This window comes from Staphylococcus marylandisciuri (genome assembly GCF_025519785.1).
GTDB classification, from domain to species: Bacteria; Bacillota; Bacilli; order Staphylococcales; family Staphylococcaceae; genus Staphylococcus; species Staphylococcus marylandisciuri.
Genome location: NZ_JAOPKZ010000012.1, coordinates 1 through 57,671 on the forward strand (window position 1 = coordinate 1; position 57,671 = coordinate 57,671).

The following is a 57,671-nucleotide window of genomic DNA, read 5'->3' on the forward strand; positions in this document are numbered from 1 at the left end:
CACGTGCTACTCACCCGTCCGCCGCTAACGTCGGGGGAGCAAGCTCCCCGTCTGTTCGCTCGACTTGCATGTATTAGGCACGCCGCCAGCGTTCATCCTGAGCCAGGATCAAACTCTCCATAAAAAAAGCGTTTGATTAGCTCGTAAATTGATTGTGTTATTACTAACACGTTGTGTTTGTTGGAATTAACGTTGACATATTGTCATTTAGTTTTCAATGTTCATTGATACTATTTGAAATGGAGCGGGTGATGGGAATCGAACCCACAACATCAGCTTGGAAGGCTGAGGTTTTGCCATTAAACTACACCCGCACATAAAATAAAATTTGATGCGGTCGAGAGGACTCGAACCTCCACGGGATCTCTCCCACTAGGCCCTCAACCTAGCGCGTCTGCCATTCCGCCACGACCGCTTAGCAAAACGGCTCTTAATAATGAGTACCTTTCTTTTCAAAAGGGCACTTTCCATTTTATTATGTGGTTAACAGTTTGTCAATATGAATTTATTAAGAACTTAACATTCTTTAAGGACTCTTAAAAAAGCTTAATTCATTTTTACAACGATTATTATAATAGCTTATATAACGTAGTACGTCAACACTAAATTTTAATTTACCACATAAAGATTAGCTATTCTAAAAACAACTCATTTATAAATCAATATTGAACAATAACAGTGATGAGTCAAATGGCAATCTACACTAAACATTCCTCTTCCTCAGATTGTACCGTCTTTCTAGTTTTTTACTCACATTTGAGGTTAGCCACCGTGTTATTCTTGTTGTACTAGTAGAAAGATTTCACATCGCTAACCATCTTACTAAAGCCCTGTCTCCATCACTTCATTTCCAATTACATTGTATATACGGCATAAACTCGAGGTTGAGACATAAATCCCAGAAAAAATAGCACTCAGATGATTTAATTCATTTCATCTGAGTGTTTCTTCTTGGGAGCGGGACAGAAATCTAATTTGAATAAAATGATTTCGTTGTCCCGCCCCGGCAAGGATGGCTAGAATTGAAAAAAGCTTGATACAAGCGCGTTTTCAAATCAGCCATCTACTGCCGATATGTTAAAGAGGCTGGGATATATATCCCAGCCTCTTTCTCTCTAGTCAAAGACCATTATGTACCAGTTTCTCTGTGTTGGGGCCCCCACCCCAACTCGCAGTGCTGGTGGAAACTGATATACCAGTTTCTCTGTGTTGGGGCCCCTGCTCACATCCTCAACTTTATTCCCGACCTCGAACTGCATACATCACTTCATTTCACTTATATTTCTTTAATAGTAAAAGGTTTCCTCTACAGTGTCCACAAACACGTTGACGCAAATTTACTTTGCGTATGCGACGATAAAGGTGCCCACAATTCTTACATCTATAAATATAGTTCACACGTTCTTCGTAACTTTGAATTGGCGTGCAATATCTAGGTGCGCCAACACGTGAACTTAACTCTTTAAATGCTTTATCTCTATGTTGATAACCTTTCCCCTTTAAATGTAGATGATAGTGACATAATTCATGCTTGATTATATCCTTTAATGCTTGCTCGCCGTAATGCTCATATTGCTTAGGGTTAATTTCTATGTGATGAGACTTAAGCATGTACCTTCCACCGGTAGTTCTTAACCTATTATTGAAGTAAGCTTGATGTGAAAATTTACTATCGAAATATTCTTCTGATATCCTTTCAGTAAGTAGTTGAAGGTCTTGATCATTCATTGGGATCTACCATAGTCAAGGCTACTCTGCCTTTCTGTTTATCGATATGATCTATCCAAACGTCTACTATATCGCCAACACTTACGATATCCATTGAGTTTTTCACGAAATTTTTAGATAGTTTAGAAATATGCACGAGACCATCTTGTTTAACTCCTATATCTACAAACGCGCCGAAGTCTACTACGTTTCTAACAGTGCCATTGAGCTTCATTCCTTCTTTTAAATCTTCAATGGATAAAATGTCTGATTTTAATATTGGAGCATCGTAGTCGTCGCGTAAATCACGGTTAGGTGCTTTCAGAGAATTAACGATATCCTCTAAAGTAGGTACACCGATATTTAAATGCTGTGCTGTTTCATCGAGGTTGATTTGTGAAAGCTTACTTTTAAGCTTTTCAGTACCGATGGAATCACTTTCTAAACCTAACGAATCCAGTAACTCATAAGTCGCTTTATAACTTTCTGGATGTATAGACGTATTATCTAATGGTTCTTCTCCATTTACTATACGCATAAAACCTATACATTGTTCGAATGTTTTATTACCTAAACGTTTAACTTTAGCTATTTGCGCATGGTGGGTAAATACCCCTTCTTCTTCTCTATACGCAATTATATTTTTAGCAATGGATGGTGACAGTCCTGAGATATATTGCAATAAGGACGTTGAAGCCGTATTGACGTCTACACCTACTTGGTTCACTGCTGTTTCTACTACAAAAGTAAGAGCCTGTTCAAGTGCTTTCTGGTTTACATCGTGTTGGTACTGACCGACGCCAATTGATTTAGGATCTATCTTCACCAGCTCACTTAGAGGATCTTGCACGCGTCTGCCGATAGAGACAGCACTACGTTCTTCAACTTGAAACTCCGGAAACTCATCTCTCGCTATGTCTGAAGCTGAATAGACTGAGGCCCCTGCTTCATTTACTATGATAAATTGGACATTTAATTTATGAGTTTGGATGACATGTGCGATGAATTGTTCAGTTTCTCTGCTAGCAGTACCATTCCCAATAGCTATCAAATCAACGTTATAATTAGTAATGAAATCTAACAAGATGTCTTCCGCTTCTTGAGATTTATTAACCGGTGGATGTGGATAAATTACGCCTTTAGCTACGAATGTGCCATAAGGATTGATGACGGCGAGCTTACAACCTGTACGGAAAGCTGGATCAACCCCCAAGATTTGCTTCCCTTTCATTGGCGGTTGTAATAGTAAATGGCGCAAATTTTCACCAAATACTTCAATTGCGTGACTTTCAGCTTTGTTGGTTAAATCGTTACGAATTTCACGCTCGATCGATGGCATAATCAAGCGCTTTAGACTATCTTGTATGGCAGAAAGAATATAAGTATCTGCATCAGAAGCCGTCGTAATTTCATTTTTTCGAATATAATTTTCTATTCCTTGCATATCGACTTCAATTTTTATTTTTAATACTTTTTCCTTTTCTCCTCGATTCATCGCTAATACACGATGATTAGCGACTTTTTTAATAGGCTCACTATAGTCATAATACATTTCATAAGTCTGAGCTTCGTCAGTAGCATTCTTCTTCACCTGTGAAGAGATAACACCATGGTTATATGTATCTTTTAATATTTTAGTTCTATATTTGGGATTGTCAGAAATACTTTCAGCAATGATATCCATGGCACCTTGTAAAGCGTTATCAACTGTTTCTACTTCTTCAGTTAGAAATTGTTTAGCTTTAGACTCAACTGCTATATCGAGATTCGATTGTTGTAACCATTGAGCTAATGGTTCTAATCCTTTGCGTTTCGCTTCTGTAGCTCGCGTTTTTTTCTTTTGTTTATAAGGGCGATATAGATCTTCTACACGTTGAAGTTTAGTTTGTTGAAGAATATCCTTCTTTAATTCTGCCGTTAGCATACCTTGTTGTTCAATGTTACTTATAACCTCATCTTTGCGTTTCTGTAAGTTAACGACGTATTGATACTCATCATTGATCTTTTTAATCTCTACTTCATCTAACCCTCCAGTTTGCTCTTTTCTGTAACGAGCGATAAAGGGTACCGTATTATTGTCTTCTAGCAAATTAAGAACAGAGGTAATTTGCTTAGAAGTAAACTGATATTTCTTTGCTATAACTTTAATCAATTCGTTATCCATACTTTCCTCCACTTAAAACTTTGAGTATGAGATATAAAGTTTCTGTGCTCTGAGAAACCGATGAACGGCCTCACAACAGCAGGATTTTCGACAGACACTTTCATGATTCGGGAGCGGGACAGAAATCTAATTTGAATAATAAAGATTTCGTAGTCCCGCCCCGGCAAGGATGACTAGAATTGAAAAAGCTTGATACAAGCGCATTTTCAAATCAGTCATCTACTGCCAAGATGCTGAAAGAGGCTGAGACGTTACATTATGTCCCAGCCTCTTATTTATTAGCCGCTTCCTGTAATTTTTTAATTGCTGTACGCTGAAGACGTGAGACGTGCATTTGACTCAAACCTATCCGTTCACCTGTTTCTTTCTGACTAAGCCCTTCTATAAAGGTGCATTGAATAATTTCCCGTTCTCTATCAGATAATATGGGTAATATCTTTTCTAAAATCATTCGCTTTTCTGTTAAATCATAATTATCATCTTGATTGCCCATGATATCGAGTAAAGTGACAGTAGAACCATCTTTATCTGCTTCAATTGAATGATCAACGCTCAACGCATTGTAGCTTTGTCCCATCTCCATAGCTTCAAGCACTTCTTCATCCGTGACTTCCAACCTTTGCGCTATTTCAGAGATAGAAGGAGAACGTTCGAGTTCATTGGTAAGTTCATCACTTACTTTTTTAATACGCGGACCAATTTCTTTAATTCGACGTGGTACATGAACGCTCCAAGTCTTATCGCGCAAATAGCGCTTGATCTCTCCTATTACAGTAGGGACTAAGAAAGCTTCAAACTTTCGATCAAATGATAAGTCAAAGCGATTAATTGCACCAATTAATCCCACCATCCCTACTTGAACTAAATCTTCGTGATGAGATTGCCCCTTAGAGTACTTATAAGCAAGTGATTCTATTAATTTTTGATAATGTTGAACAAGCTTATCTTGAGCTTCTTTATTTTCACCATTTTGATGTTCTTTAATCCATTGGTTGATTTGTTCAGGTGATATTTCGTTAACTGATTTCGACTCTTTCGTCATTATTTCGCACCTGCTCTTTATTAAAATACTTAGTCATACTTATCGTTACGCCCGATTGTTTATCCACTGAAACCTCATCCATTAAGGATTCTATTAAGAATAAGCCTAACCCACCTTCACGTAAATAGTCAATATTCTCGTTTTCTTGGTAAGGTCCTAATTGCGCTTTCGCTTCTTCATAATTAAAGCTTTCGCCTTGGTCAGAAATAACGATTTTTATCTTGTCGTCGAATATCTCATATCCAATGTTAATCATACCTTTTTCAGCATCATTTTGATAAGCGTGTTTCACAGCATTGGTTACAGCTTCGCTTACTGCAATCTTTGCATCTTCAATGTCATCGTACGTTGCACCCGCTCTCGTAAATACACCGGATAGCGTTAGACGGATTAAACTGACATATTCAGCAGAAGCTGGTAAACACATTTCAATGTAATCTTGTTTAGATTGCATGTTACTCAACCTCCGTTCCTTCATTCACATGCATTAAATCCTTCAAGCCTGTAATATCAAATAAACGACTAATTCTATCAGATACGCCTAATATATATAGTTGTTTATCGTGTTGATTTAATGCTTTCAACGTTCCAACAAATAATCCTAAGCCAGTAGAATCCATATAACTAACATTCTCTAGATTTACATGTATATCTTTCGTACCTTCTTGACGCATAGGTACTAGTACTTCTTCTAATTCAGGTACGGTATAAACGTCAAGTTCACCGCCAACTTTAACTTCATAATAGTCGTCATGAGTCACGGTTTCAATATTGAGATTCATTCTACTACACTCCTAATTATAGTTTACTATTCTAATATACCCGAAAGTATTCATTTGTAACCTTTATTGCAAGGTACTTTAATTTACTCGTTTAATGATGAGGATGGTAAGGTCATCCCGTTTATAAGGGTTTTGAATTGTTAACAATTCCTCATAAAGCATTTGTACGATATCTTGGGGGTGCATGTGTTTGTATTGTTGAATAACATTCAGTAAGAAACTTTTATTAATAAAATCCCCGTTGTTATCTCGAACTTCAGTGACCCCATCAGTGAAGATTATGATGAGATCTTCAAGATAGATAGGTATTTCTTGTTGATCATAACGAGTGTGTTGATCCACTCCTAATACAGTACCTCGTACCCCAATTTCTTCAAAAGTATTTTCTTCAGCTCGATAAATATAGCCTGGTTCGTGACCTGCCGAACTACAGTAGAGAAGGTGGTTCATTTCTTCATAAAGACCATAGAACATAGTCACAAACATGTTTTGATTAACGTTCTTTTCAACTACTCGATTGAGACGCTTCAGTCCATCACTAGGTAACTGAGAGTGACCATAAGAGTCCATCCCAAATTTAATCATACTCATGGCTAGGGCTGCAGGTATACCTTTACCTATAACGTCAGCCACTGCGAAACTCATCGTTCCATCTTTATGATCTATCAAGTTGAAATAATCTCCACTTACCTTTTGAGCTGCAACGGATATAGCACCAATTTGTATACTATCAAATTGCGGTATATCAGTCTTAAGCATAGTTTGTTGGAGTCGAGCTGCCAAATCTATCTCTTTATCGTGGTGTTGAAGACGATTGACGAGCCTCTGGTAATCTCGATAACTATAGCCAAATCCTTTCACCACTTCTTGAAGTACTTCTAGTGTAGTCATGATCCTCGCTTCAGATAAATTCATATGTTGTATGTAATCTTTATGAATATCAACTATATCTTCTGGCAGGACATCTTTTTTTATAACTTCATCCGTAAATTCAGCACACTCTTGTCTAAGCGACTCAGTGTAATCGAATGCAAGACTTTTATCAATGAGTGTCTTATATTGCTTTGTAAACTCTTCCACGCTGTGTTCCTCCTCAGAAAGCAAAAGCCCGTGTAGCCTTTCTTGTGAAAAAGTGAATAAAATAGTCGTGGTCTTCCACGATATATAAACCCTCTATTGCTTTATAAAAGATCAAGAATAAGGACAGTTGACACCGCTCTATGATGACGCTTAACAACGATATTAGGCTACTTAAACCTTTGTAATCTTACTTCACCATCAACTTAATCTTTAGTTTATTCACTTATTTCAATCACGCAATAATAAAAGAATAATTTGCTTTTGGTCTTTCACATTTATACAGGATTCTCAATTGATTAATTTGAAATAGACTTTAAGTATAGCAATACTTATTATGCTAAAAAAGTTATAACTAACTAGCTACTTAAACAAGTCTAAACACGTTGAGGCTGGGACATAATGTAATGTCTCAGCCTCTTTCAGCATCTTGGCAGTAGATGACTGATTTGAAAATGCGCTTGTATCAAGCTTTTTTCAATTCTAGTCATCCTTGCCGGGGCGGGACAGAAATCTTTTTAGTCAAATTAGATTTCTGTCCCGCTCCCATAATTACTTCACCAAATAATAATTCTGATGAAATTTATATTCATTTTAACACAAAAGAGAATTTGAAATAAAACTAAATTTACTACTTTAATAAAGAATATCGAAATTTATTATTGTAGTTATGTATTCGTCTTAATTTGTCTCGTGTAGACCTAAGCTAATAGTCAATGCTTTATTGACTTCATCCATCTTCTCTTGGGAAAGGTATGTAAGCTTTTCTTTAAGCCTTTTTTTATCCAACGTTCTAATTTGTTCCAGAAGAATAACGGAGTCTTTATCTAAGCGATATTTATTCTTCTCTATTTCAACATGGGTAGGTATCTTAGCTTTATTAATCCTACCCGTAATTGCAGCCACAATTACGGTAGGACTATATTTATTACCAGTATCATTTTGTATGATTACAACGGGTCTTACTCCCCCTTGTTCAGACCCTTGAACTGGTGATAAATCAGCTAAGTAAACGTCGCCTCTTCTCATCATTCATTATTGAAGTTTGAACTGATGTAAGATTCATTACAATCACAAGCTTCACATTCGAAAGGGAAAGCTTCTGTTGCTAGGGAGAGATTTAAATCAGCCATTTGTGAATATCCTTCTTTAAGCAGTTGCTCTATGCTATGATTCCTACTTTGATTAAAACCAGACATGCATAAGACCTCCACCGTTAAATAATTCAAACCAATATATGTCTTTTATTTATGTTAATCATAACAAATTCACAAAACGGTGACTATACTATTTCAATAATTCATTCGTTATTACCGTTCCATCTCCATTATTATATAAACGCGGTAGACGACGACTTAAATTACATAAGACCTCATAATTAATAGTATGTTGTTGACGAGCCACAGCTTCAGCTGATTGATTAGAACTCATGTGGTTATCCATTAATATTACTTCATCCCCAACTTCGATATGGTCAGGTATTTCGATAATAGTTTGGTCCATACACACTCGCCCTATAATCGGACAATTATGGTTTCCAATCGCTACCTTAAAGCCGCTCATCGAACGCAAGAAGCCATCCGCATAGCCTATAGGTAAGATAGCAATTTTCATTTTACGTTCAGCTTTAAACTCCCACCCGTAACTTACAGCTTCTCCTGGTTCTATGTACTTAGTTTCTACTACTTCAGATAACCATTTTACACTAGGTTGTAATCGCGCGCTGACGTTATTAGCTATATACTCAGAAGGATAGTAGCCATACAGTGAAATTCCTATGCGGATCGCATTACAGAAAGGATAATCTGCTCTTAGACTACCAGCAGAATTTTGAGAATGAATGTACTGAGGTTTTTCAGCAGTATTAACTACAGTCTCGAAATGAGTTTGTTGTTGCTCAATAGCATCGCCTGGTTCGTCCGCACATGCAAAGTGCGTGTAGACACCTTCGAAAATGAGGTGTGATGAGTCTTCAATGAGCTGTATAGTTTGTTGATATTCTTCTTGATCTTTAATTCCTAACCGATTCATACCACTATCAATTTTAATATGTAACCAAATATCTTTTTCATTGTTTGTATCTATGTGATTTAAAGCATGCATCAACCATTCTTTTGAGGGAACCGTCATCGCTACTCTGTGTTGGATTGCTTTTTGGACATTTTCATGCGGGATAACCCCTAGCACAATTATTTTTGCACTTACACCGTGCATTCTTAATTCTACTGCTTCATCTAATGTTGCCACAGCAAAAAATTCGACGCCTTGCTCCATGAGATAACGGGCGACATGTACACTACCTAGACCGTAAGCGTTAGCTTTAACCACCGGAATGATAGTTTTATTCGGGTGCAACTTTCCAAACACTTGATAGTTTTTCGCTATAGCAGGTAAATCCACACTAATTAAACTCGATCTGTAATAGCGTTCCGACATATTAATTCCTCCTGTAGTAAATCTAAATTTCATTGACTAGATACTTTCGCTCATGTTTAAACGTTACTCCAGTTTGAAATCATTATGTTTTTATTTTTTCGAGTATCTCTAAATTATCCACTATTTTGTATGCCTTTATTAATTATATAAGTACTTACACCCTCATTATATTACTTTTCGATAATTACTTCACTCATAGCGTAATGAGCAGTGTGCGTAATACTAACATGTATAGAATAATCATCGTGGTCAATACAAGGCTTACCCTTTTCATCGCTATAACAATTGATTTCGTTAAATGCTATTTCTTTACCAATTCCTGTACCTATCGCTTTACTAAACGCCTCTTTACAAGCAAATCTACCAGCAAGATATTCGATTTGTCGCAACGTAGTCTTAAAGCTATTAAACTTCTCTCGTTCTTCAGAGGATAGAATCCGATCCACAAATTTCGGTTGTCGTTTATATACATTTGCTATACGTTCAATCTCTACTAAATCAATGCCTATCCCGATTATCATAAATTCCTCCTGGGTCTTTCATTCACTAAATGGTTTACAATGTTCAAGTTATCCTTTAAGCAAAGTCAACACTTTCACGTAAAACTGAATATTTAATGTGACTCTAGATCACTTTGATCCTTGTTACGTAATTGTTGTAACTCTAGCTTTAGCTTTTGTGCTTCATCTTTAGATATCAAAGTTATCTCTGCGTTTCCTCCAGCTGTAGATGTCGTCACGTTCGCTAAGCCAAAGATGCGCATGATAGCTCCTTCATACGTATCTATATTTTGGATGCGAAAATGTGGAATGCGATGTGTTTCAATAAACCATAAACCTGTCCTAATGACTACAGTTCGTTCATTCATCTGATAACGAAACACGCGGTATTTATATAAGGGTGAGATAATCACGAAAATTATAACTTGTAACAATATGATTATACCACCGATAATAAGCGACCATTTATAAAAATGAGGCTGCGATATATGAAATAAAAATTTACATATTAATAACTGTAAAACAAGTAGGAAGACGAGAATTAAAGTCACTATACTTCCTGTAATACGCATCGCTTTCTTACCATCTGGATGCATATAGTTAAATTGATTCATCTCGTCGACCTCCTAAATAAAATCGTTCTACACCTTTGACTTTACGTAAATCTTCAAATCTTAGACCTATACTTTCATTAGAAGTTGCTTTCGCTATTTTAAGTTTAAAGTTACCGAGATGCTCACGTGTCATAAACGGATTGCTGTTAATATTAACTCCAAGCAACTTATCTCTCTTAACATAATAATTTCTATAGCTTAAGATACGTGCATTACGAACGCTTATTTCATCACCTCGAATAGTGAACCCAGAATAGTTAACCGCTAACAGACTATATATGACTAATAACAGTATGAGCACCCCTGCCACTGGATAGAAATATGGCTTCCAATAATAATGTACGATACTAGCAATCAATAATATAACTAGAGATTCTCTCCAAAAATAGCGATGAAAGCCTCGCCATGGCATACCTGTTTGTGGCGATTCAAAATACATAGAAGGTACTAAGGTCTTAAAGAGATCATACCCCTTCTTCCTTTTGATAAATGGTAACACTTCTACACGCCCATTCGGGGTAGCTTCATCATCTCCGTCATCCATATCGCTAGTGACAATTAAACTCAAAGAAGTGTAACCGAACAATTTACGTAGATAAGTTTGTTTTTCGTATACAGCTTGCACACGATCAGTAGGCACAGTAACACTCTGAACACTGATCAGACCATATCTTATCTTTAATTGCTCACCTGATTGGTAGACTGTAAATCCGTAGTTACGGATAAATTCGATCACAGTACCTACTATATGAGCTATAAGAAGTGCTAATATAATTAAGAAGATGATGCCTGTTATTGAGTTTTTAACTACGACGGAGAATTCTCCAAAGATCTTATCCATAGGTAAATAATCGCTAACACCCATTACTATCGGCCCTACTGTTAAAAGTGCAATTCCAATAGCTCCACTAGTCGTTGCCATAAAAAGTAATTCTTTAAAGGATAAACTATAAATCTTTTCAAATGCTCTATTCTGAACGTTGTCAGTAGTTGTAGATGAGTTATCGTTTATACCATCACTATCCAATTCTGCACCCAAATTGTCTTGCGCTTTATGTATAGCTTGTTCTATTGCCACACTTTGTGGTCGTGACACACTTCTTAAATCTACACCATCACTCGGCGTCTTAATCTGTAATTTGACACTGCCTAGAATACGTTCTGATAAATCCTGTGTAGTATCGATAGATTGAATACGTCTAATATCAATTTCTTTACGCGTGATATTCACGATCCCACTGCGCACGATAAAGTATTTGCCCTCTAACCAGTAACGCGTACTATACACACGTATCAAATTGATGATGAAACTTATCATGAAGAAAGTGAGCATGATACCAGGATATATGTAAGATTTATAATCTGTTAAATTAAAGTCCTTCAGTCCGAAAATAAGAAACAAGACCACTAAGAAAATGTTATTTTTAATGACGTTAATTATCGTAGAAACATAGGAAATAGGATGTAACTTCTGAGGTTCAGACATCACTATTCACCTCTCTTAACCTTTCAAATATACGTGTTTCGATTTCTTCTATATCTTCTTTTCGTAAAAAAGGTATAAGAATACAATGTCCAGCTGTAAGAACTTGAGTTTCGCACAATCCTAGTTTTAGCAGGATAGGATTTTGATTATGAATTAAGTATTGTATACGATCAATGTTCACTATCTCTCTACTTTTAAAGAAAAAGCGATAATCGACAACCACATAATCAGAAGTAACTTTATAATAAGTATAATAATAATCTATTAAGGGTCCGAAAAACATATGTAAAATTTCATAAGCTATGAACAAATAAAATATGTAATTTAACCACGGCCACCAGTTAAACTTAAAAGAGAGAATGAGTAGCACAGCTAATATAGATAAGGTAAATAGTAATCTTAAGAAACTAATAATATAGAAATATTTAAGTGCTTTTTTAGGTGAACGATGGTAATGAGGTTGATCGGTCATGTAAATAGCACTCCTTTTATCTCGTGATGGTTAAAGTATATCATATAAATAGTTCAATTAAATATTACATATAAAATATTATAATGAGTTAACTTTTATATAAACTTGAGTGGTTCATTGTTCTAGAGTTAGCTGTGAGTTAAGCACAAAATTTAGCCTTCCAATAAATGATGAGTTAAATTAAATGCTTCAACTATAGGAAATGAAAGTCTCGTATGTACCTCCTAAAAGTTAGGTCAATCAAGATTGAGTCATATTCTTATAACACTAAAGATAAGAAAGTGGCTGGGACATAATAGTTGACTAGAGAGAAAAAGAGGCTGGGACATAAATCCCAGCCTCTTCAACATCTCGGCAGTAGATGACTGATTTGAAAATGCGCTTGTATCAAGCTTTTTTCAATTCTAGTCATCCTTGCCGGGGCGGGACGACGAAATCTTTTTTATTCAAATTAGATTTCTGTCCCGCTCCCTCTTCAATATCTCGGCAGTAGATGGCTGATTTGAAAACGCGCTTGCATCAAGCTTTTTTCAATTCTAGTCATCCTTGCCGGGGCGGGACTACGAAATCTTTTTTATTCAAATCAGATTTCTGTCCCGCTCCCTCTTTCAGCATCTCGGCAGTAGATGGCTGATTTGAAAACGCGCTTGTATCAAGCTTTTTTCAATTCTAGCCATCCTTGCCGGGGCGGGACTACGAAATCTTTTTTATTCAAATTAGATTTCTGTCCCGCTTCCTTCACAATGTTATTAGTATTTATGATCTGCAAAAGTACGTCCTTTTTTCGTACGTTTACGATCTCTTTTATCCGAATTACGACCACGCTGATGGCGATAACTATGCTTAGTTCTATTACGATTATTACGCTTATCAAATTTACCACCTTTGCGTGATGGCTTACTGCCACGTTTACGCGCTAATGGCTTTTCAAAAGTGAGTTGTACCTCTACTTCATCATTCGCTTCGACAAGCTCTTGTAATAAAGAAGCGATTAACTCAACATCATTATACTCATCTAAGAGTTGAGTAGCAATACGTTCTAAGCGCGGTTCATTGTCTCTTTCCATCCACTTTTGAACTTTATCTTTAACTTCTTGTTCACGCGCTTTCAACACCTCTTTGCGGTGTGGAGGACGCAATGCTCGCATTTGGCGCTGATTAGTCTGCTCGATTTGTCGAACGTAATCCATTTCAATCGGATTGACGAAAGTCACTGCAATACCCTCTTTGCCTGCACGTCCTGTTCGTCCAATTCGATGTGTATAACTTTCAGTGTCTTGTGGGATATCAAAATTATAAACATGGCTAACACCAGAAATGTCTAAACCACGGGCAGCAACATCTGTAGCTACTAGGATATCAATTTGATCATTTTTGAACTTTTTCAGAACCTCTAATCTCTTAGCTTGAGTGATGTCGCCATGAAGTCCTTCAGCTTTATATCCTTTAGATAACAATGCGCTTGTCAGCTCATCCACACGGCGTTTTGTACGCCCAAAAACGATAGCGAGTTCTGGTTGATGTACATCTAAAAAGTTAGTGAAAGTTTCAAACTTCTCTAATTCCTTAACTATAGTATAAAATTCCTCGATTTGTGGATCTGACAGCTCGTTATTCATCGTTTTAACGATTTCAGGTTCTTTCATAAATTGCTTCACTAGGTTTTGTATCGCTTTAGGCATCGTAGCTGAGAACAGCATAGTTTGACGTTGAGCCATAGGAATCTTGTCCATGATAAATTTCATATCATCGATGAAGCCCATATTCATCATCTCATCCGCTTCATCAAGGACTAATGTATGAATGTTATCTGTCCGAAGTGTGCGTCGATTGAGATGATCAATCACTCGCCCTGGTGTACCTACGACGATTTGTGGTCGTCTCTTCAATGCCTTAATTTGGCGATCAATTGGCATGCCACCAAATACTGTAACTACCCGTACGCGCTGCCCTTCACTAAATTCTCTCAACTGTTCTGCTACTTGCATTGCAAGCTCACGCGTAGGTGCTAATATCAAGACTTGTATACCTTCTTGACCTGCTACCTTCTCAATGATAGGAATACCAAATGCACCTGTCTTACCTGTCCCAGTTTGAGCTTGACCTAGAATATCAGTACCTTGTAAGGCGTAAGGGATGCTTTCTTCTTGAATTGGTGTTGGTTCCTCAAACCCCATATTGTGAAGAGTTTCTACCGTTTTGGCTGATATCCCTAGTTCTGTGAAATTTTGCAATATAATTCTCCTTTATACAAAGTTGAGATCCTATATAATAAAAAGAGTTTTGAACTAATAGTTGTTTATATTATTAAATGACTTATGAAAAAAGTTACTCATATTAGAATTTATTCAATCTCATTAACGACGTCTCTTTTAACTACTTTAACTTCCTATATCGTATTAATAATGGTAATTCTTAATTAGTTCTGTATTAACTCACCGTGAAGTATATGTATATCTCAACTTCACCTAATTTACTTCAACTTCTTAATATTACCACCTCATACACAGAATAGCAATCCTCAAAAAAACGTCCTTAGCTGTTAACGTTTGTTACAACTAAGGGACGTTAAATGATCAATCGTTAAGTTAGTAGATAATTATAGAATAACTATTTGACTATACCACCAATGCTTGTACTACCTCTTCAAGTTTCATTCCTCTTGAACCTTTAACTAAGACCTTATCCTTCGGTTCAATAATCGACTGCAATGCTTTGATTAACTCAGCTTTATCGTCAAAGTGACGAGATTCACGTACATAAGAACTACTTGCTTTAGATATTGCATGAGATAATTGACCATACGTATAAACGTAGTCGATGCCCTTTTTATGCATGTGCTCTCCTACTGATGCATGCATAACCTCACTTAAATCTCCAAGCTCTAACATATCGCCAAGAACTAAGATTTTATTGCCCTCTTCAATACCTGAAAGCGTATCTATTGCCGCTTTCATACTCGTTGGGCTCGCATTGTATGCATCATTAATTATCAGAGTTCCGTCATGAGTTAAATGCTGTTCCATTCGCATCCCAGTGAGTTGAACCCGGCTCAGATTACGACATATGGTAGTATAATCTAGACCAAGAGAGCGACCGACAGCTACTGCCATAGCAGCATTTTTCATATTATGCTTACCTAAAACTGGTAAGTGGTATGCTTCATTATTTATAGTAAAATGAATGCCCTCTTCGTTCACTGCTCTTAATTCACAGTTGTAATTGCTCTCTTGACTTGTACCCACGCTTAATGTTTCTAAGTGATCAAGCTTACTAACAAGTGGATCTAACAAGGGCTCATCGCCATCGTAGATAAAGAGGCCACCGTCCTTCATACCCACGGTCATTTCGAACTTGGCTTTAGCAATACCTTCACGAGAACCTAAATCTTGCATATGTGATTCCCCAATATTAGTCACTAAACCGATGTCCGGCTCAGCAAGTTTAGATAAAGCTTCTATTTCGTGAAAGCCTGACATCCCCATTTCTAATATCGAAACTTCAGTGTCATTATCGAGCTCTAGAATAGTTAATGGTAAGCCAATCTCATTGTTGTAATTACCTTGTGTCTTCTTAACTTTAAATTCACTACTGAGCACACTTTCAATCATATCTTTAGTTGACGTCTTGCCATTGGACCCTGTTACACCTATCACTTTAGGGTTCACGTATTGCAGGTAAGCTTTAGCTAATTCTTGTAATGCCTCTAATGGGTTTTCTACCCATATAATGGGACCATCAACTTGTTCTTCTAATTCAGTATCTTTTTGATGAAAGCAAGCACCTGCACCAGCCTCGAGCGCTTGCTTAACAAAACGGTGCCCATCTACATTCTCACCTTTAAATGGAATAAAGAGCATTCCGTCTTTAACTTGTCGTGAATCTATCGTCACGCCTTTAATCTTCGTATCAAGGTTAATGGCGTCAACTGTGCAATCAATCCATTGCTCAATCTCTCTTAAAGTTACTTCAATCATAGTCGTTCGCCTCAGTCAATTTGATATTTATTCTTTTTCTTATCTTCAAATTTTTCTTTAGCTAATTCAATTAGCTTTGTAATGAGTTCTGAATAAGGCAAGCCCATGTTCTCCCAAAGACTTGGATACATACTAAATTGCGTGAAACCAGGTATCGCGTTAGTTTCGTTGATATAGATCTGATTATCCTGAGTTACGAAGAAATCAGCTCGCAATAGACCTGAACAGTCTGTCGCTTTAAATGCTTCAATAGCCATGTCTCTAAGAGTTTGTTGCACTTCTTCGTCCAATTGAGCTGGAATACTTAGCTCAATCTTACCGTCTTTATATTTAGCTTTATAATCGTAGAACGCGACATCTTTAATTACTTCACCTGGCAAAGTGGTTTCAGGATAATCGTTACCTAACACAGCAACTTCAATTTCGCGCGCATCTATGCCTTGTTCAATAACCAATTTACGGTCATATTGAAAAGCTTCCTCTATACCTTTGAGAAGTTCACTTTCATCGTGACATTTACTGATTCCTACACTTGATCCAAGGTTAGCAGGTTTAACAAAGACAGGATAATCTAATTTGTCATTAACCAACTTTAGAATATTAGTACGATACTTTTCAAATTCACTACGCAAGAAGCTGACATAAGGTAACTGTGGTAGACCTCTGTGTGCAAAAAGCTGTTTCATCACAAGTTTATCCATCGTACTTGAAGAGGCTAAGACACCATTACCGACGTACGGAATATTTAACACTTCAAACAAACCTTGTATAGTGCCATCTTCACCATTTGGTCCATGTAGTAACGGGAATACAGCACTATACGGTTGGCCGTTATGAGTTTCTCTCAATAACCGTGAAATGTCACCCGAAGGTACATGATTTAACCGTAGCGTGTCAGTATCTTCTATAGTATCTGTTATATTCTCTTTCTTTTTCCATTCACCTTCATTAGTTATGTAAATAACATCAACAGTATAGGTAGATTTATCTATCGCATTGAGCACATTTTGAGCAGTAAGTATTGATACATCGTGTTCAGCGCTCTTTCCACCATAGACGAGACAAATATTTTCTTTTGTCATAATTTAGCCTCCATAATACATTCTTAAATTACATCATATCACGATTGATTGTTGCTTTGCACTTGGAAAGAAGTATGAAGTACCTACCTTTAAAAAGATGGCGGTTATCTCATGTCTACAATAGAACTACTATAAGAATAAACCTACTAATTCAAACGCTGTTTCTAGCTAGCATGAATGATGAAGATCTAATTTAAACCATACCGATGATAGGTAAAAATATTTAGATTTGTAACACATTTAAACTTTACACCTTCTTACCCTACTTCTAGCATTAAAGTATAATTTTAGATAGAATCAAGCTATAATAAAATTTAGAAACTAAGTGCAGTAAAGGAGTAACATATGAATACTTCACGTCAATCTAAACATAATTCTTGGGGACGGCGCGTAGATTGGATTATCATAGCCTTTCTCATTTTATTTGCCCTCATAAGTGTTACAGTGATCAGTTCAGCTATGGGCGGCGGACAATATAGTGCAAACTTTAGCATTAGACAAATTCTTTATTACATATTCGGTTTCATCATTGCCTTGTTTATCATGATGATTTCACCAAAAAAGCTAATGAAGTATACGTATTTATTATACGGCGTGCTATGTGCGTCATTGTTACTGCTTCTCATAGTACCAGAAACACCGATCACTCCTATTATAAACGGAGCTAAGAGTTGGTATGCGCTCGGCCCTATTAGCGTGCAACCTTCTGAGTTCATGAAAATAGTGCTTATCATGACCTTAGCCAAATTAATTACACGTCATCATAAATTTACTTTTAATAAATCTATAGAAACAGATTTTAAACTACTTTTTAAAATTATAGGTATCTCTTTGATACCTATGCTGTTAATTCTGTTTCAGAACGACTTAGGAACTATGTTAGTACTTTGTGCAATTATCGCTGGTGTACTGATCGTCAGCGGTATTACCTGGAAAATCATAGCGCCTATTTTCATCGCAGGCATCGTATTTGGCGCGTCAATCATATTATCGATTTTATATAAGCCTTCACTTATCGAAAGTTTATTAGGTATTAAGACCTATCAGCTCGGCCGAATAAGTTCATGGTTAGATCCATATACTTATAGCAGTAGTGATGGTTATCACCTTACAGAATCTTTAAAGGCTATCGGATCAGGTCAACTTTTGGGCAAAGGTTACAACCACGGTGAGGTTTACATTCCAGAAAACCATACGGATTTCATCTTCTCTGTGATCGGTGAAGAATTTGGCTTTCTAGGTTCAGTCGTAGTATTGCTGCTATTTTTAGGGTTTATCTTTTATCTATCTCGTTTGGCAGCTAAAAATACATTTTCATATAATAAGACATTTATCATTGGATTTGCGACGCTCATCTTATTCCATGTCTTACAAAATATAGGTATGACGATTCAGTTATTACCGATTACAGGTATACCATTACCATTTATTAGTTATGGAGGAAGCGCACTGTGGAGTTTAATGTTTGGCGTTGGGGTACTGTTATCTATTTCTTATCATACGCCAAAGCAGTATTCTGATTTCTCAAGCAATTGATAAGATGACTGATTTGAAAATGCGCTTATATCAAGCTTTTTTACAATTCTAGTCATCCTTGCCGGGGCGGGACGACGAAATCTTTTTTTCAAATTAGATTTCTGTCCCGCTCCCTTTCTAATCAGCTACAAACAAGCTTGTAATTAAATTCCGATATATTGAACTCTATAGTAGTAGAAGTGACTAAACACTATGCCAAATTACTTAGTAAATTGGAGCGAGATACGAAATTAAAAAATTTCTATCTTGCTCCATACTTATATTCCTATAAAAAAAGACTTAAGCCTACGCACTAACAGTACACGGACTTAAGTCACATTCTCTTTAACAATTCAAAAGATAACATGAGTACACCCCACTCATCACAAGAAGTCAAAAGAAGTTGGGACATAATGTAATGTCTCAGCAACTTGGCAGTAGATGACTGATTTGAAAATGCGCTTGTATCAAGCTTTTTTCAATTCTAGTCATCCTTGCCGGGGCGGGACTACGACATCTTTTTTCAAATGAGATTTCTGTCCCGCTCCCATTTACTCTATTATTATTTCAATTTATCTGTAGCTTCAGCTGTTGTAGGTAGCGTTTGCATAACATCCAAACGAGACTTTGTCTTTTTTATGTTTACTCCTAATGATGATAATAGTTTCACAACGTTCTGAACTTTATTATTATTCTTCTTCATATCATCACTCCTCATTATAGATCCATATATATTATATACTACCCCAAATTTCATATGTTTACTACATAAATTTAAAAAGATATTTTATTTTTAAATAGTCACGAATATTTTGTAAATAAATATTTCGTTTCCATTATGTTTAAAGTAAATATATATTTCTTATAATGTAGAGGAGCTACAATTCTAATATAAAACGGTATGACCTTGGTCATATATCTCTTTTTCGATAGCATTCAAGTTAGCAGGCGTTTCAAAAGATACCGTGACAATTCCTGCATCAGGATCAATGCTCAATTCATTGACACCAATCATGCTAGAAATACTACCTTCAAGCTTCTCTATTGCCCTATCGTTATTATTGAGGTTAACTTTAATCTCTTTCGTTTGCATTTTAACCTTCCTTTTAATCTTTCATTAATTTTTGAAACGTAACGAGTAATTCTTCCATCGCTTCATCTTGTTGACCTCGATTAACTTTATCAAGTATACAGCTTTTCATATGATACTCGAGTAAACGCGTTGCCACGCTATTTAAAGCCGAGCGCGTAGCTCTAATCTGTGTGAGTACATCATCGCAATACACATCGTCTTCTATCATGCGGTTAATTGCACGTACTTGGCCTTCAATACGGTTTAAACGCGATTTTAAATTGTCTTTAGACTGTTGGGAATGATGAGCTTCTTCCATAGTTACCACCTTATCTAACTAATTCGTTAGTATCGTATACCCCGAATAGGTATAAGTCAAGTGAATGTGAATATAGGTCATGTTACAATAATATAGAACTTTTAGGTATTTGATTATTTCACAAGAGGAGGAAGCTCATGTTTGAATTTTGGTACCAATTCTTTCCCTGGACTAACTTGATTATAAACATTGTACTTATTAGTGCGTTTATATTAAATCTAATCTTTGCTTTTACTATTATATTTATGGAAAGGAGACTAGCAGGAGCCATCTGGGCATGGATTCTCGTACTCGTCTTCTTACCAATTATAGGATTTATTCTTTACCTATTATTTGGACGTCAGATTCAGCGACAGCACATTTTTAAATTGGATAAAAAGGATCAAGTCGGCTTACAAATGATTGTCAATGAACAGCTGAAAGAACTAAATCATAGTGATTTCACACTCAAAAACCCTAACTTATCTAAGTTTAAAGATATGATTCAAATGTTGTTATATAATAACGGAGCGTTTCTAACGAAAAATAATGACCTTTCTATTTTCACTGATGGAGAGGCTAAATTTGAGTCTTTACTTAATGATATTAAATCCGCTAAAAGTTACATACATATCCAATATTATATATTTCGCAACGACCAATTAGGGAAAAGGATCCTTAAAGCCCTCGAAGATAAGTTAGAAGAAGGCTTAGAAGTTAAAATGTTGTATGATGATATGGGTTCGCGTGGTCTATCACTCAAGGCATTTAAAAGCTTTCGAGAAAAAGGCGGCGCAGTAGAAGCTTTCTTCCCCTCTCGATTACCATTAATTAATTTACGAATGAACAACCGCAACCACCGTAAAATCGTAGTTATAGATGGTAAGATAGGCTACGTAGGGGGTTTTAACGTCGGCGATGAATACTTAGGGCTTAAAAAGAAATTCGGTTACTGGAGAGACACCCACCTAAGAATTACAGGTGATGCTGTCAACGCACTACAATTAAGATTTATGTTGGACTGGAACTCCCAATCGTCAAGAGACACCTTAAAATATAATGTAAAGTACTTCCCAGAAGCTATATCTAAAGGCCATATTGGTATCCAAATTGCTTCTAGCGGCCCCGATGAATTCTGGGAACAAATTAAATACGGTTATTTAAAGATGATCTCGGCAGCTAAGGAATCCATCTACATTCAAACACCCTATTTCATCCCTGATCAAGCATTCTTAGACGCTGTTAAAATCGCTGCATTAGGTGGTGTAGATGTCAATATTATGATTCCTAATAAGCCGGATCACCCCTTTGTATATTGGGCTACTTATAATAATGTAGCTTCCTTAATTGAAGCTGGCGTCAACATTTATCATTATGATAATGGCTTTTTGCATGCTAAAACCGTCATTATCGATGATGAAGTAGCAAGCGTTGGAACGACCAATATGGATCATCGTAGCTTTACTTTAAACTTTGAAATAAACGCCTTTATATATAATGCGCAAGTAGCAAAACAGCTCAGAGCAAACTTTGAGAATGATCTTAAAGTATCTTATCAACTTACTCAAGCTATTTATGAACAAAGGAGTTTATGGATTAAATTTAAAGAAGGAATTTCTCAGCTTCTTTCACCTATTCTATAGTTTGCAGCAACTTAAAGGTAATCGTCCAGCCAATGCCTTATGTTTAAGTTCTCATACGTGACAAACGACAAATAAATGTCCTAAGCTCAAGAAAATATCAATGATTACCATAAAAATCAGCATTCAGGGGATGGTATCAGCCATAATTGTCTTATCGTTAACTTACAACGATATATTGCTGAAGAAAGCGCAGTGAGCTAAATATAGGATAAGTCTCAATTTAACGAGTTAGTAAAGAAACTACACTATATAATCAAACCATGAGCTTAAGAGAGGGAGCGGGACAGAAATCTTTTATTCAAATTAGATTTCTGTCCCGCTCCCTTAACTTAACAGACTTTATTCATGTCTCAATAGCGACATAGTTATATGACTACTATCGTTAAACCTTATATTAGATAGGGTAACTTCTACAGCCATCAATTGCAGAAGCTAAGACTTTAATTCTTAAAAAATCCAGCAGTAAGTTATTATTTAATCGTACATAATCTTACTGCTGTTCTCTTTTTATCTAATACCTCATACTGTAGGACTTTCTCCAAACCAAGTACCTCGTTATAGATCAATCATCGTATGAAAGTCAATCCTTTTTGCTACCTATTATTTATAGTTATTAATAATAACGGTTGGTGTGCTAGAAACGCACCGATCGAGATAATCACGCCTCTTATAACAAAAAGAGAGGCTGGGACATAAAGTAATGTCTCAGCCTCTCTCAGCATCTTGGCAGTAGATGACTGATTTGAAAACGCGCTTGTATCAAGCTTTTTTCAATTCTAGTCATCCTTGCCGGGGCGGGACTACGAAATCTTTTTATTCAAATTAGATTTCTGTCCCGCTCCCCAAAATATAGCTCCTATTTTTTCTTTTTATTTGATACAACTTGCGTATTTTTACCTTTTTTCTTATTACCAGAGCTATTTTTATTATAAGCATCGATCATCGGCTGTACTTCCTTTTTAGCAACTTTAGAGTAGTGTATATTAGCTATAAATGTTTGCACCACTAAGAATGCTGCGCTGACTGACCAATATAGACCTAAAGCTGAGGAAGAAGAGTATGAGATCCAAATGATCATAATAGGAGAGATGATCATCATCATATAACCCATTTGCTTCTGCTCTCTCGGCATGCTCATGCTAGACACATAAGCTTGTAAGAAGTAGAGAACCCCCGCTATAATTGTAATCCAAATATCTGGTTTTGCTAAGTTAAACCATAAGAAATGAGGATGCGCTGTGAAGCCTCCACCCGTCGGATGATACTTCAGAACGAAGAATAAACTCATGATAATAGGCATTTGGATGATTACTGGCAAACAACCTAGCATATTCTTCATAGGGTTCATATCATATTTCTTATATACTTCCATCAGTTCTTGATTGGCTGCCATCTTCTCTTCTTGTGTACGAGAGCGTTTCACTTTCTCTTGGATAGCATCTATATCTGGCTTTGCGATTGTCATCTTCTCACGCATCATATGACTATTCTTATAGTTGGACAACATAAATGGGAGTAAGACGATACGCACAGCTAACACGATGACGATTATAGCTAAACCATAGTTGTCGTTAAAGTGTTGCCCTAGCCAGTGCAAGAGTTTATCCATTGGGTGAACGAACGTGTTATAGAAGAAACCGTTCTGATTTTCAGGTTTAGAATAATTACACCCTGATAATAATAACAATGCACCTAGCAATAAAGGTAGTAGTGCTTTTTTCTTCATTTTTCCACCTCTAACGATATATTCACACAAACTGTATTCTATCATACAAGCGTTGAAGTAGAAACAAAAAACAAGTAATTTGCATAGATTATTTTTGAATTTGTAAGAAAGAATTTACGGTCTCATTAATATTATTACTTTGTGCTATTGCAGAAATAACAGCTAAACCATCAGCACCACCTTCTATTACACTTGGAGCATTATCTACTGTAATCCCACCAATAGCAACCATTGGCAAATCAGGTACATATTGTCGTAAATTTGAAATCATTACTGGTCCCACTGGCGCCTCAGCATCTGACTTGGATTGAGTACTAAACATCGGTCCAACGCCAATATAATCAATGTTAGTCAGATCCGACTGAGTATATTCCTCAAAGTTACCTACACTTAAGCCGATAATTTTATCTTTAAACGCTTTAGCGAACGTTTCTACTTGCATATCACTTTGACCCACATGTACACCATCAGCATTAATTTCTTGTGCTAATTCTACGTCATCATTGACTATAAAAGGTACACCGTAGCTTTGACACAATTGTTTCAGAGATAGTGCTAAATCTACTTTAGCTTGACCTGCTAACGAACCTTCTCCCTTTTCTCGAAATTGAAACATGGTTATACCTGCTTTAAGCGCTTTCTCTAGCACTTCATCTAAACGTCGGCCATCCTTCATATCTTGAGTCCCACACACAAAATATAGTAATAAGTTCTCTTTGCTGAACATTTAGGACACCTCTGAAATATTGCCACACTGATTGATATCTTCCTGAGAAACATGTGATAAACGATCAATAAAATTGATGTTAAAAGATCCAGGTCCAGCGTTATTAGTTAACGTTTCAGCTTGTTCTGCAGCAATATTAAATGCTGTGACTGCATCGATTAACTTATCGACTTGAGGATAGCGATCACGTTGTAAGAAGCTAGCAATCACTGCTCCTAAAAGACACCCTGCACCTGTCACTTTGGCTAATAGAGCAGAACCATTGTTCAATGTATAACATCTACCCTCATGTACTATTACATCAGTCTGACCTGTAATAACGATATTAGTATTAAATTTCTCATATGCGCGTTTTCCAATAGAAACCACATCTAAATTGTCTTCACTATCCGTACCTTTCATAGTGGCCTCAGCATCAATTAAAGCTAATATTTCTGATGCGTTTCCTTTAATCACTGTAGGACGTACAACTTTGAGGAAGCGACTACAGTATGACTTTCTAAATTTAGAAGCCCCTACTGCTACTGGGTCAAATACGATAGGACACTCATTAGACTGTGCCTTCTGAGCTATCTGCAGCATATCTTCACCACGTCCAACTGTCACTGTACCAATGTTGATTAATAAGCCTCCAGCTACCTTAGTAAATTCGTCCGCTTCTTGCGGTGCCTCGCTCATAGCTGGACTAGCTCCTAAGCTTAACAAGCCGTTCGCACTGAAATTCTTTACCACATCATTGGTATAGCACACGGTAAGTGGATTATTCTTTCTTAAATCTTCAATATTACTCATCATCTAATCCTTCCTTCTTCATATAAGCAAAGTGATTTACTGGACCTCTACCTTGTCCTATTTCAGGCGTATATTGAATGCTTAATGCGATAAAATCCTTGGCTTTCTTAACCGCTTGATATATCGTTCGTCCTTTAGCTAATTCAGACGCGATGACCGCTGAGAAAGTACAGCCTGTACCATGAGTATGAGGCGTATTAAAGCGCGTAGATTCAAAAGTATAGACATCGTCTCGAGTAAACAAATAATCTTTTGCTTTATCTTTGCTGGTTGCATGTCCTCCTTTGATAACTACACCTTTCGTACCTATATCCTTTATAAATATCTTACCCGCTTTATAGATATCTTCTTCACTATTTATTGTCATTCCCACAATTTCTTCCGCTTCAGGTAAATTAGGTGTAGCTACATCTGCCAAAGGGAGTAAGATGTTTTGTAAGTTGCTTTTAGCTTCATCTTCCATTAAAGAATCTCCACTTTTAGCTAACATCACGGGATCAATCACGTATGGAATTTGATCGAAACGCTCTAAGTACTCTCTTATCAGTTGCATCATTTCTTTTGAAGCAATCATACCAGTCTTAATAGCATGAGGTAGATCATCGTCAAAAACGCTATCTAACTGTTCCTTTAACCAACTGACATCTAAATTGTGGATGTGTTGTACGCCTTTAGTATTTTGAGCGACGATACTGGTAATAGCTGCCATACCGTACACGCCACAAGCATGAAATGATTTCAAGTCTGCCATGACACCAGCTCCGCCTGTAGGATCCGTTCCGGCAATAGTCAACGCTATCTTGGGTTTATTCATTAGCTTGCCCCCCCAAAGTCCCATGCTTCTTGATTGTATGACATAGCAAAGAAATTACGTTCATGAATAGTACTTTGTAAGAAACTTTCTTTCACTTCTTCTTTCTCTCTGTCATCCATATTCTCAGTTAATTTATCCATCAACTGGTCAAGGACCACCACTAAATCATCCATTTCTGTACTATAAAAGTCAAACCATCGCGCTAAAATTGATTCTCTATTTAACGCATTATCGTTCAAAGCGCGATTTGCAATGACTTGATAGACATAAGGACAAGGTGCCATTGCTGCAATAGTATGCGCAGCGTTCTCTTTAGCGAAGGCATTATAATACATATGTTTAATATAGTGATCACCGCTCGGTGGCCAAACTTTCTCAGTAACAATTTCTTCATAAGGTTTATTAACGTAATTAGCTAAAATTTCGTGCGCTTCAACTTCTCCTTCAACTATAAATTGAATCTGCTCTACTAGAAATTTAACTTCATCGATATTTGGTACTTTAGGAATTAATAGCGCATAAATGTTAGCAAATTCTCTTAAATAAGACGCATCTGCTTTTAAATAAAAATAGACTGCTTCTTCGGGTAACTTTCCATGTAGCATATCTTGTATAAATGGATCATTATAAATATCATCAATAATCGGTTGAGATACTTCCTTCAGTTCTTCAGACAATTTCATTTCTCATCCTCCTAAAAAAACTACATTCCCACGTAGGAATGTAGTCTTAGACAACACAAAATCGTATAAGGCATAAGACTACTTTCCTACGTTGGTGTTAACCAAATCAGGTTATGAGGGTCTGACATCATGTCATCTCAGCTTATAAGCTCCCCTAGTAGTTTACTTATTTATTTAATTTAAAGATAACAGATTGATAATGAGTATGCAAAATAATGGTATTTTCTAGAAGTGATTAACCCTTAGAATTAATGAGAAAATAAACTCGCGTTTGATTATCGACAGTTGATAACTAACTCTCATCCATCAATATTCCAAAAAGTATTAAGAAACTATGTATTAGAAGATAAAAAGAGGCATAAACTTAATACAGTAATAAGATATTTTCTAATGAAAAAAATGACATAACAGCTGTTCTCCATCCTATATTACGGTTAAAGCAGGTTGTAGTAATCGACAAAACGGCATGATGATCATGGAAGATTTCAATCAAACAGTTGTAATTACCAACGGCGTATCTCTTAAAGGTTTAAATAAGTAGCTTTTGAGGTCGGGACAAAATCGTTTAGGAGGTGAGCCGGGGGCCCCAACACAAAGAAACTGGTTCATCAGTTTCCACCAGCAATGCGAGTTGGGGTGGGCCCCAACAAAAAGAAACTGGTAAACCAGTTTCAACAAGCACAGCAAGTTGGGGTGGGACCCCAACAAAGGGAAACTGGGACATAATGTAATTTGACTAGAGAGAAAGAGGCTGGGACATAATGTAATGTCTCAACCTCTTTCAGCATCTTGGCAGTAGATGACTGATTTGAAAATGCGCTTGTATCAAGCTTTTTTCAATTCTAGTCATCTTTGCCGGGGCGGGACTACGAAATCCTTTTATTCAATTTAGATTTCTGTCCCGCTCTAGAACCGTGAGCGTTTCTGTCGACAATACTGCTTTTGGGACGCCGTTAATCAGTTTCCCAGAGCACAAAAGATTTATATCTCAACCCCATAAGTAGCAAGTTAGGCAAATCATTATCAATAAACGAAAAAACTCCGAGGTTTTCGTCAACTTTTACGAAAACCTCGAAGTTTTACAGTTACTGAGATATTTAAGTCTCAGGGTCTTTCTATTCGCATAACAAATTATTAAATTATGCAGTTACCCATTGGCTAGCGCCAGCTTGGTCATAGATAGTTTGAGCAACGTGATCTTGTACGTTCTTAGGTGCATCTTTAGCACTCATACCTTTGTATGCACTAGGAGCGTATGCGTTCCAAGTTTCGTCCATGATTTGGTAAGCACCTGATGCTGATGTAGTTGGGTTTTGAGCTTTGTAGTCGCCGCCTGATTCACGTTGTTTAATAGCTTGTAAGTGGCTGTTTGTACCACCGCTGTAATTTGAAGAAGCTTCTTGAGTAGAACCTTGGTTTGATGAAACTTGAGTTGTTTGTTTTTGTGGTTGTACTGCGCTTGTTGTAGCTTCTTGTTTAGGTTGTTGTGTTTGAGCTGTTTGTGGTGCTTGTTGTTGTTGTGGTTGTTGAGCAGATGCTTGTTGTGTATTTACATTAGCTGATTCTTGTTTAGTGTTATTTTGTTGAGTTGATTCACCGTAACCATTCCAGCTCCAGCTCCAAGTAGAACCATTTGATTCAAAGTGGTAATGATTACCATTGTAAGTAAAGTCATAGTTATAAGAACCTTTTTGAACTGGGCTTTCATTTAATTGAGCAGGGTTATTTTGAGCTAGGTTTGCTAATTCTGCTTTATTCACACCTTGTTCAGCTGCGTCTGCTGAATGATGTCCACCTGCTACTCCTGTTACTCCTAATCCTAATGCTACTGTTGAAGCAATTAATGTTTTTTTCATTATTAAAAATCCTCCTATAAGGTAATTAGTTTTTATGATTAATTTGCAAGTACAACTATAACATCTATATATACCTCGTAGGTTACAGCGAAATAAAAAAATACGCCTTATTTTTACAACATAATTACATTAAATAAAGAAATCATTTAAGTTTATTTTCTATTAAAATACTTTCATGACAGTTTATATAAGCAATTTTTGTTAATTTACTATGTAATAGCGCTGTAATATATCTGATTATTCACTACAGAATTTATCTAGACATTAGGATTAACAATAATTAAATCAACCCCTTTATTCACAATGAAAACTGGGAGCGGGACAGAAATCTAATTTGAATAAAAAGGTTTCGTAGTCCCGCCCCGGCAAGGATGACTAGAATTGAAAAAAGCTTGATACAAGCGCATTTTCAAATCAGTCATCTACTGCCAAGACGCTGAAAGAGGGAGCGGGACAGAAATCTAATTTAAATAAAAAGATTTCGTAGTCCCGCCCCGGCAAGGATGGCTAGAATTGAAAAAAGCTTGATACAAGCGCGTTTTCAAATCAGCCATCTACTGCCGAGATGTTGAAGAGGCTGAGACATTACATTATGTCCCAGCCTCAGTCCACAAAGTATAATATTAGGAAATATAAAGTTAGCTTGAGATTGTTAGTTAAGTGATTTCAATCGCGTCATCAGGATGAATAAATAATTCTTCATGTATAGGAATGGAATGAGTAGGGTTATTATCGGAAGAGATCGAATTTGGGATAGTACTTTTTCTCGGAGACATAAATCTAATATATTCAATATTTAATTCTGTAACAAAGTGCGTCTGGCCTTCTTTTTCATACTTACTTGAATGCAATTGGCCAGTTATACCTACAAGGGAACCTTGTGTAAGATACTTTTCAATGTTAGTAGCTAACTTACCAAATGCTTTACAGTAAATGTAGTCAACTACTTTTTCTTTTGCCTTATCGCGATATCTACGTTCAACTGCAACAGTAAATGTCGCTCGCTTAACTCCCTCCTTATCATATATATGTGGGTCGCGCGTTAAACGACCTACAATAGTCATATTATTTATCATTTGTCACCTCCTCAGTACATATATAGTATGCTATCCTATATTTAAGAGTCAAAACGCACTAATGAGTTAAATGATGAGCGTTATTGTTATAGATATTAAAAATTTTTCGTTCAACATGACATATTGCGTTATAATAAAATCATAATATGTTAAATCGTATATTTTTAAAAAAATCAATTGGATGTGAGACGATGAAAACATTTAAAGCTGTACGCTTTCAAATAGTATCTAAACAAGGAAGATTAACTGAGTTTGAACTTGAAGATGGCGTCATCATCAATAAAGAGAATAGTGGCACAGGCTGGTTATTGGAAATTGTAATTTCGGATGCTCACCTTGAAGCAATGAAGCAATATCAAGAGGAAGAAGCTTTACTAGATATTCGTGTTGTCATTACACGTCCATCAAATGACCCTGCTCTATTTGAAGCCAGTATCAAAAATATAACAGAATTAACACATTCTATATCCGTTGTGTTCGAATGTCACATCTATACCTTAAGACAGGTTTATGCAGAAAGTTTACTCAACCAACTCATAGACGATGGACTGTCCGGTGAAGAATTGAAGAAAACATTTAATAGAATGATGAAATCTAAACCTAAACTTAAAGATGAAAAAACGAACAACTAAAACGTAAGCGGGACAGAAATCTAATTTGACTAAAATGATTTCTGTCCCGCTCCCTTATTATTGTTCAGGATCCTGTAAAGCAAAAGTCAATTCACAACTACAAGCTACTTCACCTTCAACAGTAGCTTTAGCTGTACCTTTACCAATCGGTCCTTTCATCTTAGTTATTTCAACTTCAAGACGTAAAGTATCACCAGGTGTCACTTGTCGTTTGAAGCGACATTTGTCAATACCTGCAAATAATGCTAATTTGCCTCTATTCGCTTCATTATTTAACAGCGCAACAGCCCCTGTTTGTGCTAAAGCTTCCGTTATAAGTACGCCGGGCATAACTGCGTATTGAGGGAAGTGTCCTTGAAAGAAAGGCTCATTTCCAGAAACTTGCTTGATACTTACACATCGTTGTCCTGCTTCATATTCAACCACTTTATCTATCAGTAAAAAAGGTTGTCTATGAGGAATGATTTCTTTAATTTGATTATAATCGAAAATTGTTTCCATGATATGTCCTCCTGTAGTTCTTCATTTTCTCTATTAATCATTAACGCGTTGAATATCCGCGCCTAAAGATTGTAATTTACCATGTAAATCAACGTATCCACGATCTAAATGTTTTAATTCAGTCACTTGCGTTGTGCCATCTGCTACTAAACCAGCTAGAATGAGAGCTGCTGCAGCTCTTAAGTCAGTAGCTTTCACTGTAGCACCCTGAAGATGACTTTTACCTTCCAGTTTAGCGCTACGCCCTTCAACAGAAATATTAGCACTCATACGTTTGAATTCCCCTACGTGCATAAAGCGATTCTCAAATACGGTTTCAGTGATTACTTTGTGCCCTTCTGCAGTGAGCAATAAAGCCATCATCTGTGATTGCATATCGGTAGGAAATCCAGGATGTGGCAGGGTTTTAATATCTACTGGTTTTAAATCTCCATCAGCAGAGACGTGAATAGCATCATCCTGATAATCTAAATTGACACCCATTTCTTCTAGCTTATAAACAAGGCTCGTCATATGCTCTTTAATAGCCCCTTTAACGAGTATGCTTCCGCGGGTAATAGCTCCAGCTATGAGAAGAGTGCCTGCCTCAATTCGATCCGGTATAATGGCATGGTCAACACCATGCAATTCGTCGACACCTTGTATGGTAATAGTATCTGTACCGGCACCTAAGACGTTGCCTCCCATCTCATTAATATAATTAGCTAAATCTACTATTTCTGGTTCTCTAGCTACATTTTCTATTACCGTCTTACCCTGTGCTAACGAAGCAGCCATCACGATGTTTTGAGTCGCACCTACACTCGGAAAGTCGAGGTGAATCGTTGTACCCTTTAAGCCATGTTTCGCATTAGCATATATAAAGCCATTCTCCATATGAATTTCTGCGCCAAGCTCTTCAAACCCTTTAATATGTTGTTCGATAGGTCTAGAACCTATAGCGCAACCTCCTGGTAAAGCTACTTTGGCATGCCCTAATCGAGCTAATAAGGGGCCCATAACTAATATGCTTGCACGCATTTTACTTACGTATTCATACGGTGCTTCTTCATTGAGAGTTTGCGTTGCATCCACTGTCACACTCTCATTCTTGATATCGTAAGAGACATCTGCATTAAGTGTAGAGAGTACATTGTTAATCGTTGCTACATCACTTAAAGCAGGTACATTGCGAAGTATACTTTGTCCTTTACTTGCTAACAAAGAGGCAGTTAACACTGGTAACACAGCGTTTTTAGCACCTGAAACCTTGACCTCTCCTTCTAATTTATTACCACCGTTAATTACTATCTTATCCATCATAAATCCTCCACTTTATTCCTATTCCATTGCTTACCCTTTATCGCTTGAATATAACGTTATTCATTAGATATAGATGTTAGAAAGTACTTTATATCTAGGATGATTATCTGTCCTTCTTAAGTTTTAACAATTTGTAGATTATAATCTTTATTCAACTGCAGATAAGTTAATTGAGTATATATTTAATCTGGGTTGAAAATTCTAGTAAATCTACAATAAAATTACTTACTGCAGTACCTAATAAAATAGCCAAGAATATCATTGTTACTAATACTTGTGCTGGATACCCTTTTTTAAATAATTGGTCTAAACGTAATGAATGTAATGCCCAATAAGCCATACATATACATACGACATGTAAAACAATGTGAATAAGGGCGAATTGACCTAAAAAGTTCATAAGTATGCTCCTTGCAACTTTCTTTCTATATTATTGTACATGAATCAGCATTGAAATGATACTTTCTTAATCAGCATTAGGATTAATTATAAATAAAACTATAAATTACTAGATTAATTTTACAATTTATTAAATAGATAATCGCAAAGAAAAAGATGCGCTCAAAAGCTAGAAGAGGATTAGGTTGGATTGTAATGAATATCATCGTCGACAGCAACACTATAACAATCATATTTATAGATTATTACTATAAATTAAAAAGCAGCCTAATGAGAAATCTCATAAGACTGCAGTTAGTCACATGTATCAATCAACTATTAAAAACAATTCATTGCTTAATAACAGGGAGCGGGATAGAAATCTAATTTGAATGAAAAGATTTCTGTCCCGCTCCCATTTATTAATATTATTGCATATTAGCAACACGGATTCTATTGTTAGCACGTTTCAAGGCACGTTTCGCTCTATAGATATCGCTACTATCATCTTCACTACTCAAATGAGATTCTGCTCTTGATTTAGCTAATTCTGCTCTAGCTACATCTATTTCAGTTGCAGGTTCTGCAGTTTGAACTATGATAGACAATCGATCTTGTCTAATTTCTACAAATCCTTCACTGACTGCAATGTATTCTGAACCATTTTCAAAGTTAACTTTGACGTGGCCAATATTAAGTGCGGCAACTGTAGGGATATGTCCATACATGACACCCATTTCACCAGCTGTTGTCTTTAAGACAGCAAGTTTAACATCTTCACGTTCATAAACAGAACCATTAGGAGTGACTACATTTAGGCTTAACGCATTCATCATCCATACCTCCTAATATATTAAACTTCAACACCCATGTCTTTTGCTTTTTCAAGTACATCTTCCATTCCACCAACAAGACGGAAAGCATCCTCAGGAATGTGATCATATTTACCAGCAAGAATATCTTTAAAGTCTTCTACTGTTTTCTTAACAGGTACGTATGAACCTTTTTGTCCTGTAAATTGTTCTGCGACGTGGAAGTTTTGAGATAAGAAGAATTGAATACGACGTGCGCGTTCAACTGTTTTCTTATCTTCCTCAGATAATTCATCCATACCTAAAATAGCTATGATATCTTGTAATTCACGATATTTTTGCAATGTAGATTGCACGCCACGAGCTACTTCATAATGTTCTTCACCAACAACACCTGGCTCTAAGGCTCTTGAAGTAGAAGCAAGTGGATCAACAGCTGGATAAATACCCATTTCTGTTAATTTACGCTCTAAGTTAGTTGTTGAGTCTAAGTGTGCGAATACTGTAGCTGGCGCTGGGTCTGTATAGTCATCGGCTGGTACGAATACCGCTTGAATCGAAGTTACAGAACCTTTAGTTGTAGATGTAATTCTCTCTTGTAATTGACCCATTTCTGTTGCTAATGTTGGTTGGTAACCTACAGCCGATGGCATACGGCCTAATAACGCTGAAACTTCAGAACCAGCTTGAGTAAATCTGAAGATATTATCGATAAAGAGCAGAACATCTTGGCCCTCTTCATCACGGAAATATTCAGCCATAGTTAAGCCAGATAATGCTACTCTCATACGCGCGCCCGGCGGTTCATTCATTTGGCCAAAGACCATAGCTGTTTTGCTAATTACACCGCTGTCGCTCATTTCATAGTATAAATCATTACCTTCACGTGTACGTTCACCTACACCAGCGAATACTGAAATACCACCATGTTCTTGTGCGATGTTATTAATCAATTCTTGAATTAAAACTGTCTTACCTACTCCGGCACCACCGAATAATCCAATCTTACCACCTTTGATATAAGGCGCTAATAGATCTACAACTTTAATACCTGTTTCTAAAATCTCAACTTTAGTTGAAAGCTGATCAAATGCAGGTGCTTCTCTATGGATTGGATCACGGCGAGCTGAGCTATCAATCTCACCGTTCAAGTCAATAGGTTCACCTAAGACGTTGAAGACACGTCCTAAGGTCTTCTCGCCTACTGGTACACTAATACTTTGACCACTGTCAGTTACTTCAGCACCACGTTTGACGCCGTCAGTAGAGTCCATAGCGATAGTACGAACAACATCATCGCCTAATTGTAACGCTACTTCAAGGGCAAGCTTATGTGTACCGTCTTCTCTTTCAACATTAAGGAAAAGCGCGTTATTAATGTTAGGCACTTCATTATGTTCGAATCGAACATCTATGACAGGACCCATAATTTGTGTGACACGGCCTACTCCCATTCTGTATTCCTCCTTTAGTTTTATTCAAATGCAGTTGCGCCACCAACAATCTCTGTAATTTGTTGAGTAATGGCTGCTTGACGTGCGCGGTTATATTCTAGTGATAAATCATCAATAAGTTCGCTCGCATTATCAGATGCATTTTTCATAGCTGTCATACGTGCAGCATGTTCACTTGCTTTAGCATCTAGAATGGTACCGTAGATTAAGCTCTCTACATACTGAGGTAAAATAACATTCAGTATAGAAGCTTTATCTGGTTCGAATTCATAAGAAGACATTTGTCCATGTCCTAGACTAGAATCTTCTGGAGATAATGGAAGAACTTTTTTCTTACTTGGCTTGTTTTCTAAGATACTAACAAAATGACTAAAGAATATCTCTAATTCATCAATTTCCTCATCACTAAATAAATCAACTGACTTAGTAGCAATAGCTTGGATATCTTTAAATGTAGGTTGATCAGGTATTTCCGTCATGACAGAACGAATCGTATAACCTCTATTTTTCAAGAAATCAATACCTGTTTGACCAATAACAAGTAGTTCATATTCATCTTGACTACTATGTTTCTCATTAAGTGTGTTAACAAGATTTTTAAGAATGTTAGCATTATAAGCACCTGCTAGACCCTTATCACTTGTAATAACTAAATATCCACTCTTCTTAACTTCACGCTCTTCAAGCATAGGATGAGAGGCTTGCTTATTAGCGCCTGCTACAGCGGTAATCGCGTCTTGCATCTTATCCATATAAGGTTTGAATTGCTTGGTATTTTTTTCTGCTCGACGGAGTTTAGCATTCGAAACCATGTTCATTGCTTGAGTGATTTGCTTCATTTTTTTCGTTGATTTAATACGAGTATCTATTTCCTTAAGAGATGCCATTATCTCACCACCTTTATCTTCTAAATGTTAATTATTCTGAAACACTGAAGCTTCGTTTGAATTCATTTATAGCTTGTTCAAATTTAGCATCCTCAGGTAATGCTCCTGATGTTCTGATTTCATTTAAAAGGTCACTTGCATTTACTTTAGCCCACTCGTTAAATTCACTTTCGAAACGAGTGATATCTTCTGTTGGAATATCATCTAAATAACCTTTCGTTAACGTGTAGATAATTAACACTTGATGTTCAACAGGCAGTGGTTTGTTTTGATCTTGTTTAAGTACTTCTACTGTACGCTTACCTCGTTCGAGTTTACTAGCTGTAAATTCATCTAAATCAGAACCAAATTGAGCAAATGATTCTAATTCACGGAATGAAGCGAGATCGAGTCTTAAAGTACCTGCTACTTTTTTCATTGCTTTAATTTGAGCTGAACCACCAACACGTGATACAGATTGACCAGCGTTAATCGCAGGTCTTACACCTGAGAAGAATAAATCAGATTGTAAGAAGATTTGTCCATCTGTAATTGAGATAACGTTAGTTGGTACGTATGCCGAAATATCTCCGGCTTGAGTTTCGATGATTGGTAAGGCAGTAATAGAACCTCCACCTAACTCATCATTCAACTTAGCAGCACGTTCAAGTAATCTACTATGTAGGTAGAATACATCACCTGGATAAGCTTCACGACCAGGCGGACGACGTAAAAGTAAAGATAGCTCACGATACGCTGATGCTTGTTTAGTTAAGTCATCATAAACTATGAGTACATCTTTGCCTTGGAACATAAATTCTTCACCCATAGTAACACCAGCATATGGCGCAATATATAACATTGGTGACGGTTCAGAGGCAGAAGCTGAGACGATTATTGTGTAATCTAACGCTCCAGCTTGGCGTAGTTTCTCAACATTAGCACGAACAGTCGATTCTTTTTGACCGATAGCTACATAAATACAAATTGTATCTTGGTCATGTTGGTTAAGAATAGTATCAATTGCAATTGTTGTCTTACCAGTTTGACGGTCACCAATTATTAATTCACGTTGTCCTTTACCAATTGGCACGAGAGCATCAATTGCCTTAATACCTGTTTGTAATGGCTCATCTACTGATTTACGATCCATTACACCCGTAGCTTTCTTTTCAACGGGACGCGTTTTGTCTGTATGGATTGGACCTTGACCATCTATTGGTTGTCCCAATGGATTAACAACACGGCCGATGAGTTCGTCACCTACTGGTACCTCCATAATTCTACCAGTACGTTTAACTTCATCGCCTTCACTTATATCATCATATGGCCCTAAAATAACGACACCGACATTAGATTCTTCTAAGTTTTGAGCTAAACCTAGTACGCCGCTTTTGAATTCTACAAGCTCACCAGCCATGACATCGTTTAAACCGTGGATGAGTGCGATACCATCACCAATTTGTAGTACGGTACCGACATCAGTCACCGACATTTCCGACTCATAATTCTCAATTTGTGAGCGTAATAAAGCACTGATTTCTTCAGCTTTAATGGCCATCTATGTCACTCCTTCTTCTATAAATTAATTCACTCTAATAAATTGCTTTTCTAAATTTCTTAGGTCATTTTGAACACTTGCATCCATTACTTTAGTGTTAACTGTAGCTCTAATACCGCCTATAAGAGAAGGGTTAACTTTATTTGTAACGATGAGGTGATCTAAATGAGTCTGTTGTTTAATGACTTCTGATAAGCGTTCGATTTCATCTTCAGATAATTCATAAACTGACTCAATTACTGCAAAATCTTGATTTTTATGTTGGTTATATAAAGCTTGAAATGCTTCAAATACATCTGATATATAACTTAGATGACGGTTGTCAGCTAAAATGTAAAGCATATTCTTAATGTATACATTAACTGCTCCGTAGACATCTGAGACGAAACTACGTCGTTGTTGTACATCTTTAGCAGGATCTTCATCTAAATCTCTTAGTGCATTTATATAAGGCACTGTAGCTTCATGGATAACAGAGAATTCTTCGTAGAGATCGTCAAGCAGACGGTATCCAGTCGCTACATCAAATAAGGCTTTAGCATATTTCTGAGGTATTTTCGCCATTATTTATCCCCTGCCTCTTTAATATACTTTTCAACTAGTGCTTTTTGATCTTGTTCAGATATTTCCTTATGAAGCACTTTAGAAGCTATAAGTACTGACAATTCAGAGACCTGATTGTTTATATCTGCTAATGCACGCTCTTTTTCACTATTAATTTCATTTTGTGCAGTTTCTATCATGCCGTTAGCACGAACGTTAGCTTCATGAATGATCTCTTCTTGTTGCTTACGCGCTTGGACTTTTGCATCCTCAATAATTTTATGCACTTCTGCTTGAGTTTCTTTTAAAGTTTGTTCATTTTTCTCTTCTAATTGCTTAGCACGCGCTTTGGCTTCTTCAGCATCATCGATATCTTTATTGATATCTCGTTCACGCTGATCCATGACTTCTTTCAATGGACCCCAAGCAAATTTCTTAAGTAAGAGAAGCAGTATTATAAAAGTAAGTAGAGTTACAGCAACTGTCCCCCACTGTGGAACATTCGCTGCCCCAGCTACAAAGTTGTTAGTAATCGCCGTCACTTCCCCAGTACACTCCTTTCATTCGTATTAGCCGTAATGCAATTAAACAAAAATGAATGGCGAAAGTCGATTGACTTCGCCTGTACAGTAAATGTAATTATCTAGACATTACGATGAATGAAATTACAAGACCGAGGATAGGCAATGCCTCAACTAGACCGATACCGATGAACATAATTGACATTAATTGTCCACGTGCTTCTGGTTGACGAGCTACACCTTCTACTGTTCTTGATACAATAAGACCGTTACCTATACCTGCACCTAATGCTGATAAACCGATTGCGATTGCTGCTGCTATTAAATTCATACTATTAAATCCTCCTAATTATAAATAAAATTCTTATTAATGATCACTTTGTACTTTGTGAGACATGTATACCATTGCAAGCATAAGAAAAATATATGCTTGGATTGTACCGACAAAGATAGAGAATCCTTGCCATAAAATAAGACCAGGTAAACCTATAATCCAACCCCAAGCAGGTTGTTGGAATATTAAGGCTGAAAGCAAACCTAGTAATAGTTCGCCGGCAAATATATTACCGTACAAACGCAACCCTAATGTTAAGGTAGATGTAAACTCCTCGAATAAGTTGATGATTATAAGAGGCCACATGGGTTTAGCATAATCAGCCATATATCTAGCGCCACCTTTAACTTTAACACCGTAGAAATGTGTGAGTAAGACGACCAAAGTCGATAAAGTTAAAGTGACTGTTGGATCAGCTGTAGGTGATTTCCACCATAAATTATTATTCTTAGAAGCGATACTCATTGGTAGTCCCAGCATATTTCCAATAAATATAAACATGATTAGCGTCACAGCTAAGAAGTGGAAGCGTCCGCCGTTCTTCCAAGCCATGTTGCTTTCAATAACGCCTCTTACAAAGTCAAACACCCATTCGATAAAGTTCTGCTTGCCTGTGGGACGTTTCTTCAGATTTCGAGTACATATGATTGCGATAATAAAAACAATAAGCGCGGTGACTACCATCATTAAAATGGAAGATAAATCGAAAATGATGTCGAATCCGAAGAGTTTCCATGTGACAAGAGGATGACCGTGTTCCATAAACTCACCTCTTTCTAATAATACTATTTTGTAAGATAGAAAGGTCTAAATATAGTTAACAGATATGAAATAATTAGACCGATGACTACACCAAAAATATTAATGTGATCTTTAAAAAGGAACCATATAACACAGACTACAAACACTGTTAAATATCTCCATATGCTGCCCGTTGAAATATGTATAGAGTCTTTACTCTTGCTACGTGCAAGGTAATATTCAAATATGAATGTGTTGATCAGTGAGCCTGTGAGACCTAATATCAAGCCTAATATAAATGGTGAGTTTGTGAAAAAAAGCACAATACCCAGTACAATAATAGCATACAGGTAGTATTGAATAAATTGTTGAAAAATGACGTAGAAACGTTTCAATTTTTGAAGCCTCTTTCCTCTCGAAAAAATCCGTATTGAAAACCGTTCCACTCACATAGTTTTAATAATAATATAGGGGGAAAAATGTGTCAATTCCATTATAATTTTTCTCTTTATCAAAAATTAATAGTCATTAATTTGTCACATCTCCCCACTATTTCTATGAGGAAAATGGGCGCGGTTTTGAATTTGTCAATCCAAAGTAGTACTTAATATGACCAACAATTCTTGAAGAAGCAAGTCCATCGCCGTAAGGGTTATTAGCTTTTGCCATCGATTGATAGGCATCTTCATGATCAATAAGCTTGCTTAACTCTTCTACTATATAATTTTTGGCAGTTCCTACTATTTTTAGCGTGCCAGCTTCAACCCCTTCAGGTCTTTCAGTGGTATCTCTTAATACAAGTACCGGTTTTCCTAAGGAAGGCATTTCTTCTTGGACTCCGCCAGAATCTGTTAATATCAAGTAGGCTTGATTTGCAAAGTTATGGAAATCAGCTACCTCTAGCGGTTCTATGAGTTCAATACGTTCATGATGAGACAAATAGTGCTGCGCTAATTCTCTCACCTTAGGATTTTTATGTACAGGGTAAACAATAGTGATATCTTTATACTGATCTGCTATTTCTCTTACAGCTTCAAAGATATTTGCCATGGGTTCTCCGATATTCTCTCTACGATGCGCCGTGAGTAGAATAACCTTTTGCCCCGAATGTTTCGTGATGACTTCGGACTGATAGTTATCGCTAAGTGTATAATTCATAGCATCAATGGCCGTATTACCTGTAATGACGATGCTCTCTTTAGGCTTATTCTCTTCTACCAGATTCTCCGCAGCCTTCTGCGTTGGCGCAAAGTTAATATCAGCCATTACTCCAACCATTTGTCGATTCATCTCCTCAGGAAATGGCGAGTGTTTATCCCATGTTCTCAGCCCTGCTTCTACATGTCCTATTGGTATCTCTTTATAGAGTGCTGCTAAACTGCCCGCAAAGGTAGACATCGTGTCTCCATGGACCAACACCATATCTGGTTGCGCTTCATCGAATACTTTATCGAGTTGTGATAGTATGTTTGCAGTTATTTCTGATAATGATTGGTTAGGTTTCATGATGTTTAAATCATAGTCCGGCGTGAGTTTAAAGGTTTGCAAGACAGAATCTAGCATCTCTCGATGTTGTGCAGTAACCACAACGATAGGATCGAGCTCTTCGTCATTTTTTAATGCGCGAATAAGTGGTGCCATTTTCACCGCTTCAGGACGTGTACCAAATACAGTCATTATCCTCTTCATTCTTGCCACTCCTAAGCTATCTATTTAGTTCCAAACAATCTGTCCCCAGCATCTCCAAGACCGGGAATAATATAGGCATTGTCATCTAGTTTCTCGTCAAGAGCGGCTATGAAAATGTTGACATCGTCATGTGCTTCTTTAAGTTTATTCACACCCTCTGGGGCCGCTATGAGGCACATGAAGCGTATATGCTTCGCACCTCTCTTTTTAAGAGAGTTAATCGCCTCGATTGCGGATGAACCTGTAGCTAACATAGGATCGACCACAATAATTTCTCTCTCTTCGATATCTTGAGGCAATTTGACGAAATATTCTACCGCTTCTAACGTCTCTGGATCACGATATAGTCCGACGTGCCCGACACGTGCTGCAGGAACTAAATTGAGAATACCTTGTGTCATTCCTAAGCCTGCTCGAAGGATAGGTACAAAGGCAAGTTTCTTTCCAGATAAGCGCTTGGCTTTAGCTTTCGTTACCGGCGTGTTAATCTCAACCTCTTGTAACTCTAAATCTCGCGTGACTTCGTAAGCCATAAGCATGCCCACTTCATCTACAAGCTCTCTAAATTCTTTTGTACCTGTACGTGAATCGCGAATATAGCTTAGTTTATGTTGAATAAGTGGATGATCAAATACGTGAACGTTGCCCATTATTTCTTTCCTCCGTTATTAATTATATAAAGGGTATTGAGCTGTTAAAGTTCGCACTCTTTCTTTCCCTTCTTGTAGCACTTCAGCATTGTCATGGTCTTTTAACACATAACTTATAATTCGACCTACTTCTCTAAATGCATCTTCATCAAAGCCTCTAGTCGTTGCAGCTGGCGTACCTAGTCTTAAACCACTTGTGACGAAGGCTTTTTCCTGGTCAAAAGGAATAGTGTTCTTATTGCAAGTAATACCAATTTCATCTAACACTTCTTCTGCTTGCTTACCTGTGAGACCAAGTGAGCCCTTAATATCAACACATACAAGATGGTTATCTGTACCTTTCGAAACGATACGACAGCCTTCATCTTGTAGTGTCTCCGCCAAGGCTTGAGCATTCTTAATAACTTGTTGTTGATAAGCTTTAAATTCAGGTTGCAGTGCCTCGCCTAAAGCAACGGCCTTCGCTGCAATCACATGTTCAAGAGGACCACCTTGAATACCAGGGAAGATAGTTTTGTTAATTTCTTTCTTGTATTCTTCTTTGCATAGTATCATACCACCGCGAGGACCTCTTAATGTTTTATGCGTGGTTGTAGTAACAAAGTCAGCATACTCAACGGGGTTTGAATGCAGTCCCGCAGCAACTAGGCCAGCGATATGCGCCATATCAACCATCAGTTTTGCTCCAACTTCATCAGCTATTTCTTTAAATCTCTTGAAATCAATTTCTCGAGAATAAGCTGATGCACCTGCTACTATGAGTTTCGGTTGATGTTGTTTAGCAATTTTCAACACTTCATCGTAATCGATGCGTTCTGTTTCTTTATCAACACCATACTCTACAAAATTATAGAATTGCCCACTAAAGTTTACTGGCGCTCCATGTGTCAAATGACCACCTTGACTCAGATTCATACCTAATACAGTATCTCCATGTTCTAAAGCAACAAGATAAACAGCCATATTAGCTTGAGAGCCTGAGTGAGGTTGGACATTGACATGTTCAGCACCGAACAATTTTTTAGCTCGATCGATAGCTAACTGTTCGGAGACATCAACATAGCCACAACCTCCATAATATCTACGACCAGGATAGCCTTCAGCATACTTATTCGTTAATACAGAACCCTGTGCTTCCATTACCGCTTCAGATACAAAGTTCTCAGAAGCAATCAATTCAATATTGTTATTTTGTCGATTAAATTCATTTTGAATCACATCGTAGATTTCCTTGTCTTGTTCTTTGATAAATGACATAAGATAACCCCTTTTCTGTATCAGTTATATTTTGCTCGTTCGCCACCGATTTTTTTAGGTCGAGAAGAAGCTATCGTAACTATCGCTTCACCTATTTGCTTTATAGCCGTTCTGACCGGAATTGCCACGTGTGAAATATGCATACCAATGAGCGTTTGACCTATGTCGATACCCTTCGGCACCTGAATTCTCTCGACAACCAAAGGATCCTCCATATGTTGGTAGGCATAGGTAGCTAAACTTCCGCCAGCATGTACATCCGGTACAACCGTCACCTCTTCCATAGTAAGAGGATTGAAATCACGACGTTCTATAGTGATAGCCCGATTAATATGTTCACAACCTTGGAACACAAAGTGTACACCTGTTTCTTTTTCTATCTTCTTTAAAGCATCATAGATTTCCTTGGCAATATCCATGGAACCTACCGTTCCGATTTGGTGACCGATAACTTCGGAAGTAGAACACCCAACAATACATAACTCATCAGCATTAAAAAAGCTTTGAGATTTTAAATCTTCTAAGAGTAAATCTAATGTTTTCATACTCCCACCTCAATTGTTTAAACACATTTAAATAGTAGCGAACTTTAAAGATAAATCCGATAGCCTTAAGCTATACATCTATTATTATAACTTATTTAGACAGTGACTTATACTATTATCATAAACCTTCCCTACTTTTATAATCGATTAGTTGAGCATTACTTTGAGCTTTACAATAGCTTGTTTAAGCTGATTAAAGGTTTCAAGATAGATCTGTGAATCACCACCGATAGGATCGGCTATTTCTCCATTGATATTTACGAACTCGTTCAAAGTATAAACATTCGCTTTACCACTATAGTTATTCAGAATCAGCTGTTTATGTGCTGCTGTCATAGTAAAGATATAATCCGCTTCCAAATCAGATTGCTGTAGTGGCTGCGCAAACGTAGGTATGGGTAAACCCATCTGCTCAAGAAGCGATTTGCTATGATGTGAGATAGGGTCACCCTCCATAGCAAACAATCCTCTAGATTCGATACGATGCTCAGGTAGATAATATGAACCTAAACTTTCTGCCATCGGACTTCTACATGTATTGCCTGTACAAACAAATATTATTCTCATAAATGATCACCTGTGACTATATCGTAGTTAGCAGCTTTCAACAGTCGATTCATAAATGCTTCTGCTGCTATTTCTTTATCGAAACCATAAACATAAGCGCGGTAGTAATTATCATTAGTATCTAGGTGATGTAATATTTGATACAAACGCTGATTTGCTGTTTTAATATCAGTTTCATCTTCGCACAAACTGATAAAATGACTCGATTCAGGAAGATAATCACGCAGAGAATCAGGCACTGCGAAAACTACATCTGACCACTTTTCAGCGTCTTTAACTTTACGATTAAGTTGCGTTATTACCGTGACAGGAGTATCTGGAGCATAATGTTTATATTTCATCCCCGGTGCAATAGGTTGACCGTTCTTCATTTGACTTTCTCCTCTAATACTGTTCGGTATGATAGCTTCAATCATAGTGCGAGTAATCGCTCCCGGGCGGGCTATATAATAAGGGAAACTCGTACAATCTAACACCGTGCTCTCTAAACCCTCTTCACTTCGATCGCCGTTAACTATACCTTCCACGCGACCATTGAGATCTTCATAGGCATGTTCAAATTGCGTCGGTGAAGGACGTCCACTCAAATTAGCGCTTGGTGCAGCAATGGGCAAGTCAACATGCTCTAAGATTCTTCTTCCGACATTATGGCTAGGCATACGAACCGCGATAGAATCCAATCCCCCTGATACTCGCTCACATAGATAGCCTTTTTGAAGTGGTAAAATAAATGAAATAGGACCAGGCCAAAATGCCTCCATTAATCTCTCGACCTTTTCAGGAAGGTTTGAAACGATATCCTTTAATTGCTTTGTGTTATGAATATGTACTATGAGCGGGTTATCAGATGGGCGTCCCTTTGCCTCGTATATTTTTTGGGTCGCCACATCACTTAGCGCATTGCCCCCTAATCCATATACTGTTTCTGTAGGAATAACTATTAAACCATCCTCCTGCAGAATAGATTTAATCTCTTCTAATTCTTGAGGGGCGATTTGCTCTCTCATGTCCCAAATTCGAGTATCCATTTCGCTACCTCCTTTCTATATTCACTGTAAAATTTGATACTATCGATTAACATGATAGTGATCCATACCAAACTATTCGCCATACCATCGAAAAGAAAGTATTCTAGGATTTCCATTAATATCCTGTTGCACTTCAGCTTGAATGCCAGGGTACATCGCTTCAATATACGCTTTAAGTAGTTCTCCTTGTCGATAACCTATTTCAAATGTCACTACTGCATTGGCATTGAGCACATATGGCAAGTCTTTGATAATCCTTTTATAAATAGCTAATCCTTCTTGCTCTGCAAATAATGCACTGTGAGGCTCAAAGCGATATACTGACTTATCCATTACACCTATTTCTCCCTTACCTATGTAAGGTGGATTTGAAATTAAGCCATCTACTTTAATACCTCGTTCTATTAAGGGCTTTAACGCGTCCCCTTTAAACAATTTAAAGCTTGTTTGATGGTGGTGCGCATTTTCTTCTGCTACTTTAAGAGCTGCGTCAGAAATATCAGTAGCTATAACCTCTAAAGAAGGTAAAGCTTTTTTTAGCGTCACTGGTATGACACCGCTTCCTGTACCCACATCTACGACAAGGTCCTCTTCTTCTAACTGCTGTAGAAAGTACATCGTCACCTCTTCTGTTTCAGCTCTAGGTATTAAACAATCTGGTGTTACCTTAAATCGCTCACCGTAAAACATTTGAAAGCCAACGATATACTGTATAGGCTCACCTGCTAATAGTCTGCGTAGCGCTTCGCTGAATTTATCTTCGTCTTCAAGTGACATCTCTTGTCGACCATTTAACACAAGATCTAGACGGGACCAATTGAATAAATCAAGAAAGAGCCACTCAACTCGAGTGGCTTCAATTCCTTCTATTTCTGCTTGACGTTTAGCACGCTCAATTACGTCGTTATAACTCGCCATCATTTAACGCTTTCAATTTGTCAGTTTGTTCTGAAACAGTGAGTGCATCGATAATTTCGTCTAGTTTCCCTTCCATAATTTGGTCTAGCTTCTGAATAGTTAAACCTATACGGTGGTCTGTCACACGATTCTGAGGATAGTTGTAAGTTCTAATTCTTTCAGATCGATCTCCCGTACCGACAGCTGATTTTCTCTCTGAAGCATATTTTTCTTCTTCTTCTTGAACTTTCATATCATAAACACGTGCCTTCAATACTTTCATCGCTTTTTCACGGTTTTTAATTTGAGATTTCTCATCTTGTGAAGTGACTACTGTACCTGTAGGAGTATGAGTAATACGCACAGCAGAATCAGTCGTGTTAACGTGCTGTCCACCTGCGCCGCTTGAACGATAAGTATCTATCTTAATGTCTTCATTACGTATTTCTACCTCAACGTCTTCCGCTTCAGGTAAGACAGCAACGGTAGCTGTAGAAGTGTGAATACGGCCGCCCGACTCTGTTTCAGGAACTCGTTGTACACGATGAGCACCGTTTTCATATTTAAGCTTAGAATAAGCACCTTGACCTTGAATCATAAAGCTTACTTCTTTATAACCACCATGGTCACTCGCATTCATTTCTACAACATCCGTTTTATATCCTAAAGTCTCACTGTAGCGAGAATACATGCGTAATAGATCACCAGCGAAAATGGCCGCTTCATCTCCACCTGCCGCTGCACGTATCTCTACAATAACGTTCTTATCATCGTTAGGATCTTTAGGAATGAGTAAGAACTTCAGTTCTTCCTCTAGCTCAGGAACACGCCCTTTAAGCTCGTTAGCTTCTTCTTTCAACATATCTACTTCGTCTTTATCTTTAGTCTCTTTAAGCATGTCGTCAATATCAGCTAAATCCTCTTTAACTTGTTTATAGTCACGATAAACATCTACAGTTTTTTGCAAATCTGCTTGTTCCTTAGAATAAGAACGAAGTTTTTCAGAATCATTGACTACTTCAGGATCACTAAGTAATTCATTGAGTTGTTCATATCTCTCTTCAACAATATCTAATTGATCAAACACTTATTCTTCCTCCTTATCTTTGTCACTAGGTGCAACAATATGATGGGCGCGACAACGAGGCTCATAGCTCTCATTAGCTCCTACTAAGATGACTGGATCGTCTGCTTTAGCAGGTTGTCCATCTATTAAGCGTTGTGTTCTACTTGATGAAGCACCACATATTGCACAGACAGCCTGTAATTTAGTAACAATTTCACTAACGGCCAATAATTTAGGCATAGGCTCGAAAGGCTGACCACGAAAGTCCATATCTAATCCAGCTGTTACAACTCTATGTCCTCTTTCTGCTAGCTGTTCAGCTATATGTACAATTTCACTATCAAAGAACTGAACTTCATCTATTCCAATTACGTCTACTTGGGACAAATCATATTTAAGTATTTCAGCTGCTGTCGATATATTAATCGCCTCAATCGCATTACCATTATGAGAAACAATCTTGTCTTTTTCATAGCGATCATCTATGGCGGGCTTGAAAACGATGACTTTTTGTTTCGCATATAAACCACGACGTAAACGACGTATGAGTTCTTCAGATTTTCCACTAAACATGCTTCCGGTAATACACTCTATCCAACCAGAGTGATAAGTTTCATACATGATGTGATCCACCTTTTTTAAAAACATAATCGTCTCATTATATCATATTTTATAATTTAGATTTACCTTTAAAATACTTTTTTTTCTTCATTATGTATGAGTAGTGGGAACGCTACGATCGTCGAGCATCATCTTTCGCGTATTAGAAAAAGGGAGCGGGACAGAAATCTAATTTGAATAAAAAGATTTCGTAGTCCCGCCCCGGCAAGGAGGACTAGAATTGAAAAAGCTTGATACAAGCGCATTTTCAAATCAGCCATCTACTGCCAAGATGCTGAAAGAGGCTGAGACATTACATTATGTCCCAGCCTCTTTAAATAAATAATTAAGAATTGTTTGATTTGAAACCAAATTTCTTGTTGAAACGTTCCACACGACCGTCTGCTGCAGCGAATTTTTGACGACCAGTGTAGAATGGATGAGAATCAGAAGATACGTCTAAACGAATAACTGGGTATTCATTGCCATCTTCCCATTTCATCGTTTCTGAAGATGTTTTAGTTGAACCACTTAAGAATTTGTAATCAGTTGTAGTATCTAAAAAGATAACTTTGTGGTATTCCGGATGAATTCCTTGTTTCATTATTTTCAGCTCCTTTGCCCTGAACCATCTGGAACAGAGTTATTTGTGAGTTTTACTCAATACTAAGTCATTATAAGTGTTACACTCTTAAAACGCAACCCCCCTAACTAACTTTGAGGTGCGCTTAAAGAGTCAAGGTAGGAGTATCGACAGTAAACATTCCCCTTGGACATCTAACGTTGTCACTCGAGATCTCAAGCCGCTTGGTCTAATGAACGATAGCATTAAACGCTTTACAAATTTTACTTAGTTAGATGATAGGCTTTCCTGTTTTAGTACTTTCTTTGGCTGCTTCTTGAAGCTGTACGAAAAATTCATGATTATTATCCGTGCGTTTCAACTTGCGAATAAAGCGCTCAGTGAAATCGAATGAATCAGTAAACATATTGCGTAACTGCCATAAAGATTCAAGCTCTTTCTGTGAAATGAGTAACTCTTCTTTACGCGTTGAACTTCGACCGATATCAATAGCTGGGAAGACGCGTCGTTCTGCTAACTTACGGTCCAAGTGCAGTTCCATATTACCTGTACCTTTAAACTCTTCATATATCATGTCATCCATACGCGAGCCAGTATCGACTAAAGCGGTTGCGAGTATGGTCATACTGCCACCTGCTTCAATGTTTCTAGCTGCTCCAAAGAAAGCTTTAGGCTTATGGAGCGAGGCAGGATCCAATCCTCCTGATAATGTTCTACCACTAGGCGGAATTACGAGGTTATAAGCGCGAGCTAAACGCGTAATTGAATCCATCAGTATGATGACATCTTTACCAATCTCAACTAAACGCTTGGCTCTTTCTAAGAGAAGTTCTGCTACTTTGACATGGTGTTGAGGGGGTTCATCAAATGTGGAATGAACAACCTCAGCAGTTTCTACGGAACGCTCAATATCTGTTACCTCTTCAGGCCTCTCCCCTATGAGAAGAATAAACAGTTCTGCATCAGGTTTATTTACAGCTATTGCGTTAGCGATTTCCTTTAATAAAGAGGTCTTACCTGCTTTCGGGGGCGCTACAATAAGACCGCGTTGCCCGAGACCTATCGGAGTAATGAGATCCATGATACGTGTAGAATAATTTGTACGCGAAGTTTCTAAGAGAATTCGTTCTTCTGGATAAAGAGGAGTAAGTGCTTGGAAATGAGGACGTTTCTTAACTTCTTCTGCATTTTCATCATTGACAAAGTCTACTTGTAATAAACCATAGTATTTCTCGTTATCTTTAGGTTTACGAACTTTACCTGTAACTTTGTCACCACGTTTAATTTCAAAGCGTCTAATTTGGCTCGCTGAGATATAGATATCCTTTTCACCCTTAGAATAGTTAACTGTACGTAAGAAACCATAGCCATCAGGTTGAATATCATCTAATATCCCTTCCATATAGTAGTTACCATCTTTTTCCATTTGAGCTTCCATAATAGCAAGAACTAATTCTTTTTTATTCAATTTACTATAATTTGTTAATTTAAGTGATTTAGCTTTTTGAGTGAGATCTTTAGTAGTGTAGTTTTTGTAAAATTCGTGGAACGATTCGTATTGAGGAGAAGTACGTTCTTTCTCAGGCATTATTTTACACCCATTTCATTAAATTTTAATAACAAGATTGATTTCAGTTTGATATTTTAAGATATCATGTATATTCGTGCAAATACGCACGCTTGCAAATAATTTATATAAAAGAATTCTAGAAATTTCATACAATGAGATATGTAAAGGTTAAAAATATTGCCAACTTACCGTAACCTTCGTAAGTTCGCAATCAGCTTAAATATGTCGTTACTCAATCTTATTACCCTAATTACTATAGCAAAATTTACCCTTAATTACAAAAAGATTCTTGATCTTATATACAAATTATTAGCATCTGATTTAACAAAAAATCGGATGATAAAAGTGGGAGCGGGACAGAAATCTAATTTGAATAAAAAGATTTCTGTCCCGCTCCCAATATTAAACATAAGCGCATTATCCCTTAATTTTAAGTGGTCGTATACTTTTAATTATAGAGATAACTGCGCTCTTTTTGTATTAAAAAATAGGACCAGTTGGGTCGCCAGTCCTATTTAGTATAGACCCCTAATTAATAAGTATTATAATTTATTGTTTAATATAGTCAGTGATAAAGATAAAATAATCAAATACAAGGACAGTGACCCAAAGTACAACACTCTAATAAGTAAATTACTTTTACATTATTATTTTCAAAAGAATTATAATGTTAGCAACTTTAAAATACAAAGGACTAGATATAATAAACCATACATCAAAAATTCTAACATTCATTTTAATATATCTTACTCTAAAGATTTAATTGTTTTATCAGTTAATAATTCTGGTGTTGGAATTGATATAGAAAATATAGAGGTTTTCAACCATGATATAATAAAAAATTCTTTTCAATAAAAGAAGAAGAGTATATAAACTCTTTTTCCAATAATGAGAAGAAAATGCATGAATTTTTAAAATTATGGACGCAAAAGAAAGCTTTATTAAATGCATTCGTAAAGGGTTTTTATCATAATATACTTGATACTAATATGGTCTTTAACCAGCAAAAAATCAATGAAAAAATTATAATAATAACTCCTATTTTAAAACTGAGTTAGTTAAAAAGTCATTTGCTTTAAGCATTTGTTCTCAATATAATTTAAGCAATTTTAATATTACCGAAATAAGTTTAGAGGAGTTAATTGACTTTTTTATCTAAGTTCCAATTAATAATTAGTCCAGAATAAGCTAATCCACCTCCAAATCCAAATAGCATTATTTTTTGGTTATTTATTAACTTATTTTCTTGTGTTGCCAAGTTTATCGATAAAGGAATAGATGCTGAAGATGTATTTCCTGTCTTTCTAATACTTGTCAATAATTTGTTCTTATCTATATCCGCTCTTTCACAAATTGACTCCAACATTCTTAAGTTTGCACTATGAGGAATAAACCAGTCGATATCTCTAATATTTAAGTCACATGATTCGGATAGCTCTTTAATTTTTTTGGGTAATGTAGAAACAGCCCATTTATAAACTTCTCTTCCATTTTGTTTTATTAATCCGTTTTTATCAATTGGGGACCCATCTAAAATACTACCTATATTACTTGCATAAAGATTTTTTCCTTTAGATCCATTTGATCCATTAATAACTGAAATAAAGCTAGGATTTTCTTCATCTTTTTCAACTAAACATGCACCTGCGCCATCACCGAATAGAATACAGGTTGTTCGATCAGTATAATCTGTTATTTTCGAGAGGTTTTCTGTACCTATAACTAATATTTTTTTATTGACGCCAGAAGTAATTAAAGAGTTTGCCAAATACAATCCATAAGTAAAACCAGCACAAGCCGCGTTTATATCTATAGCTCCTGCGTTTTCAATACCTAGTTTATATTGTATGTACGATGAAACACTAGGAGTTTTAAAATCTGGTGTTAGAGTACATACAATAATAAAATCAACATCTTTTATATTTGAACCATATTTATTAGTTAAGTCAATTACAGCCCTATATGCTAAATCGCTAGTTTGTTCGTTTTTTTCGCTAATTCTTCTTTCCTTAATTCCTGTTCGTGAAACTATCCATTCATCATCTGTATCTACAATTTTTTCTAAGTCTTCATTTGTTAATACTGTCGATGGAATATAAGCTCCTTGAGCAGTAATTCTAGCTTTAGAATCCATTATAATCATCCTTTACTATAAGATTTTCAAAGTAATTCTCACCGTTTTTACATTTATAAAATCTTAATCTCAATTCTACCAAAATTTCAAATATATTTTAATATTAGTCATCATCTTACTTTCAATTGAAATAAAAATTCTGCTATAAAATCAATTTTACAATATATTAATACTGAAATAGAGCCCTTTTAATTACAGTTAGTTACCAAACAATCGACTCCAAAACCCCTTTTTAGATACTCCTTTCTTAACATTAAGATCAATTTTTATTTCTTTTGATGTTTTATTATCTTTCGATAATCTATCTTCTTTTATATTTTTATTCTTATTTTCTTCAAGAATGTCTTTATGTTGAAAATCTGGCTCTTTCTCTTTTTTCTGATATTGATCCATATTTACGGAATCAGATGTACATGGTGTTTTTTGTACATCAATATTTTTTCGATCGTTAGTAGATTTATCGAAGGAATCATTAAGCTGTCTCTCTTCCTCTGATTGATGTTCCAATTTTTGAATCTTTTTATTGCTTTCTAGAGCTAAGATTTGTAGGTTTTCAAGTGATTTTGATCTTTCCTGCAACTCTTTTCTGTAGAATTCAATTGTGGTTTCATGAAGACTTTCTTGTTTTTCAATTTGATCATTTAAAATATCAATCTGCTTCTTAAGAATTTCTACTATGTGAGTAACACTTTTGGATTCAATGTTACTATTGCCTGTATCTTTTTTTGCTTGTCTTCTGTAGTATTTTAAAAACCATATTTCTTTTTATTTTCATTGACTCTTTGAATGATTTTTTCTATATCAGTATTTTCTTTAATAAACGAAGTGTTTGCTTGTTTTATTGTTTCTATATTCAATCGCTTAATGTTATTAAAATTGTTTGCTTACTAACTCCTAATTCTTCACTTAAGATTTTTACACTTTTCACATCATCAACTCTTTATCAACCTTTGACGAGTTTCTACTTTCTCCTTTTATAAGTTTATTTATAATGCAATAATAGCCTTAACAAATTAAAAGCCCCAACTACTGGTAATAGTTGGGGTACGGTAATAAAACGTTGCAGCACGTTTGTTTAATGTCAAATTTATACTTGTATTATATAACGCATAATACCTTGGTACAAGCACGGCTCTTTATCAAATAGGACTGGTTATTGAAAACCAGAGGGAGCGGGACAGAAATCTAATTTGAATAAAAAGATTTCTGTCCCGCTCCCTCTATTTTTTCAATATACTGTTTCATCAGTTTCTTTGTGTTGGAGCCGCCCCAACTCGCATTGCTTGGGGGAAACTGTCTTACCAGTTTCTTTATATTGGGGCCCCACCGGTCCTAATCAATATAGTGCTAAGATTGTTCGCAAATTTCACGAAAACTTCGTACTTCTACAATTGCTAACTGACTTATATCTCTGCCGTCTATACTTTGATGATCTTCTATTTAGTTCATTAAATATCTCATTGTAAAAGTTATTCTTTGTAGTATCCGGCGATAGATTTAACTTCTAAGAATTCTTCGATACCGTAGTCGCCCCACTCACGACCTAAACCTGATTGTTTATAACCTCCGAATGGTAGGTCTGGTTTACGTCCAGCTTCATTTATTTCACAAGTACCCGCTTCAATATAGCGTGCAATGTGACGCAGAGTTTCTTTATCTTTGCCAAAGACGTAAGACGCTAGGCCATACTTAGTATCGTTAGCAATTTTGATAGCTTCTTCGATGTCATTGTAAGTGATAATTGACATTACCGGTCCAAAGATTTCCTCTTGAGCGATCGTCATCTGATTATCTACATTGTTAAATATAGTTGGACGTGCGAAGTAACCTTTTTCTAAGCCTTCAGGTTTACCAGGTCCTCCGTAGAATAATTCTGCTCCTTCTTCAATACCTTTATCTATATAGGATTGAACTTGATCAAATTGTTTTTTACTGATTATCGGTCCAACTTCAACGCCTTCTTCGCGAGGATTACCAACTTTTACATTTTCAAATTTCTCTTTCACCGCTTTTAAGAAGTCTTCCTTGATACTTTCTGGTACTAAAGTTCTTGTGCCTGCTGTACAAACTTGTCCAGTATTGTTCACTACTTTTTTAGTAGCGGCTTCAGCAGCTTCTTCAATATCAGCATCATCAAGAATAATATATGGAGACTTACCACCTAGCTCTAATGATACTTTTTTGAAGTCTTTAGAAGCTTTTTCCATAATTTTACTACCTGTACCACCAGAACCTGTGAATGACATCATACGTACTTTAGGATGTTCACTAAGCGGATTACCGACACCTTCGCCATCACCATTAACTAAGTTAAATACTCCCTTAGGTACGCCGACTTTATCAAATATTTCTGCAAGGATAATAGCTGCATATGGTGTCTCTTCAGAAGGTTTCAATACTACAGGCGTACCAGCTGCAAATGCTGCTGCAAGTTTCAATGAAGTTTGATTAGTTGGGAAGTTCCACGGTGTGACAAGTCCAGCGACTCCGATACCTTCTTTAACTACTAAATCGTCACCGCGACGTTCTTCAAATTCAAATGTGTCTAAAGCATCGCGTGCTGCTTGGAAGTGATTGATTCCCATTTGGTAGTGTACACTTTCAGAAACTGATAAAGGTGAACCTAGTTCGTCTGTGATCGCTTCAATGATATCTTGTTTTCTATTCTCATATTCTTTAACAATTTTATCTAATAATTCTTTTCTTTCTTCTACTGAACTATGACGAAAGTCCACTGCTACTCGTTCTGCAGCATCTACCGCTTTATCAACATCTTCTTTATTACCGGCTGCTACAGTTCCTAATACCTCTTCAGTGGCAGGATTAATTACGTCGATTGTTTCTCCACTCGCACTATCGACCCATTCACCATTTATATATTGCTTGTTATAGTTTCTCATAATGATATACACTCCTTATCTAGTGTTATTATAAACATTTCCGTTTTCTCCACCTATTAAACATACTAAAATGGTCAGCTTTACATCCACTAACTTGCTTAGAATTTCATATTTGAATGTTTGATTATCAATGTTTCGTTTCTATCAGACCACAGACTTTGTAAAGAATTTAGTTAGCCCAACAGCTACTTACTAAATTGTCATAGCTTCTTTATTACTATTCGCAGCCCATAGTTAAAAATATGACTTACTTTTTATTATTCTCCCAACAAGAATTGAGTCTTAACATCGTATTTGTCTACTAGCGAGCATTATAGTCGTTCTTACACGTCAAGGTTACTACTAGTTATGGAAATCATCACCTTTTGAATGAACCAAAAAAGGGCTGGGAAGCACATCCATGTTTACTTCACCAGACCTATTTATGACAAACCAATCATATATACAGTTATAAATTAAATTAACCAAAGCGAGACGCATCAATTTAGTTATTCAAATCTATCTTAAATTAACACATTTGGAGGTAAACCTGTCGTTTAAGTTAACCAATCCGCTTTTTATTCAGCGCTATATCTTTTACAGTCGTATTGCAATTGGTTATCAATCAGCTTCTAAAGAATCTCCTTTAGTCAGTTAACTTATACTTCTTCTGTCCAAATATCAGCACCGAGTTGTTTCAGCGTGTTAACTATATCAGTATAACCACGATAGATATGTTTCACGTTATAAATTGTAGTGACACCTTCTGCTAATAGCGCGGCTACAATGAGACAAGCTCCTGCTCTTAAGTCACTTGCATAGACACTCGTCCCTTTAAGTTGAGAGGGTTTAATCGTTGCTGTACCTTTATCTGCTGAAATATCTCCCCCCATATTCTTCAGTTCATCAACATGACGAAAACGTTCGGGGTAGATGGTTTCAGTTACTGTCGATATTCCATTACTTAAGAATAAAAGAGGAGTAATCGGTTGCTGCAAATCTGTAGCAAATCCTGGATAGACGAGCGTCTTAATATTAACACTCTCGTAAGGTTCACTGCGGTTAATGCGGACAGAATCTTCTCCCATATTAACATCAACGCCTAACTCTTTAAGCTTAACAGTCAAAGGTTCTATGTGTGTAGGTATAATATTATTAATTGTCACATCTTTCCCACATGCAGCAGCAATACACATATAAGTCCCTGCTTCGATACGATCTGGAATCACTTGATGATTAGAACCTGTCAATCGTTCAACTCCAGTAATCTTGATAGTACTAGTGCCTGCCCCTTTAATCTTGGCACCGAGACTTGATAAGAAAGCAGCTACATCAACTACCTCAGGTTCTTTGGCTGCATTCTCTATAACAGTTTGACCTTCTGCACGCACAGCAGCCAACATAATATTAATTGTTGCACCGACACTTACCATATCTAGAAAGATGTTAGCACCTACTAATTTATCCGCTTCAATCTTCATGGAAGTACTGCTAGACTCATCAACAACAGCTCCTAAAGCTTTAAAGCCTTTGATGTGCTGATCTATAGGACGAGGCCCTAATGGGCATCCACCTGGTAGACCTATTACGCATTTGTTAAATCTTCCTAACATAGCTCCCATCATGTAATAGGATGCACGTAGCGATTGAACTTTATTATTCGGCAGTGGAGCATTTTCAATCTGAGTGGGATCGACGTTTAACGTCGTGTCCTTTAAATCAGTATTTATATTTAAATCTTCTAATAAACTCACTAAAGTTTCCACATCGGATATTTGTGGCAACCCATCAATTGTAACTGGTTCTTCAGCGAGTAGTGTTGCAGGAATAATAGCAACAGCACTATTTTTAGCTCCATGGTTATGTACAGTTCCAGATAGTGTTTGACCACCTCTTATTTTAATCACTTCTTGACTCATGCCTATGTTCTCCTTTATACTCGATCGATATTTCGCAAAAATACATTATTTGCATTATAAATTACTTTCAAATTGTTTGCAAAACTTCTTAATCTTTAAAAAAGTAGACGTGTCGACATTACATTTTATCTGTAATGGAGATAAAAAATCGACCCATTCTAGTTCTAACATAACGTTTAAGTAAAGATTATAGTGGTGTGACATTAAAGATTTTATCCTTTTGCGAGTTGACTATTAGTTGAATCACTTTCAGTAGCAAAATTTATTTCATATGAATATATTTTATTTTCCCATAAATGCCTCAACTCAATCACGTTAATAGACAAACTTTTCAAAAGTCGCTCAAATATTTGAATAAGTATTCTTTCCTTTATTAGTATACAAAATTTCTTTGTTAAATTCCTAAAAAGGCCCAGCCATCGATTTTACATAGAGGTTGAGACAAAAAATCTCAGAAAAAGTAGGGGAGCGGGACAGAAATCTAACTTGAATAAGAAGATTTCGTAGTCCCGCTCCCTCTTTGTGGGGGCCCCACCCCAACTCGCTGTGCTTGTAGAAACTGATTTATCAGTTTCTCTTCGTTGGGGCCCCCTGCTCAAATCCTAATCTCTCCAATCCTTACCTCCGTTTGAAAACGAAATTTAATTTCATTACAATAAGATAGATATTGATTTGGGAGGTAGTGTAATGTCTAAAATCTTAAATACACAAATTAACGGTGTATTTAATCGTCTAGAAAAGCAAGAATTAGATATTCAAATGGCAGCACAATGCTTGATACAAGCTATCGGCGGTGAAGGATATGTTTATGTTAAAGGGTATGATGACCTAAAATTCTATGAAACATTTATAACTGAAAGTAATGAGAAATTAGAGTCAAGTCGACTAATCGATTCGTTAAATAACTTTGACGAAATCGATACTACTGACCGTATTTTCCTATTTGCGCCTTTTTATAATGACGACGTAGAGCGGGACGTTCAAGCACTTATTGATATAGATGCTGATTTTGTCGTTGTCTGTAACAAGCCAAAGGATCGTGAATTTCCAGACCATCTCTTTCACTACATCAACCTTTCGACGCCGCGACCTATAGTCTAC

59 protein-coding genes, 2 tRNA genes, 1 rRNA gene, 2 pseudogenes and 1 riboswitch (1 of these 65 running past the window's edge) are annotated in these 57,671 nt (G+C 36.7%); of the genes and pseudogenes, 7 read left to right on the top strand and 57 right to left on the bottom strand.

Translation table 11 applies throughout. From position 1 onward, the window contains the following. The 19 genes from N9R04_RS07690 to N9R04_RS07780 form a co-directional block, all read right to left on the bottom strand. Positions 1-124, bottom strand: a 16S ribosomal RNA gene (locus N9R04_RS07690); the annotation flags it as partial. Between the two features lie 116 nt (positions 125-240). Continuing rightward, a tRNA-Gly gene (locus tag N9R04_RS07695) sits at positions 241-314 on the bottom strand. Between the two features lie 18 nt (positions 315-332). Next, positions 333-415: transfer RNA gene (locus N9R04_RS07700), tRNA-Leu, on the bottom strand. Positions 416-1,272: 857 nt separating this feature from the next. Beyond that, positions 1,273-1,728: a SprT family protein gene (locus tag N9R04_RS07705; protein WP_262856140.1), complete on the bottom strand. Its 456-nt coding sequence runs from the start codon at positions 1,726-1,728 to the stop codon at positions 1,273-1,275. Then, positions 1,721-3,871, bottom strand: coding sequence for a Tex family protein (locus N9R04_RS07710; protein WP_262856141.1), 2,151 nt, complete (start codon positions 3,869-3,871; stop codon positions 1,721-1,723). Before N9R04_RS07710 ends, N9R04_RS07705 begins: the two co-directional genes overlap by 8 nt. Positions 3,872-4,142: 271 nt before the next feature. Next, positions 4,143-4,913 carry an RNA polymerase sigma factor SigB gene (gene sigB / locus N9R04_RS07715; protein WP_262856144.1) on the bottom strand — a complete coding sequence of 257 codons (771 nt, stop codon included), beginning with the start codon at positions 4,911-4,913 and terminating at the stop codon, positions 4,143-4,145. After that, on the bottom strand, positions 4,888-5,367 hold the full coding sequence (gene rsbW / locus N9R04_RS07720; protein WP_262856147.1) for an anti-sigma B factor RsbW: 480 nt from the start codon (positions 5,365-5,367) through the stop codon (positions 4,888-4,890). The genes sigB and rsbW overlap by 26 nt, the downstream gene beginning before the upstream one ends. A 1-nt stretch (position 5,368) precedes the next feature. Continuing rightward, complete coding sequence (locus N9R04_RS07725; RefSeq protein WP_262856149.1) at positions 5,369-5,695, bottom strand: anti-sigma factor antagonist; 327 nt, start codon at positions 5,693-5,695, stop codon at positions 5,369-5,371. Between the two features lie 78 nt (positions 5,696-5,773). Then, the gene (locus N9R04_RS07730) at positions 5,774-6,775 is read right to left on the bottom strand and encodes a SpoIIE family protein phosphatase (protein ID WP_262856150.1); all 1,002 of its coding nucleotides are present in this window, start codon (positions 6,773-6,775) and stop codon (positions 5,774-5,776) included. 678 nt (positions 6,776-7,453) lie between these two features. Further along, positions 7,454-7,804 (bottom strand): type II toxin-antitoxin system PemK/MazF family toxin, encoded by a 351-nt coding sequence (locus N9R04_RS07735; protein WP_262856151.1) that lies wholly within the window; start codon positions 7,802-7,804, stop codon positions 7,454-7,456. Next, positions 7,801-7,971, bottom strand: coding sequence for a type II toxin-antitoxin system antitoxin MazE (mazE, locus tag N9R04_RS07740; RefSeq protein ID WP_262856153.1), 171 nt, complete (start codon positions 7,969-7,971; stop codon positions 7,801-7,803). Before mazE ends, N9R04_RS07735 begins: the two co-directional genes overlap by 4 nt. An 88-nt stretch (positions 7,972-8,059) precedes the next feature. Further along, complete coding sequence (gene alr / locus N9R04_RS07745; protein ID WP_262856155.1) at positions 8,060-9,208, bottom strand: alanine racemase; 1,149 nt, start codon at positions 9,206-9,208, stop codon at positions 8,060-8,062. A gap of 170 nt (positions 9,209-9,378) precedes the next feature. Beyond that, on the bottom strand, positions 9,379-9,729 hold the full coding sequence (gene acpS / locus N9R04_RS07750) for a holo-ACP synthase (protein ID WP_262856159.1): 351 nt from the start codon (positions 9,727-9,729) through the stop codon (positions 9,379-9,381). A 92-nt stretch (positions 9,730-9,821) separates the two neighbouring features. Continuing rightward, positions 9,822-10,322, bottom strand: a complete 501-nt coding sequence (locus tag N9R04_RS07755; RefSeq protein ID WP_262856161.1) for a PH domain-containing protein — start codon at positions 10,320-10,322, stop codon at positions 9,822-9,824. Beyond that, a complete protein-coding gene (locus N9R04_RS07760) occupies positions 10,309-11,808 on the bottom strand; it encodes a PH domain-containing protein (protein WP_262856162.1) in 1,500 nt (499 codons plus the stop codon). The genes N9R04_RS07755 and N9R04_RS07760 overlap by 14 nt, the downstream gene beginning before the upstream one ends. After that, positions 11,801-12,280 carry a PH domain-containing protein gene (locus tag N9R04_RS07765; protein ID WP_262856165.1) on the bottom strand — a complete coding sequence of 160 codons (480 nt, stop codon included), beginning with the start codon at positions 12,278-12,280 and terminating at the stop codon, positions 11,801-11,803. The genes N9R04_RS07760 and N9R04_RS07765 overlap by 8 nt, the downstream gene beginning before the upstream one ends. A gap of 749 nt (positions 12,281-13,029) precedes the next feature. Beyond that, entirely contained in the window at positions 13,030-14,514 is a 1,485-nt protein-coding gene (gene cshA / locus N9R04_RS07770) for a degradosome RNA helicase CshA (RefSeq protein ID WP_262856166.1), read from the bottom strand. A 384-nt stretch (positions 14,515-14,898) separates the two neighbouring features. Continuing rightward, on the bottom strand, positions 14,899-16,257 hold the full coding sequence (locus N9R04_RS07775; protein ID WP_262856167.1) for a UDP-N-acetylmuramoyl-tripeptide--D-alanyl-D-alanine ligase: 1,359 nt from the start codon (positions 16,255-16,257) through the stop codon (positions 14,899-14,901). A gap of 11 nt (positions 16,258-16,268) precedes the next feature. After that, positions 16,269-17,339, bottom strand: a complete 1,071-nt coding sequence (locus N9R04_RS07780; protein ID WP_262856168.1) for a D-alanine--D-alanine ligase — start codon at positions 17,337-17,339, stop codon at positions 16,269-16,271. Positions 17,340-17,684: 345 nt separating this feature from the next. Between N9R04_RS07780 and N9R04_RS07785 the strand changes: the two genes are divergently transcribed. Beyond that, positions 17,685-18,875, top strand: coding sequence for an FtsW/RodA/SpoVE family cell cycle protein (locus N9R04_RS07785; RefSeq protein WP_262856169.1), 1,191 nt, complete (start codon positions 17,685-17,687; stop codon positions 18,873-18,875). A gap of 541 nt (positions 18,876-19,416) precedes the next feature. Here the strand turns inward: N9R04_RS07785 and N9R04_RS07790 are convergent. From N9R04_RS07790 to csoR, 3 genes are all read right to left on the bottom strand, one after another. Next, positions 19,417-19,557, bottom strand: coding sequence for an Lmo0850 family protein (locus N9R04_RS07790; RefSeq protein WP_262856170.1), 141 nt, complete (start codon positions 19,555-19,557; stop codon positions 19,417-19,419). A gap of 183 nt (positions 19,558-19,740) precedes the next feature. Continuing rightward, positions 19,741-19,947, bottom strand: a complete 207-nt coding sequence (locus N9R04_RS07795) for a cation transporter (protein ID WP_262856172.1) — start codon at positions 19,945-19,947, stop codon at positions 19,741-19,743. A gap of 13 nt (positions 19,948-19,960) precedes the next feature. Further along, the gene (gene csoR, locus N9R04_RS07800; RefSeq protein ID WP_262856174.1) at positions 19,961-20,245 is read right to left on the bottom strand and encodes a copper-sensing transcriptional repressor CsoR; all 285 of its coding nucleotides are present in this window, start codon (positions 20,243-20,245) and stop codon (positions 19,961-19,963) included. A gap of 137 nt (positions 20,246-20,382) precedes the next feature. Between csoR and cls the strand changes: the two genes are divergently transcribed. Next, a complete protein-coding gene (gene cls / locus N9R04_RS07805; RefSeq protein WP_262856175.1) occupies positions 20,383-21,867 on the top strand; it encodes a cardiolipin synthase in 1,485 nt (494 codons plus the stop codon). Positions 21,868-22,723: 856 nt separating this feature from the next. Here the strand turns inward: cls and yidC are convergent. The 5 genes from yidC to tenA form a co-directional block, all read right to left on the bottom strand. Next, positions 22,724-23,593 carry a membrane protein insertase YidC gene (yidC, locus tag N9R04_RS07810; protein WP_262856176.1) on the bottom strand — a complete coding sequence of 290 codons (870 nt, stop codon included), beginning with the start codon at positions 23,591-23,593 and terminating at the stop codon, positions 22,724-22,726. Positions 23,594-23,681: 88 nt separating this feature from the next. Next, a complete protein-coding gene (gene thiE / locus N9R04_RS07815) occupies positions 23,682-24,320 on the bottom strand; it encodes a thiamine phosphate synthase (RefSeq protein ID WP_262856177.1) in 639 nt (212 codons plus the stop codon). Continuing rightward, on the bottom strand, positions 24,321-25,112 hold the full coding sequence (gene thiM, locus N9R04_RS07820; RefSeq protein ID WP_262856178.1) for a hydroxyethylthiazole kinase: 792 nt from the start codon (positions 25,110-25,112) through the stop codon (positions 24,321-24,323). After that, positions 25,105-25,926 (bottom strand): bifunctional hydroxymethylpyrimidine kinase/phosphomethylpyrimidine kinase, encoded by an 822-nt coding sequence (gene thiD / locus N9R04_RS07825; protein ID WP_262856179.1) that lies wholly within the window; start codon positions 25,924-25,926, stop codon positions 25,105-25,107. Before thiD ends, thiM begins: the two co-directional genes overlap by 8 nt. Next, positions 25,926-26,609 (bottom strand): thiaminase II, encoded by a 684-nt coding sequence (tenA, locus tag N9R04_RS07830; RefSeq protein WP_262856183.1) that lies wholly within the window; start codon positions 26,607-26,609, stop codon positions 25,926-25,928. Before tenA ends, thiD begins: the two co-directional genes overlap by 1 nt. 66 nt (positions 26,610-26,675) lie before the next feature. Further along, positions 26,676-26,775, bottom strand: a riboswitch (TPP riboswitch). Between the two features lie 406 nt (positions 26,776-27,181). Between tenA and N9R04_RS07835 the strand changes: the two genes are divergently transcribed. After that, a complete protein-coding gene (locus tag N9R04_RS07835; protein ID WP_262856185.1) occupies positions 27,182-27,340 on the top strand; it encodes a hypothetical protein in 159 nt (52 codons plus the stop codon). A 408-nt stretch (positions 27,341-27,748) separates the two neighbouring features. Here N9R04_RS07835 and N9R04_RS07840 read toward each other — a convergent pair whose 3' ends face one another. After that, a complete protein-coding gene (locus N9R04_RS07840) occupies positions 27,749-28,465 on the bottom strand; it encodes a transglycosylase family protein (protein ID WP_262856186.1) in 717 nt (238 codons plus the stop codon). A 656-nt stretch (positions 28,466-29,121) separates the two neighbouring features. Beyond that, on the bottom strand, positions 29,122-29,541 hold the full coding sequence (locus N9R04_RS07845; protein ID WP_262856188.1) for a single-stranded DNA-binding protein: 420 nt from the start codon (positions 29,539-29,541) through the stop codon (positions 29,122-29,124). A 191-nt stretch (positions 29,542-29,732) separates the two neighbouring features. Here N9R04_RS07845 and N9R04_RS07850 point away from each other — a divergent pair, with 191 nt between their 5' ends. Further along, positions 29,733-30,173, top strand: coding sequence for a YwpF-like family protein (locus tag N9R04_RS07850; RefSeq protein WP_262856189.1), 441 nt, complete (start codon positions 29,733-29,735; stop codon positions 30,171-30,173). 57 nt (positions 30,174-30,230) lie between these two features. Here the strand turns inward: N9R04_RS07850 and fabZ are convergent, their stop codons facing one another. From fabZ to N9R04_RS07865, 3 genes are all read right to left on the bottom strand, one after another. Then, positions 30,231-30,674, bottom strand: coding sequence for a 3-hydroxyacyl-ACP dehydratase FabZ (gene fabZ, locus N9R04_RS07855; protein WP_262856190.1), 444 nt, complete (start codon positions 30,672-30,674; stop codon positions 30,231-30,233). Positions 30,675-30,707: 33 nt separating this feature from the next. Beyond that, positions 30,708-31,973, bottom strand: coding sequence for a UDP-N-acetylglucosamine 1-carboxyvinyltransferase (gene murA, locus N9R04_RS07860; RefSeq protein ID WP_262856194.1), 1,266 nt, complete (start codon positions 31,971-31,973; stop codon positions 30,708-30,710). A gap of 169 nt (positions 31,974-32,142) precedes the next feature. After that, positions 32,143-32,376: a DUF1146 family protein gene (locus tag N9R04_RS07865; RefSeq protein WP_262856198.1), complete on the bottom strand. Its 234-nt coding sequence runs from the start codon at positions 32,374-32,376 to the stop codon at positions 32,143-32,145. Between the two features lie 149 nt (positions 32,377-32,525). Between N9R04_RS07865 and N9R04_RS11480 the strand changes: the two are divergent. Then, positions 32,526-32,741: pseudogene (locus tag N9R04_RS11480) on the top strand (IS110 family transposase); the annotation flags it as partial. Positions 32,742-32,782: 41 nt separating this feature from the next. Here the strand turns inward: N9R04_RS11480 and N9R04_RS07870 are convergent. The 20 genes from N9R04_RS07870 to rho form a co-directional block, all read right to left on the bottom strand. Further along, complete coding sequence (locus tag N9R04_RS07870; protein ID WP_262856200.1) at positions 32,783-33,187, bottom strand: F0F1 ATP synthase subunit epsilon; 405 nt, start codon at positions 33,185-33,187, stop codon at positions 32,783-32,785. Between the two features lie 20 nt (positions 33,188-33,207). Further along, entirely contained in the window at positions 33,208-34,620 is a 1,413-nt protein-coding gene (gene atpD / locus N9R04_RS07875) for a F0F1 ATP synthase subunit beta (RefSeq protein WP_262856202.1), read from the bottom strand. A 20-nt stretch (positions 34,621-34,640) separates the two neighbouring features. Further along, positions 34,641-35,507 carry an ATP synthase F1 subunit gamma gene (gene atpG, locus N9R04_RS07880; RefSeq protein WP_262856203.1) on the bottom strand — a complete coding sequence of 289 codons (867 nt, stop codon included), beginning with the start codon at positions 35,505-35,507 and terminating at the stop codon, positions 34,641-34,643. 31 nt (positions 35,508-35,538) lie between these two features. Then, positions 35,539-37,047, bottom strand: coding sequence for a F0F1 ATP synthase subunit alpha (gene atpA, locus N9R04_RS07885; RefSeq protein WP_262856204.1), 1,509 nt, complete (start codon positions 37,045-37,047; stop codon positions 35,539-35,541). A gap of 24 nt (positions 37,048-37,071) precedes the next feature. Further along, positions 37,072-37,611 carry a F0F1 ATP synthase subunit delta gene (locus N9R04_RS07890; protein WP_262856205.1) on the bottom strand — a complete coding sequence of 180 codons (540 nt, stop codon included), beginning with the start codon at positions 37,609-37,611 and terminating at the stop codon, positions 37,072-37,074. Next, positions 37,611-38,132 (bottom strand): F0F1 ATP synthase subunit B, encoded by a 522-nt coding sequence (locus N9R04_RS07895; RefSeq protein WP_262856206.1) that lies wholly within the window; start codon positions 38,130-38,132, stop codon positions 37,611-37,613. The genes N9R04_RS07890 and N9R04_RS07895 overlap by 1 nt, the downstream gene beginning before the upstream one ends. Before the next feature lie 97 nt (positions 38,133-38,229). After that, positions 38,230-38,442 (bottom strand): F0F1 ATP synthase subunit C, encoded by a 213-nt coding sequence (gene atpE / locus N9R04_RS07900; RefSeq protein ID WP_002471666.1) that lies wholly within the window; start codon positions 38,440-38,442, stop codon positions 38,230-38,232. Between the two features lie 36 nt (positions 38,443-38,478). Further along, positions 38,479-39,207 carry a F0F1 ATP synthase subunit A gene (gene atpB, locus N9R04_RS07905; RefSeq protein WP_262856208.1) on the bottom strand — a complete coding sequence of 243 codons (729 nt, stop codon included), beginning with the start codon at positions 39,205-39,207 and terminating at the stop codon, positions 38,479-38,481. A gap of 23 nt (positions 39,208-39,230) precedes the next feature. Continuing rightward, positions 39,231-39,581, bottom strand: a complete 351-nt coding sequence (locus N9R04_RS07910) for an ATP synthase subunit I (RefSeq protein ID WP_262856211.1) — start codon at positions 39,579-39,581, stop codon at positions 39,231-39,233. Between the two features lie 160 nt (positions 39,582-39,741). After that, positions 39,742-40,875, bottom strand: coding sequence for a non-hydrolyzing UDP-N-acetylglucosamine 2-epimerase (wecB, locus tag N9R04_RS07915; RefSeq protein WP_262856212.1), 1,134 nt, complete (start codon positions 40,873-40,875; stop codon positions 39,742-39,744). A 20-nt stretch (positions 40,876-40,895) separates the two neighbouring features. After that, positions 40,896-41,525 (bottom strand): uracil phosphoribosyltransferase, encoded by a 630-nt coding sequence (upp, locus tag N9R04_RS07920; protein ID WP_262856214.1) that lies wholly within the window; start codon positions 41,523-41,525, stop codon positions 40,896-40,898. 18 nt (positions 41,526-41,543) lie between these two features. Further along, positions 41,544-42,782, bottom strand: coding sequence for a serine hydroxymethyltransferase (glyA, locus tag N9R04_RS07925; RefSeq protein WP_262856215.1), 1,239 nt, complete (start codon positions 42,780-42,782; stop codon positions 41,544-41,546). Positions 42,783-42,802: 20 nt separating this feature from the next. After that, on the bottom strand, positions 42,803-43,327 hold the full coding sequence (locus N9R04_RS07930) for a TIGR01440 family protein (RefSeq protein ID WP_262856217.1): 525 nt from the start codon (positions 43,325-43,327) through the stop codon (positions 42,803-42,805). Positions 43,328-43,474: 147 nt separating this feature from the next. Continuing rightward, the gene (locus tag N9R04_RS07935) at positions 43,475-43,894 is read right to left on the bottom strand and encodes a low molecular weight protein arginine phosphatase (RefSeq protein WP_262856219.1); all 420 of its coding nucleotides are present in this window, start codon (positions 43,892-43,894) and stop codon (positions 43,475-43,477) included. Beyond that, positions 43,891-44,922 carry an L-threonylcarbamoyladenylate synthase gene (locus N9R04_RS07940; protein WP_262856221.1) on the bottom strand — a complete coding sequence of 344 codons (1,032 nt, stop codon included), beginning with the start codon at positions 44,920-44,922 and terminating at the stop codon, positions 43,891-43,893. Before N9R04_RS07940 ends, N9R04_RS07935 begins: the two co-directional genes overlap by 4 nt. A gap of 72 nt (positions 44,923-44,994) precedes the next feature. Beyond that, a complete protein-coding gene (gene prmC, locus N9R04_RS07945; protein ID WP_262856270.1) occupies positions 44,995-45,840 on the bottom strand; it encodes a peptide chain release factor N(5)-glutamine methyltransferase in 846 nt (281 codons plus the stop codon). Beyond that, complete coding sequence (gene prfA / locus N9R04_RS07950; protein WP_262856222.1) at positions 45,827-46,906, bottom strand: peptide chain release factor 1; 1,080 nt, start codon at positions 46,904-46,906, stop codon at positions 45,827-45,829. Before prfA ends, prmC begins: the two co-directional genes overlap by 14 nt. After that, positions 46,907-47,506, bottom strand: coding sequence for a thymidine kinase (locus N9R04_RS07955; RefSeq protein ID WP_262856223.1), 600 nt, complete (start codon positions 47,504-47,506; stop codon positions 46,907-46,909). It lies immediately after the preceding gene. A gap of 325 nt (positions 47,507-47,831) precedes the next feature. Beyond that, positions 47,832-48,089, bottom strand: coding sequence for a type B 50S ribosomal protein L31 (locus tag N9R04_RS07960; protein ID WP_262856224.1), 258 nt, complete (start codon positions 48,087-48,089; stop codon positions 47,832-47,834). Positions 48,090-48,339: 250 nt separating this feature from the next. Then, a complete protein-coding gene (rho, locus tag N9R04_RS07965) occupies positions 48,340-49,656 on the bottom strand; it encodes a transcription termination factor Rho (RefSeq protein ID WP_262856225.1) in 1,317 nt (438 codons plus the stop codon). A gap of 534 nt (positions 49,657-50,190) precedes the next feature. Between rho and N9R04_RS11485 the strand changes: the two genes are divergently transcribed. Then, positions 50,191-50,493 (top strand): 4'-phosphopantetheinyl transferase family protein, encoded by a 303-nt coding sequence (locus tag N9R04_RS11485; protein WP_373316349.1) that lies wholly within the window; start codon positions 50,191-50,193, stop codon positions 50,491-50,493. Between the two features lie 283 nt (positions 50,494-50,776). On the opposite strand, the gene N9R04_RS07970 is transcribed toward N9R04_RS11485, so the two are convergent. The 5 genes and pseudogenes from N9R04_RS07970 to N9R04_RS07990 all read right to left on the bottom strand — a co-directional run bounded on the left by N9R04_RS07970 (position 50,777) and on the right by N9R04_RS07990 (position 57,169). Then, complete coding sequence (locus N9R04_RS07970) at positions 50,777-51,772, bottom strand: ketoacyl-ACP synthase III (RefSeq protein WP_262856227.1); 996 nt, start codon at positions 51,770-51,772, stop codon at positions 50,777-50,779. Between the two features lie 335 nt (positions 51,773-52,107). Further along, positions 52,108-52,700 (bottom strand): annotated as a pseudogene (locus N9R04_RS07975) (DUF536 domain-containing protein); the annotation flags it as partial. Positions 52,701-53,241: 541 nt separating this feature from the next. Continuing rightward, the gene (locus N9R04_RS07980; RefSeq protein ID WP_262856228.1) at positions 53,242-54,672 is read right to left on the bottom strand and encodes an aldehyde dehydrogenase family protein; all 1,431 of its coding nucleotides are present in this window, start codon (positions 54,670-54,672) and stop codon (positions 53,242-53,244) included. 638 nt (positions 54,673-55,310) lie between these two features. Continuing rightward, positions 55,311-56,570: a UDP-N-acetylglucosamine 1-carboxyvinyltransferase gene (murA, locus tag N9R04_RS07985; RefSeq protein WP_262856229.1), complete on the bottom strand. Its 1,260-nt coding sequence runs from the start codon at positions 56,568-56,570 to the stop codon at positions 55,311-55,313. Positions 56,571-56,995: 425 nt separating this feature from the next. Continuing rightward, positions 56,996-57,169, bottom strand: a complete 174-nt coding sequence (locus N9R04_RS07990) for a hypothetical protein (protein ID WP_262856230.1) — start codon at positions 57,167-57,169, stop codon at positions 56,996-56,998. Positions 57,170-57,257: 88 nt separating this feature from the next. Here N9R04_RS07990 and N9R04_RS07995 point away from each other — a divergent pair, with 88 nt between their 5' ends. After that, positions 57,258-57,671: the 5' portion of a DUF2529 family protein gene (locus N9R04_RS07995; RefSeq protein ID WP_262856231.1), read on the top strand. It continues 114 nt past the right edge of the window; 414 of the gene's 528 nt are visible here — the first part of the coding sequence; the start codon lies at positions 57,258-57,260; its stop codon lies off the right edge, out of view.

Bases quoted from the DNA above. Each gene is read 5' to 3' on its own strand.
- N9R04_RS07705 (WP_262856140.1), bottom strand. From the start codon at position 1,728: ATGAATGATCAAGACCTTCAACTACTTACTGAAAGGATATCAGAAGAA.
- N9R04_RS07710 (WP_262856141.1), bottom strand. From the start codon at position 3,871: ATGGATAACGAATTGATTAAAGTTATAGCAAAGAAATATCAGTTTACT.
- sigB (WP_262856144.1), bottom strand. From the start codon at position 4,913: ATGACGAAAGAGTCGAAATCAGTTAACGAAATATCACCTGAACAAATC.
- rsbW (WP_262856147.1), bottom strand. From the start codon at position 5,367: ATGCAATCTAAACAAGATTACATTGAAATGTGTTTACCAGCTTCTGCT.
- N9R04_RS07725 (WP_262856149.1), bottom strand. From the start codon at position 5,695: ATGAATCTCAATATTGAAACCGTGACTCATGACGACTATTATGAAGTT.
- N9R04_RS07735 (WP_262856151.1), bottom strand. From the start codon at position 7,804: ATGATGAGAAGAGGCGACGTTTACTTAGCTGATTTATCACCAGTTCAA.
- mazE (WP_262856153.1), bottom strand. From the start codon at position 7,971: ATGTCTGGTTTTAATCAAAGTAGGAATCATAGCATAGAGCAACTGCTT.
- alr (WP_262856155.1), bottom strand. From the start codon at position 9,208: ATGTCGGAACGCTATTACAGATCGAGTTTAATTAGTGTGGATTTACCT.
- acpS (WP_262856159.1), bottom strand. From the start codon at position 9,729: ATGATAATCGGGATAGGCATTGATTTAGTAGAGATTGAACGTATAGCA.
- N9R04_RS07755 (WP_262856161.1), bottom strand. From the start codon at position 10,322: ATGAATCAATTTAACTATATGCATCCAGATGGTAAGAAAGCGATGCGT.
- N9R04_RS07760 (WP_262856162.1), bottom strand. From the start codon at position 11,808: ATGTCTGAACCTCAGAAGTTACATCCTATTTCCTATGTTTCTACGATA.
- N9R04_RS07765 (WP_262856165.1), bottom strand. From the start codon at position 12,280: ATGACCGATCAACCTCATTACCATCGTTCACCTAAAAAAGCACTTAAA.
- N9R04_RS07775 (WP_262856167.1), bottom strand. From the start codon at position 16,257: ATGATTGAAGTAACTTTAAGAGAGATTGAGCAATGGATTGATTGCACA.
- N9R04_RS07780 (WP_262856168.1), bottom strand. From the start codon at position 17,339: ATGACAAAAGAAAATATTTGTCTCGTCTATGGTGGAAAGAGCGCTGAA.
- N9R04_RS07785 (WP_262856169.1), top strand. From the start codon at position 17,685: ATGAATACTTCACGTCAATCTAAACATAATTCTTGGGGACGGCGCGTA.
- N9R04_RS07790 (WP_262856170.1), bottom strand. From the start codon at position 19,557: ATGAAGAAGAATAATAATAAAGTTCAGAACGTTGTGAAACTATTATCA.
- N9R04_RS07795 (WP_262856172.1), bottom strand. From the start codon at position 19,947: ATGCAAACGAAAGAGATTAAAGTTAACCTCAATAATAACGATAGGGCA.
- csoR (WP_262856174.1), bottom strand. From the start codon at position 20,245: ATGGAAGAAGCTCATCATTCCCAACAGTCTAAAGACAATTTAAAATCG.
- cls (WP_262856175.1), top strand. From the start codon at position 20,383: ATGTTTGAATTTTGGTACCAATTCTTTCCCTGGACTAACTTGATTATA.
- yidC (WP_262856176.1), bottom strand. From the start codon at position 23,593: ATGAAGAAAAAAGCACTACTACCTTTATTGCTAGGTGCATTGTTATTA.
- thiE (WP_262856177.1), bottom strand. From the start codon at position 24,320: ATGTTCAGCAAAGAGAACTTATTACTATATTTTGTGTGTGGGACTCAA.
- thiM (WP_262856178.1), bottom strand. From the start codon at position 25,112: ATGAGTAATATTGAAGATTTAAGAAAGAATAATCCACTTACCGTGTGC.
- thiD (WP_262856179.1), bottom strand. From the start codon at position 25,926: ATGAATAAACCCAAGATAGCGTTGACTATTGCCGGAACGGATCCTACA.
- tenA (WP_262856183.1), bottom strand. From the start codon at position 26,609: ATGAAATTGTCTGAAGAACTGAAGGAAGTATCTCAACCGATTATTGAT.
- N9R04_RS07840 (WP_262856186.1), bottom strand. From the start codon at position 28,465: ATGAAAAAAACATTAATTGCTTCAACAGTAGCATTAGGATTAGGAGTA.
- N9R04_RS07845 (WP_262856188.1), bottom strand. From the start codon at position 29,541: ATGATAAATAATATGACTATTGTAGGTCGTTTAACGCGCGACCCACAT.
- N9R04_RS07850 (WP_262856189.1), top strand. From the start codon at position 29,733: ATGAAAACATTTAAAGCTGTACGCTTTCAAATAGTATCTAAACAAGGA.
- fabZ (WP_262856190.1), bottom strand. From the start codon at position 30,674: ATGGAAACAATTTTCGATTATAATCAAATTAAAGAAATCATTCCTCAT.
- murA (WP_262856194.1), bottom strand. From the start codon at position 31,973: ATGGATAAGATAGTAATTAACGGTGGTAATAAATTAGAAGGAGAGGTC.
- N9R04_RS07865 (WP_262856198.1), bottom strand. From the start codon at position 32,376: ATGAACTTTTTAGGTCAATTCGCCCTTATTCACATTGTTTTACATGTC.
- N9R04_RS07870 (WP_262856200.1), bottom strand. From the start codon at position 33,187: ATGAATGCGTTAAGCCTAAATGTAGTCACTCCTAATGGTTCTGTTTAT.
- atpD (WP_262856202.1), bottom strand. From the start codon at position 34,620: ATGGGAGTAGGCCGTGTCACACAAATTATGGGTCCTGTCATAGATGTT.
- atpG (WP_262856203.1), bottom strand. From the start codon at position 35,507: ATGGCATCTCTTAAGGAAATAGATACTCGTATTAAATCAACGAAAAAA.
- atpA (WP_262856204.1), bottom strand. From the start codon at position 37,047: ATGGCCATTAAAGCTGAAGAAATCAGTGCTTTATTACGCTCACAAATT.
- N9R04_RS07890 (WP_262856205.1), bottom strand. From the start codon at position 37,611: ATGGCGAAAATACCTCAGAAATATGCTAAAGCCTTATTTGATGTAGCG.
- atpE (WP_002471666.1), bottom strand. From the start codon at position 38,442: ATGAATTTAATAGCAGCAGCAATCGCAATCGGTTTATCAGCATTAGGT.
- atpB (WP_262856208.1), bottom strand. From the start codon at position 39,207: ATGGAACACGGTCATCCTCTTGTCACATGGAAACTCTTCGGATTCGAC.
- wecB (WP_262856212.1), bottom strand. From the start codon at position 40,875: ATGAAGAGGATAATGACTGTATTTGGTACACGTCCTGAAGCGGTGAAA.
- upp (WP_262856214.1), bottom strand. From the start codon at position 41,525: ATGGGCAACGTTCACGTATTTGATCATCCACTTATTCAACATAAACTA.
- glyA (WP_262856215.1), bottom strand. From the start codon at position 42,782: ATGTCATTTATCAAAGAACAAGACAAGGAAATCTACGATGTGATTCAA.
- N9R04_RS07930 (WP_262856217.1), bottom strand. From the start codon at position 43,327: ATGAAAACATTAGATTTACTCTTAGAAGATTTAAAATCTCAAAGCTTT.
- N9R04_RS07935 (WP_262856219.1), bottom strand. From the start codon at position 43,894: ATGAGAATAATATTTGTTTGTACAGGCAATACATGTAGAAGTCCGATG.
- N9R04_RS07940 (WP_262856221.1), bottom strand. From the start codon at position 44,922: ATGGATACTCGAATTTGGGACATGAGAGAGCAAATCGCCCCTCAAGAA.
- prmC (WP_262856270.1), bottom strand. From the start codon at position 45,840: ATGGCGAGTTATAACGACGTAATTGAGCGTGCTAAACGTCAAGCAGAA.
- N9R04_RS07955 (WP_262856223.1), bottom strand. From the start codon at position 47,506: ATGTATGAAACTTATCACTCTGGTTGGATAGAGTGTATTACCGGAAGC.
- N9R04_RS07960 (WP_262856224.1), bottom strand. From the start codon at position 48,089: ATGAAACAAGGAATTCATCCGGAATACCACAAAGTTATCTTTTTAGAT.
- rho (WP_262856225.1), bottom strand. From the start codon at position 49,656: ATGCCTGAGAAAGAACGTACTTCTCCTCAATACGAATCGTTCCACGAA.
- N9R04_RS07970 (WP_262856227.1), bottom strand. From the start codon at position 51,772: ATGGATTCTAAAGCTAGAATTACTGCTCAAGGAGCTTATATTCCATCG.
- N9R04_RS07980 (WP_262856228.1), bottom strand. From the start codon at position 54,672: ATGAGAAACTATAACAAGCAATATATAAATGGTGAATGGGTCGATAGT.
- murA (WP_262856229.1), bottom strand. From the start codon at position 56,570: ATGAGTCAAGAAGTGATTAAAATAAGAGGTGGTCAAACACTATCTGGA.